Genomic DNA, 57,671 nt, shown 5'->3' with positions numbered 1-57,671 from the left:
TACCCGTACGGCCTCGGAAGGCAGGTGCAGGACCTCACCATCACGCCGCGCTTCTCGACGACGTTCGATGTCGCCAAAGCCATGTGGAAGCAGGCGAAGGGCGACGACATCGACGGCGTCATCGCAATGGACACCGTGACGCTCGGCAACCTGCTGAAGGCCACCGGACCGATCGACGTCCTCCCCGGGCTCACACTGACGCCGGAGAACGCCGTGCGCATCCTGCTCATTGACATCTACACGATGTACCCCGACCCTGTGACAGTCGACAAGATCAACGAATCGATCGCGATCGGCGCCTTCTCCCGGGTTCTGGGGGGCGGTGCGAACCCGAAGACCCTGCTCAGCACACTGCTGAAAATGGGTGAGGAGGGCCGCGTGAAGATGTGGACCGGCGACAAGGCGGAGCAGAGCCTCATCAAGATGACGCCGTTCTACTCGGCGCCGCCTGTAAGCACCAAGGACACGGATGCGTTCGGGGTGTACTTCATGGATCAGACGCCGTCGAAAATGGACTACTTCCTCAAGGTCAAGGTGGGCATCACCCAGGCGGTCTGCGGCGACAAGCACCGCTATGTGTTCGCGCGTGTCGCCCTCAACAGCACGGCGCCGGCCAACGCGGGCGAGATACTCCCGAACTACGTGGTCGGTGACGGCATTCTCGTCGCCAAGGGCAACGTGCAGATCGGCACGACCGTGTACGCACCGAAGGGCTACAAGGTGCTCGGTACGGCCATCGACGCTCAGCCGTCCGCTGCCCCGATGATCGGGTCGGACGGCGAATATCCCGTGGCGCAGGGTGTTCAGCAGATGGGCCCCGGGCAGACGATGGTCTTGGATGTGCTCTTCGACGCTGGTGAGACACCGCTCAAGAAGCTGAAGGCGGACGTCACGCCCACCGTCAATCCGACGGTGGCTGGCTACGGTACCCTCGACTGCAAGGCGATCGGCAAGTAGGGGCTAGAGCTGTTCGTCTGCTGTCGGACGGAGCTCAGGAGTGCGACCACCTGCGCGCTCGAGTTCCTGCGCGTAGAAGTCAGTGGTCTGCCGAGCCACCTGGTCGCGACGGAACTCCGCGTTGACCCAGCGTTGAGCGGCAGCCCCCATCGACCGACGGCGCTCCGGGTCGAGGAGCAACGTGGCCAGGGCCCCGGCAAGCTCGGAGCCGGACCGCGCAGGCACGATCAAGCCGGTGGTCTCCGGCTTCACAGAGTCGACGGCCCCCGTTGCGTCGGTCGTCACGGTCGGGACGCCTGCAGCGCTCGCCTCGAGGACCACGTTCGGGAACCCTTCGCGATAGGTGGGAAGGCAGAACACATCCATGAGGGCGTAGTACGGCGCTGTGTTCTCGACGGCGCCCGTGGTCACGGTCATGGGTCCGAATATCTCTGACGCGGGAGCATCCGTGCTGGCAACGCCGGAATCGACTCCTCCCACGATGAGCAGCTGATGCTCGATCCCGCGCTCCAACAGGATTTTCCTGGCCTCGGCGAGCTCTTTGAGCCCCTTGTCCGGTGCGACGCGGCCGACGAATCCGACGACAGGGATCGTGCGATCGAGCCCGAGCTGCGTTCCTATCGCTTCCGCCGCCTCGCGGTTGCGGGCGTTCGCGAACAGCTCGACATCGACGCCGTTGGAACTGCCCGATCCGAGCACCGTGACCTTGTCGGACGGCGCGATCCCGAGCTCGATCAATTCCGATCGGAGGCTGGGGCTGACGGCCAGGACCGTGTGCGACGAGCGCGCTGTTGCCCGCTCAGCGGCGATGAGCACCTTTCGCATCATTCCGGTCGCGGTCTCGAGGCGCAGACCTCGCTGCAGGTAGATGCGGCGAGGCGCTCGCGTCAGCTTCGCGGCGAGCGCGCCGAGCAACGATGCCTTCGGTGTACTGACGGAAACGACGTCTGGGCGCACCTTTCGCAAGAGAACGACCCATCGCGCGAGCGAGACGGCGTCGCTGAGCGGTGACGGGTCCCGCTCCATCGGCAGCGGGTGGACGACGACGTGCTGCAGCGTGCCCAGCTTCGTCAACTGCTCGCCCGGTGACGAGACGATATGCACCTCCCATCCGTCTCGAACCAGGAGTTCAGGGACGTTGCGCATGAGGATCAGCGACACGGGGACGGTCACAGCCAGGAGTATGCGGGGGCGGCGTTCAGTCATACGTTGCTGGGTCCTTGCATTTCGTTTCGCCGTTCGACTCCGTCGAAGATGTCGGCCAGCGTGCGGTCGTCGATGTCTGGAGCTGCGGCGTGGGATGAGCGCTGGTCCTGGCCCATCCACATCAGCTCCAGTCGTCGGGCGGCGCCGGCGACCTCCGGAACGATCCGTCCGACGCCTCTGGCCACGCTGAGGAGCGCGACACACATCCAACGTGGAAGACGCAGAGGGGATTCGCCCTTGGCCAGTTCGAGCACGCCTGCAGCGGTGTGTCCTTCCCACGGCTGGAGGAGGATCTTTCGCGTCACGGTCGCTGTCGTGCCGACCTCGGCGATGAACGCGACCAGTCCGTCGATCGTGCTCACGACCGTCGGCTGTGCGCCCGTGCCCGCAACGCTCGCGATCGGCGAGCGAGCGATTCTGACGAACGACTCCGTTGTGCGTCTGCCGGGTCCCTGAACGCTCGTCGCCCTGATCACGAGCAGTGCTGGTGTACCGCCGTCCGGACCGCTCTTCAGGAATGCGCGCTCACCGAGCGCCTTCGAATGCGAATAGTAAGAGAACGGCGACGCCTCGATGCTTTCATCGAGAACGGGACGCCTTCCCTGAACCGCGGCCGAACTGATGTGAATCGCCGTGCGCACTCCGGCACGGCGGGCCGCGACGGCGAATACGGCGGGAAGCAGCGCGTTCGCTCCGTACAGATCTGCGCCGCCCGCCGAGTCGGGCTGCGCCAGGCCTGCGGCGTTGACCGCGACGTCCGCACCGGCGATCCGGGTCGCGAGTTCGCCGCACGCAGGAGAGGAATCGGCCGCTGCGGTGAGCGATTCGAGGTCGCGCGTCTCCGGATCGAGCTCCAAACGGGGGGCCGCCAGTTCGCGCACCTCGTATCCCTTGCTCCGCAGGTGGCGGACAAGGGCGGAACCCACGAATCCCGAGGCCCCGACGACGGCCCAGACGCGTGGGCGCTCGTAAGCCTGAGCGATCGGAGCTTCGTCCAAGTCGACGGGGGGAAGGCTGTAACCGGTTGGCCGAGGGATGGTGTTCCCACGCATCCGGGGCAACGCCAGATAGAGCGCTGAGAGGACGATCATGGCGACGGCGACGATCAGGGGATTGACCGCGAGCGCTATTATCGACAGCCCGACGAGCGACGATGCTGCGGTGAAGGCGGAGACGATCAGCGCGGCTTGAATGTGGGAGAGTCCGGTGTCCGTCAGCCGTTGATACGCGTGGGTACGATGCGGGCGCAGTACGGGCTCACCCCGTCGACCCCGCCGGATGAGGGTGGACATGGTGTCGACCAGATAGATCAGGACCGGTGCGAGGACCGTGAGGATCGGCACACCGATCATCAGAGCGGCGACCGCGAGCATGGAGACGGATGCACCGAGCGCGTAGCTGCCCACGTCGCCGAGGAAGATGCCCGGCCGAGACAGATTCCAGGGAAGGAATGCGGCGAAGACCGCTGCGACGAGAAGCCCGAAATAAGCGATCCATGGCACACCGACGATGCCGCCGACAGCCGCGTAGGAAAGTCCGGTCACGATTCCGTGCATCCCGGAGATACCGTTCACGCCGTCCATGAAGTTCGTGATGTTGACGTAGGCGGCGATGAGAACTCCGCAGACGAGCGCCACCCAGAACGACTGATGTCCCGCAACGGCCAACGCGGCGGCGCCCGCTAGGCCCAGCACGAGTTGCAACCCGGCCCGGAGCCAGACCGGCAGCCCGCGAACATCTTCGACCAGACCGAGCAGCCCGAACGCTGCGGTGATGATCCCGCTGATGACCAGTGGGATGGATGGGAAGGCTGCGGCCACGACCGCGCCGGCTACTCCGACGATCACGCCGACCAGAGGGCCGACACCGCCCCCTCGAAGGGTCGGACGCACGTGAGAGGAGCGTGCATTCGGTTCGTCAACGACGCCGACCCTGCGGAGGATCGGTCGGAGGACGGCGAGCGCGCCCCCGCTGACCAGTGCCGCGGCCACGACGAGTATCCACGAGCTACCCATCACGAGGGGGCAATCCGGCGGTCAACAAGCTCCAACGGGTCTCCCGGTCTTGCGGTTGTGCGGTCCGTGTGATCTCACCGCAATCGGGCAGGTCGTCGGCGTGCCGACGCGTTGGCCCGCAATCAGCAGGTCTCGACTCGATCCTGGCGACCGGGAGAATGCACGATGCGATAGTACCAGCGAACGTCAGGAGGGAACTTCGGTGCGATGGGCGGCCATCAGCACAAAGGGCGGGCAGGGAGCGTGTGCTCCCTGCCCGCCCTTTCGGCGCGTGGTGCGCTAGTTGCGCGAGATCGCGAAGATGCGGAGCAGCTCGAGGTAGAGCCAGATGACCGTGACCATGATGCCGAAGGCGCCGGCCCAGCCGAAGACGCGCGGTGCGCGGTTCTTCACGCCCTGCTGGATGGCGTCGAAGTCGAGCACGAGCGAGTATGCGCACATGATGACGACGAGGACGCCGATGATCAGTCCGAGCGGAATGCCGAAGATACGGAACTCGCCGCGGAGGCCCCAGGGGTCGTCCGAAACGTTCGTGAGCATCAGGATGACGTTTACCACGGAGAACAGCAGGTAGCCGACCAGCGCGATGAGGAAGACCTTCGTCGCCTTCGCGGATGCGCGGATCTTGCCGCTGGCGAAGAGGGCGAGCGTGACACCCACCACGACGATCGTGCCGATGACAGCCTGGAGAACGACGCCGCTGGCCAGGTTTTCGTAGAACAGCGAGATCCCGCCGATGAAGATGCCCTGCGCGCCGGCATATGCCAGCGTGAGCGCCGGAGACGGCTTCTTGCGGTTCTTGAAGATGTTGACGAAGGCCAGAACGAGTCCGACGATCGCAGCGGGGATCCACAGGACGGGGACGATCCAGCCGATGACCGCTCCGACGAGGAGCACGCCGAAGCTGACCGCGGTCTTGACGATCGTGTCTTCGACGGTCATGCGGTCGGTTTCGACGGCGCCGGCCGCCGGTGCGTTGTACATCTCCTGAAGGTTCTCGGCGCTGAGTGTCGCAGCGGCCGCTGACCCGTTCTGGAAGGCCGGGCTCTGTGAGAATGCCGGGTTGGAGGTAGCCATGATTCCTCTGCTTGCGTGTGGGGTCCGGACGAGCCGGATCTGTGCACTAAACCTACCGATTTATTGTCTGAGAGTTCTGACAGATTGCCTTGAATCAAGGGTGATCGCGACCCATCGTGCCAGCCACGCGGCCGCGACGATGACCACCGTGCTCACCGCGATCGACACCCAGCCCTGGGAGTACTCGTGGATCGTCCTGGACAGGACGATGCTGGATGCGATCGGCAGCACGAGCACGACGTAGCTCAGCAGGGGGCGCAGCCGGATCAGCAGCCAGGCGGCGAGCGGCACGCAGAAGCACCAAGCGAAGCCGGCCCCGCCGAGCATGAGCCAGGTGAACCCGAGCACGGGGATGGCGACCGAGACCCTGCGTCCGATCGTTGATGGGAGCACGGCCCAGCCGGCGGGCTGGAGCACGGAGCCGACGAGGAGGAACGGCAGGCTATACGCGCTCGTCATGAGGATAAAGCCGGTGCCGACCATGAGCATCCCGAGGCCGATGACGAGTCGCTGGCGGTACGCGCCCCAGTGCAGATCCAGTCGGCTCGCTGGCTCGACCCAGCCGTTCGGAGAGGGCGGTTCCGCTTCGGACACCGCTTGATTCTGTCACCCGGATGCGCGCGAGAGAACCCCCAACCCGCGGGCTAGTATCTCAACATGCGAGCTCGGACGGCCCCTCTGGTGATCGGTCACCGGGGCGCGCCCGGGTACCGTCCGGAGCACACGGCGGCCTCGTACGAGCTCGCGTTCGCGCTGGGTGCCGACGCGGTCGAGCCGGACATCGTGGCCACGAAGGACGGCGTGCTCGTGCTCCGGCACGAGAACGAGATCTCGGGGACGACGGACGTCGCGACGCGTGCAGAGTTCGCCGGGCGGAGGACGACCAAGGAGATCGACGGCACGCCGCTGACGGGGTGGTTCACGGAGGACTTCACCTGGGAGGAGCTCGCGACGCTGAGGGCGAAGGAGCGGCTGCCCGCGATCCGGCAGGCGAGCTCGACCTTCGACGGCAGGTATCCGGTGCTGAGGCTGCGGGATCTGCTCGGAATCGTCGACAGGGCGTCGGACGACGCCGCACGCCGGCTCGGGGTGGTGGCGGAGATCAAGCACGCGACATACTTCGACTCCATCGGCCTGCCGCTCGCTGAGCTCTTCGCGGCGGAGGTTGCGGAGGCCGGGTGGATCGACAATCCGGGGCTGGTCGTCGAGAGCTTCGAGAAGACCGTGCTCGGTCAGGTGCGCAGGCAGGGCTTCCGCGGCACGCGCGTCTACCTGCTTGAGGACTCGGGCGTCCCCGCCGATCGCGCGGCAGCGCAGGGGTCTGCTGCCGCTGGATATGCCGATGATCTGACGGCGCGCGGGCTGTACGCGCTCGGAGCGGCGGCCGCCCCCGACCGCGTGGACGGCATCAGCGTCGAGGTGTCGCAGGTGCTCGCGTCCGGTTCCGTCGCCGTCTCCCTGTTCGAGGACGACCCGTCGGACATCGATGTCGGCGCGGTGACTTCGGACCTGGTCGACACCGCCCACTCGGCGGGCCTCGGCGTGTACTGCTGGACGCTCCGCCCGGAGAACGCGCTGATGCCGGAGGAGTTCCGCGGGCAGGGGCGCGACGACCAGTGGGGCGATTGGCGGAGGCTGTTCTCGATCCTGCTGCACTCCGGAGTGGATGGGGTCTTCGCCGACCACCCGGATCTGGCCGTCGCCGTGCGCGACGAACACTGATATCACCGGGTCCCTGAACGTCTCGCGGCTGGGATGACAGGGGTGGAGGCTAAAATCGTTGGAGACATGACGAGCCTCCCCGACGCCTCTCCCTCCGCCACCCCGATCATCCTCGACGGCCGATCCGGTCACGGGCGCCCCGGCGACGGTGGAGACTCCGCGAACGACCGGCTTTTCGCCGGCTTGAACCCCCAGCAGCGCGAGGCGGCCGAGTACCGCGGAGCAGCCCTGCTGATCGTGGCCGGCGCCGGATCGGGCAAGACCAGCGTGCTGACGCGCCGCATCGCCGGCCTCATCGAGACCCGAGAGGCCTGGCCGAGCCAGATCCTCGCGATCACGTTCACGAACAAGGCCGCCGCCGAGATGCGCGAGCGCGTCGAGGTGCTGCTCGGCGGCAAGGCGCAGGGCATGTGGATCTCCACGTTCCACTCGGCCTGCGTCCGCATCCTGCGTCGTGAGGCGGAGACCATCGGCAAGACGCAGAGCTTCACGATCTACGACTCCGGCGACACCCGGGCGCTGCTCAAGCGGATCATCAAGGGACTCGACGCCGACACGCTCGGCTTCACGGTGGCGGGAGCGGCCGGCCGCATCTCCAAGCTCAAGAACGAGCTGACCGACATCGAGACCTACGCGCGCTCCGCGAACCTGAGCGACCCGCAGGAGGTGATGTTCCTCGAGATCTTCCGCCAGTACACGCGCGCCCTGCGCACGGCGAACGCGTTCGACTTCGACGACCTCATCGCGGAGACGGTGTTCCTGTTCCGCGCCTTCCCGAAGGTGGCGGCCCTGTACCAGCGGCGCTTCCGCCACATCCTGGTCGACGAGTACCAGGACACGAACCACGCGCAGTACTCCCTGATCCGCGAACTGACGATGCCGATCGCGCCGGCCATCGCCGACGAGCTGGAGGCCCAGGGGCACCACGTCGAGTCGATGCGGGATGCGGTAGGCGTGATCCCCGGCGCCTCCCTCACCGTGGTCGGCGACTCCGACCAGTCGATCTACGCGTTCCGCGGCGCTGACATCCGGAACATCGTCGAGTTCGAGCGCGACTTCCCCGGCGCGAAGGTGGTGCTGCTCGAACAGAACTACCGGTCCACGCAGAACATCTTGAGCGCGGCCAACGCCGTCATCGCCAACAACTTCGACCGCAAGGACAAGAAGCTGTGGACCGCGGTCGGCGACGGTGAGAAGATCATCGGCTTCACCGGGTATTCCGGTCACGACGAGGCGCAGTTCGTCGCCGACGAGATCGAGAAACTGCACAGCGCCGGCATGGACTACAAAGACATCGCCGTGTTCTATCGGACCAACGCTCAGACGCGTGCGCTCGAAGAGATCTTCATCCGCTCCGCCCTGCCGTACCGGATCATGGGCGGCACCAAGTTCTACGAGCGCGCCGAGATCAAGGACTCGATGGCGTATCTGATCGCCGTCGCGAACCCGGACGACACCCTCGCGCTGCGCCGCATCCTGAACACCCCGAAGCGCGGGATCGGTCCGGCGACCGAGACCCAGCTGGCCAGTTACGCGGAGGACAACGGGATCAACTTCCGTCAGGCGATGCGCGACGCGGGCTCGCTCGGGCTCGGCCCGAAGGTGACGACCGCGATCCTGCAGCTCGCGACGTTGCTGGACGACGCGGCCGCCAAGATCGACCCGGAGAATCCGGCCGGGGTGTCGTCGGTCGCCGACGTGCTCACGTTCCTGCTCGACGGCAGCGGATACCTGGATGTGCTCCGCAACAGCAGGGACCCGCAGGACGAGGCCCGCGCAGAGAACGTGGACGAGCTCGTCGCGGTGACGCGCGAGTTCGCACGCAACAACCCGGATGGCGGCCTGGTCGACTTCCTCACCGAGGTCTCCCTGGTGGCTGCAGCGGACGAGATCGACGATTCGAGCGGAACCGTCTCGCTGATGACCCTGCACACCGCGAAGGGCCTCGAGTACGACGCCGTCTTCCTGACCGGCATCGAGGAGGACCTCCTTCCGCACCGGATGTCCGCGAACGAGCCGGGTGGGCCGGCCGAGGAGCGGCGCCTGTTCTACGTGGGCATCACGCGTGCCAAGAAGCGCCTCTTCCTGTCGCTGGCCATGACGCGTGCGCAGTTCGGCGAGACCGCCGTGGCCATGCCGAGTCGCTACCTGCAAGAGATCCCCGCCGATCTGATCGACTGGAAGCAGTCGCCCGGCACCGCGAACGGCCGAGGAGGCAGCCAGTCCCGTGCACTCAACGCGCGGCGTCCCGGTCTCGGGTCCGGGTCCGGATCCAGCGGGGGAGGCCGCTGGAACGAGAGCCTCACGTCCGGCGGGTTCTCCGCGGGAGGGCGGCCCTCCGATCGTCCGAAGACCGAGTGGCCGAACAGGGTCACCGGACAGGTGCGGGACAACGGCGACCTGGAGCTCGCATCCGGCGACCGCATCCGGCACACGGACTTCGGCGACGGCCGGGTGACGCAGGTGACCGGCGAAGGAGCCAAGCGGGTCGCGCACGTGCAGTTCGAGAAGGTGGGAGCGAAGAAGCTGCTCATCAAGATCGCCCCCATCGAAAAACTGTGAGGGCCCCGCAGCTCACAACGCTGAGCGTCGAGGTCGGCCTGCGGGCCGCGACGGCCGTGGCCGTTCCGTTGCTGATCCTCTTCGCCGTCGGCAGGCTCGACCTCGCAGCGTACGCGTCCTTCGGTGCGTTCACCGCGCTGTACGGACGGAACGAGCCGTATCGCATCCGCATCCGCAGCGTCTCGATCGCGGCGGTGGTGCTCGTCGCGACCATCGCGCTCGGAACGGTGGTCGCCGCCCTCGGCGAGCCGCTCGCGCTGCTCGTGCCGTTGCTCATCGTGGTGGTCACGCTCGGCACCATCCTGGCGGCGACGTTCCAGTTGCTCCCTGCGCAACCGCTGTTCTTCGTCTTCGCCCTCCTCGTCTGCGCCGCCGTGCCGACACCGGCGCACGAGATCGGGCTCCGGATCGGCCTCGCCGCCCTGTCCGCCGCATTCTCCTGGCTGCTGACGATGTCCGGCTGGGTCATCCGGCGCCTCACGGGCACCGCCTCGAACCCCGTGCTCCTGAAAGAGCTGCGCCGGGCCCCGGCTGTCGACACGTCGGCGATCCGGGATGCGCGGGTCTGGCTCGCCGTGGCGCAGAACGTCGTCGGAGTGGTCGTCGCGGGCGGGATCGCGTTGGCATTCGGGCTGGGCCACGCGTACTGGGCCGTCGTCAGCCTCGTGGCCGTCATCCCGCCGGCACGGGCAGCGCACTCCATCTCGCGCTCCGTCCACCGCGTGGTCGGCACGATCATCGGGGTGGGCCTGACCGTCCTGCTGTTGTTCTGGTCGCCGTCTCCGCTGTTCGTGATCGGCGTGATCGTGGTGTGCCAGGTCTTCGCCGAAGTGCTCGTCGGCGCCCACTACGGCACCGCTCTGGTGTTCATCACCCCGATGGCGCTGTCCGTCTCGTACCTGTCGACGACGAAGGTCGCGCTGTCGACCCTTGCCGTGGACCGGGTGCTGGAGACCGTGCTGGGTGCTGCGGTCGGAATCCTGCTCGTGCTCGCGGCGCGGTGGATCGAACGCGTCCGCGGACTTGCGGCGTAAGCAGGGCCGCCAGCCGGTCAGGCGGCTGAGCGCTCGCCGATAGTCGCGCGCAGCCGCTTCAGATACGCATCCCGTGGTCGGTGCCGGAGCCGCGCGGGCAGGCGAGGGTAGACGAGGACGGCCCAGCGCATCCACCGGTCGAAGCGTCGCTGCAGCCGGGCGCTCCACGCGAGGCCGAAACGGCGCCGCAGGTCCGGTGGCAGCAGGCCGACCGTGACCAGGCGCGCCTGCGGGAACACGGCGCGCATCCACAGGGGGATGGTGGACGGGTAGAGGATCTGCCGCGCGACCCGCTTGGTGTCCGCGGTCGGGCGCAGGCCGGCCACGGTCTCGGCCCAGTACGCGTCGAAGTCCGCGCGGGTCTGCGGCCATGCCTCCTGCGGCACCTGCAGGGCAGAGCCGAGCACCGTGAACTCGCGGTAGATCCGCTCGCCGTCGGCGTCGGGGATCCGGCCGAAGAAGCGTTCGTAGAGGTCGATCATCGTGGCGTACAGGGTGGAGGCGACCCACAACTGCAACCGCGGATCGAACGCGTTGTATGCGGGGGCGTCCGCGCTCGCCGCGGCGCGCACCGGCGCATGCGCCCTGTTGACCCACCGTCTGACCACGGCGAACTCCTCCGGCGAGGCGTACACCGACGCGTAGACGAACGTCATGGTGGCGTGGAGCCTGTCCATCATCCGGTTGGCGAAGTCGCTGTGCTCCACCACGCCCCGACCGACGGCCGGGTGCGCGATCTGCAGGAGCAGCGCCCTGCCGCCTCCGGCCAGGTAGATGGACTCGGCCGCGATGTCCTTCGCGCGGAGACCGGCCGGAGCCTGACGGGTTCGCATCGCACCATCCTGCCGCGACAGCCTGCGAAGGTCCGGGATGCGCGTCCGCGCTGGTCGGCTCGCTGGACATCATCGTGCGGCCAGGGCGGCTCGGCGCTCGCGGCTACGGATGGTGAGTCCGGTGAGGCCCAATCCGAGGGAGAGGGCGGCGCCGCCCGCGCACACGGCCGGGATCAGCCCGTCGGCGTCCGATCCTGTGTTCGCCAGTGCGGGGTCGCGGACGGTGGCTGGCGAGACGGCGGGGAGCGCGGGTGGCTCGGGCGCGGCAGGCGGCTCGGGGACGGCAGGCAGCTCGGGCGTGGCCGGTTCCTCGGGGACCTCCGGCGATTCGGGCACTGCCGGCGCCTCGGGGACTTCGGGCACCTCCGGTTCTTCGGAAACCTCTGGTACTTCGGGAACCTCGGGTACTTCCGGCACCTCGGGAACCTCCGGCACCTCGGGAACCTCCGGCTTCACGCCCCGGGTGATCTCCGACGCCACGCCGAACGCGGAGCGCCACGGGCGCAGGCGGCTGCCGCCTTCTGTCGCAGGGGTGTCGGCGGGCGTGATCGACTCGACCCACACGTAGTGACCGACGGCGGGCAGCTCGCACTCGGGCGTCTCGTATTCGCCCGTGCCGCTGACGACGAGTTCGACCTCGCAGGCGACGGGAGCGTCGGACGGCGCATCCGGGGCCTCGACGATCGGGTCGGCGAACGGGCCGAGCAGCCGGCTCTTGATGGTGGCGCGCACCGGGGCAAGGCCGTCCGGTGACGACCAGACGCCCCAGGTGGGCAGCAGGCCGTCGTCGACGGCGACGCCGACGGTGAGGTGGTCCGAGATCATCGCGCCGGGCTCGGCGACGGCCTCGCTTGTGACGGTCGCGACCGTCGGCTGGAAGGGGAGGGGGGAGACGCCGGCGGCGTCGGCCCTCGCGTGGGCTTCCGCGTCGGCCGGAACGGCGACGAGGAGCGCCTGCGCGTCACCGCGGGGGATGGCGATCGTGAGTCTGTCGCCGTATGGAAGCGCGACGAACCGGGCGTCGGCGGTGACGGACACGCTCGCCTCCGTGCCGGTGGGAAGGATGGGGATGTCGACGCCGTTCTGGATGTCGGCGGTCGTCGAGCCGTCCTCGAAGGTGGCCCCGGTCAGCGTGGCCGTTCCCCAGTGCTTACGGGGCGGGAGGACCTCGGCGCCGCCCGTCAGCCGGTCGACCGTGAGCTCGACCCGGAAGCGGCCGGCACCGTCGTCGGCCAGTTCGACCACGCCGTCGGCCTCCACCGACCGCGAGCCGAGCGTACCGGACTCGGCGACCATCGAGTGCGCCCAGCTGAGAACGGTCGCTGCGTCCGCTCCCGCCCTGGCCGCGTACGACGCCGCCGTCGCGTTGTCGAGTCCGGCGACCATCCACGTCGCGAGCTGGCCTGCCGCCGCCGTTCCCCGGTCGGAGGTGCCCGCCCAGGAGCGTGAGATGAAGGCGAGCTTCGCGGCCTGCTCCGGCGAGTACCAGTCGAGCGTCGAACCCGCCACGAGGTCGATCTCGTGGCCGGTCGGGCTCTTCTTGCCTGCCTGCAGGCAGAAGCCGCGTGATCCGTCGTCGAGCGAATACGTGCCGAGCCACCAGCCGTCCGCGGAGAGATAGCCGGGTCCGTGGCCGTCCGCGGAGAGGGCCTGCGCTCCGGTGGCGAGATGGATCGCCGAAAAGAAGAACAGCAGACCGGCCACCGCGAAGGAGGTGATGAGAGTTGTTATTCGGTGTGTCATGGCATCCACCGTCGTCGGTCGGAACGGGGCGGTGGGGCTCGGCGCCGAAGCTGTGGAGAAGTGGATGGGGGAGCCCGGCTGTGGAGGGAGCATCCACGATCGCTGTGGATTTCGCGGCTCGTTTCGCGGGCGTTCAGCAGGACGCGCTAGAGTTCTTTCTGGCGAAATTTATCTCGGCGTCGAGCTATTCTCCCGCCGAACTGCCTAGGAGAAATCGGCCGGCAAGCGCCACGAGCGTGCCGGAACCAGCGGATTGGATAACCGTGGATCTATACGAGTATCAGGCCAGAGACCTGTTTGAGCAGTACGGTGTCCCGGTCCTTCCGGGCATCGTCGCGGACACCCCTGAGGAGGTGCGCGCAGCGGCGGAGAAGCTCGGTGGAGTGGTCGTCGTCAAGGCGCAGGTGAAGGTCGGTGGTCGTGGTAAGGCCGGCGGCGTCAAGGTCGCCAAGAACCCGGATGAGGCAGAGGAAGCCGCGAAGGCCATCCTCGGGCTCGACATCAAGGGTCACATCGTCCGTCGCGTGATGGTCGCCGGCGGCGCCCGCATCGCGAAGGAGTTCTACTTCTCGGTCCTGCTCGACCGGGCCAACCGCTCGTACCTGTCGCTCACCAGCGTCGAGGGCGGCATGGAGATCGAGCAGCTCGCCGTCGAGAAGCCCGAGGCGCTGGCGCGCATCGAGGTCGACCCGATCACCGGTGTCGACGCGGCGAAGGCCGCCGAGATCGCGAAGGCCGCCGGATTCCCGGACGACCTCGCAGGCAAGGTCGCCGACGTCTTCGTGAAGCTGTACGAGGTCTACAAGGGCGAGGACGCGACGCTGGTCGAGGTCAACCCGCTCGTGCTCACCGAGGAGGGCGACATCATCGCCCTGGACGGCAAGGTCACGCTCGACGAGAACGCCGGCTTCCGCCACCCGAACCACGAGGCGCTCGAGGACAAGGCAGCAGCCGACCCGCTGGAGGCGAAGGCCAAGGCGAGCGACCTCAACTACGTGAAGCTCGACGGAGAAGTCGGCATCATCGGAAACGGCGCAGGGCTCGTCATGAGCACGCTCGACGTCGTCGCGTACGCGGGCGAGAAGCACAAGGGCGTCAAGCCGGCCAACTTCCTCGACATCGGCGGCGGAGCATCCGCAGCCGTCATGGCCGCCGGTCTGGACGTCATCCTGAACGACCCGCAGGTCAAGAGCGTGTTCGTGAACGTGTTCGGCGGCATCACCGCCTGTGACGCGGTCGCCAACGGCATCGTCAAGGCGCTCGAGATCCTCGGCGACGAGGCCAACAAGCCGCTCGTCGTCCGTCTCGACGGCAACAACGTCGACGAGGGTCGCCGCATCCTCACCGAAGCCGCGCACCCGCTGGTGACGCTGGCTCTCACCATGGACGAAGGCGCCGACAAGGCCGCCGAACTGGCTGCGAAGTAGTAAGGGCGCGATCAAGAATGTCTATCTTCCTCAACAAGGATTCCAAGGTCATCGTTCAGGGCATCACCGGAGGTGAGGGCACGAAGCACACCGCCCTCATGCTGAAGGCGGGCACCCAGGTGGTCGGTGGCGTGAACGCCCGCAAGGCCGGAACGACCGTCACGCACGGCGATGTCGAGCTCCCCGTCTTCGGAACGGTCGCGGAAGCGATCGAGAAGACCGGCGCGGACGTCTCCATCGCGTTCGTCCCGCCCGCGTTCACGAAGGACGCGGTCATCGAGGCCATCGACGCCGAGATCCCGCTGCTCGTCATCATCACCGAGGGCGTGCCCGTGCAGGACTCCGCCGAGTTCTGGGCGTACGCGCAGGAGAAGGGCAACAAGACCCGCATCATCGGGCCGAACTGCCCCGGCATCATCACCCCCGGTGAGTCGCTCGTCGGCATCACCCCGGCGAACATCACCGGCAAGGGCCCGATCGGCCTCGTCTCGAAGTCGGGAACGCTCACCTACCAGATGATGTACGAGCTCCGTGACCTCGGGTTCTCGACCGCCATCGGCATCGGCGGCGACCCGATCATCGGCACGACCCACATCGACGCTCTCGCGGCGTTCGAGGCGGACCCGGAGACCAAGGCCATCGTCATGATCGGCGAGATCGGTGGCGACGCGGAAGAGCGCGCCGCCGACTTCATCAAGGCGAACGTCACGAAGCCGGTCGTCGGCTACGTGGCGGGCTTCACCGCTCCCGAGGGCAAGACGATGGGCCACGCCGGCGCCATCGTCTCCGGCTCGGCGGGCACCGCCCAGGCGAAGAAGGAGGCCCTCGAGGCCGCCGGTGTCAAGGTCGGCAAGACGCCGTCCGAGACCGCAGCCCTGCTCCGCGAGGTCTACGCGGCGCTGTAGAACCACCGGAGGGAGCGCATCCCTCCACAGGTAAGGACCCCGTGGAGTTCTCCACGGGGTCCTTGTTTTTCCGTCGCGCGGAAGGCACTGAGCGCTACAGTGAGCAGCAGCGGGAAAGGGGGGAGCGACATGGCACGCATCACCAACAGCGAGTTGCTCCAGCGCATCGCTCAGCTCGAAGCCGAGAACGCCGGACTGCGCGAGACCATCGAGACCATCGAGAACGATCCGACGCAGCCGATTCCGCCGCACGAGGCAGCCGTTCCCAGCACCGCTGTGCCACGAAAGCACACCAGGAGCTGGGCCTGGACTCTGCTCGCCGCCGTGCTCATCCTGATCGGCGCCCTTCTCGCCCCCGTCGCCGTCGTCTCGTCCTGGGCAAAGGTGCAGCTGACAGACACGGATGCGTTCGTCGCGGCATACGCACCGCTCGCCAAAGACGCCGGGGTGCAGTCGTTCGTCACCAGCCAGACGATGGACGTCATCCAGCAGAACGTGGATGTGCCGGCGATCACGTCCGACGTGGTCGACGGCATCACCTCGCTCGGCACCGGTCCGGCGGCCACCCGCGCCCTCGAGGCGCTGAAGGGGCCGGCCGCCCAGGGCATCCTGTCGCTGATGCGATCGACAGTGGATGGGTTCGTGCGGTCGGACGCGTTCGCACAGGTCTGGCAGGAAGCACTCCGGGCGAGCCACACCCAGCTGGTCGCGACGATGCAGAACGATCCGAAGGCGGCCATCGCCGTCGGGTCTGACGGCTCGGTCGGCGTTCAGCTCGGGCCGATCATCGACAGGGTCAAGGCGATCCTCGTGAAGCAGGGGCTCACCTTCGCGTCGCAGATCCCGTCGGTGGATCGCACCATCACGATCGCGCAGAATTCGTCGCTTCCGACCATCCAGCTGTTCTACGGCGTCGCGGTCGCGGCGGGGGCCTGGCTCCCGTGGGTGGCGCTGCTCCTGCTCGCGGCGGGCGTGGTCGTGGCCAGACGCCGCGCGCTCGCCTTGGTCTGGGCTGCGGTGGCCCTGGCGTTGTCGATGGTCATCATCGTGGCGGGGATCGGCATCGGCAGGCTGGTGTTCGTCGGCTCGGTGTCGCCGTCGCTGATCCCGTCCGGTGTCGCGCGAACCGTCTTCGACACGCTCACCACGGCGATGAGGGACACCGGGATCGCCGTGCTCGTGCTCGCCATCGTGGTTGCTGTCGTCGGCTGGTACTCGGGACCGTTCGCGGTGCCGAGACGGCTGCGCGGGTTCTTCGGGGCCGGGGTCACCTGGGTCCGGACCTCCGCCGAACGACACGGGATCAGCACGGGGAGGACCGGGGAGTGGCTGTATGCGCAGCGGACCCTGCTGCGCGTGCTCATCGCCGCAATCGCCGCGGCCATCGTCCTGTTCGTCCGCCCACTGACGCCGTCGCTCATCATCTGGACGCTGGTCATCGCCGCGCTCGTGGTCGCCGTGCTCGAACTGGTGCAGCGGCCGGTCATCACGGTGCCGGAGACCGCGGACGACGAGACCCCGATCATGACCGTCTCCTGACCGCCGAAGTGTCGGCGGAGCGGCGCGACGCCCGACCGGTAGGCTCCATTCGGTCATGAATCGCACAACCGTCGCCCTGCTCGCCGCGCTGGAGGCGGTCATCGTCGTCGCGATCGGCCTCGCGATCTCGCTCGTTCCGCTCACCGTCCTCTGGGCGGCCCAGTATCACCTCGCGGCGGACTGGTTCACGTTCTGGCGGGCGTCCGCAGACATCTGGCTCGTCGGCCACGGCGTCAACCTCACCGTCACGCTCGACGCTCAGGCGGCGGCGACCCTCGGGCTGCCCGGCGCCGTCATCCCGTTCCAGGTCACGATCGCGGCGCTCGGCTTCGCCGTGCTCACCGCAGGGCTCGGCGTGCGCACCGGCCTGCGCGCCGCGGAGACGCCGTTCCGCCTCACGGGCGCCGTGAGCGCCGTCGTCGCCTTCGCCGTGCTCTCGGCGGCCGTGACCTTCTCCGCGGGGAGCGCCCCCGTGCATCCATCGGTCTGGCAGGGGATCGTTCTGCCGCCGTTCGTCTACGCCGTCGGGGTGCTCTGCGGGTTCGGCTTCGCCGCGCTGCGGGCCGAGCGCGATGGCAAAGACATCGGGCTGAGCGACCGGAACGACCGGGGCGAGCGGAGCGGCCAGGCGGAAGGGCCGCAGTCCCGGGGCGCGGTGCTTTCCGCCATCGCAGCCGCGACCAACCGCATCCCGCCGATGATCCGGGATGCGTCGGCCGTGGCCCTCCGCGCCGGCACCGGGGCTGCCGCGCTGGTGATCGCGGGCGCCGCCCTCGTGCTCACGATTCTCATCCTCGGCAACTACGGCGGCATCATCAGCCTGTACGAGCAACTGCAGGCGGGTGCTCTCGGCGGCGCGGCGCTCACCATCGCGCAGCTCGCCTTCATCCCGAACCTTGTCATCTGGCTCGCCTCCTGGATGGTCGGTCCCGGTTTCGCGATCGGCACCGGCTCGTCGGTCAGCCCGATCGGCACAGAGCTCGGGCCGCTGCCCGGGCTGCCGCTGTTCGGCGTCATCCCCGCCGGAGGGTTCTCGTTCGGGCTGATCGGCGTGCTGGTGCCGATCGTCGCCGGCTTCCTCGCCGCGGCGCTGCTCCGCTCGCGGGCGACCAGGATGCACGACCTGCATGGGACATCCGGACTCTTGGTGGCCGCGCTCGGCATCGGTATCGTTGCGGGCATCGAACTCGGCCTCCTGGCCTGGTGGTCGTCCGGCGCCATCGGTCCAGGACGGCTGCACGACGTCGGTCCGAATCCGTGGCTGGTGGGTTCGATCGCGGCGGCGGAGGTCGCCGTCGCGGCGATCATCGGGCTGGTGGCGGGAGGTCGGGCGAGACGATGAGCCGCTGGAACGTGCCGTTCCGCTTCCCGAAGCTGGAGATCCACCGCCGGTCGGTCGAGGCGAGGCAGCTCGTCGAGAGCCCGTCGGCGCAGCTGCAGGAGTTCCTGGTCAAGCTGGGCAGCGCGCTGCTCTCGGTCGGTACGGCGGCGACGGACATCCAGCGCACGCTGAAACGCGTCTCCGTCGCGCTCGGGTCGCCGAACGCCGCCCTCATCGTGTTCCCGACGCTGATCTTCGTGGGGATGCCGGACGAGAAGGAGACCCGCTTCGACATCGCGGAGTCGCCGGGCGGCGAGGTGCGGTTCGACAGGGCGGCCAGGATCTACACCGTGGTCGACCACGCGCTCGCCGGAACGATCACCGCCGTCCAGGGCATCGAGGCCATCGAAGCGATCACGGCGGCCAAGCCGCGCTTCCCGACGGTCGTGCGGGTGCTCGGTCACGGCCTCGCGGCGGCGGGCGTCGGCCTCGTGCTCCTCGGGGCTGAGCCGATCAGCATGGTCTACGCGTTCGTGCTCGGTGTGCTGGTCGGTGTGGCCAAGCTACTGGTGCGGCCCGGCACGTACGCCGCCATCCTGCTCCCCGTCTTCACGGCGTTCGCGCTCGCGCTGATCGTCTTCGCCGCCGCACGCACCGATCTGGTCCCCGAGCCGCTGCAGGTGCTCGTGCCGCCGCTGGTCACACTGCTGCCGGGCGCGGTCCTCACCACGGGCATCCAGGAGCTCGCGGCGGGGGACATGGTCGCGGGGGCGAGCAGGCTCGTCTCCGGGATCGCGCAACTGCTCTTCCTGTCGTTCGGGATCCTGGCGGCCCTGACGATCACGGGCGTCCCCGCATCCACTGCTCTGCTCACCACGCACCCGCCGCTCGGCGCCTTCCAGCCGTGGGTGGGCGTCCTGCTGTTCTCGCTCGGAATCTTCCTCTATTACTGCGGGCCGCGGCGCTCGCTCTACTTCCTCACCCTGGTGCTGCTCGTCGCATACGGAGCCCAGCTGCTCGGCGCGGTGATCATGGGGAGCGAGTTCAGCGGGTTCTTCGGGGCGCTCGCGCTCACCGTGGTGGCGTATCTGGTGCAGTCGATCAGGGGCGCGCCTCCGGCGGTGGTGTGCTTCCTGCCCGCGTTCTGGCTGCTGGTGCCGGGTGCGACCGGGCTGATCGGTCTCACGCAGAGCGCATCTGGAGTGAACTTCGATTCGAGCAGCTTCCCGACCATCGTCGGATCGATCGTCGCCATCGCGCTCGGTGTGCTGGTGGGGACGGCGCTGTACCGACAGATCTACAGCGTCGCCCCGACCGCGTGGGGCCTGCGGTTGGTCTGACCGGCCCGCGGCGGCGTCAGGCCTCCGCCGGCCTGCCGGTGTAGAAGGTGAAGGTCGCGTCCGCGGTCCGAGCTGCCGTCTCGGGCTCTGCGCCCGCCAAGAGGTGGGCATCCGCCCAGCGGTCGGCCGCCGCGCGGGTGAACGCTGCGCCCTCGTCGGAGAGGGCCCAGGCCTGTCCCTCCTCGGGCGAGATGGCGCTGTCCTGCGTGCCGAAGTGGAGGGCGAGGCCGAGCACGGCCTGGTCCCAGCCCACGCCGGTCGCGCCCGGCCCGTACGTCTCCCACAGCTGTTCGGGGACGTCGGCCACCCGCGCGATGTGTTCGAGGGTGAACCGGGTGCTGTCCTGCCCGATCGACGTGAGCCGGACGGTGACCCACGTGACGCCGCCGCCGAACTCCCACGTGATCCGGTACTCCGCCGACCCATCCGCCGGCGGGGAGCAGGCGAGGATCTCGCCCCCGGCGTTGCCGGTGAGCTGGTAGCGGCCGCCGAGGCGGAGGTCGCCGGTGACCGGGAGGAACCAGCGCGCGATCCTGTCCGCCGTGGTGGTGGCGTCCCAGACGTCGGCGATGTCCGCCGGGTAGTCCTGGGCGATGGTCTGGATGCGCGTCGGCTCTCCGTCGATCTCCTCGGTGCGGAGGGTGCGGGTGACCGCATCGATCTGTGCGTTGACGTCGACCATGATTTACTCCTCGTCCTGCGGTGTGGTGTGAGTGGAATCGGATGGGTGGTGCGCGGCGTCGCCGCCGGAAGCGGCGAGCCGCGCGGAGCGCTTGCCCCTGGCGAGCTCGGTCCCGAGGGCGGAAAGCGGCCCTGTCCAGAACCGCTCGAACGGACTCAGCCAGGTGTGTGCCTGCCGGAGTCCGTCGGGGGCGACCGCGTACATGCGGCGCGTGCCGTCCGCGCGCACGTTCGCGAAGCCGTGTTCTCTGAGCACCCGCAGGTGCTGCGAGACGGCCGGCTGGCTGATGCCGAACTCCCGGGCGATGACCGCCGTGATGTCGCCGGCGGCCTCCTCGCCGTCCACGAGCAGTTCGAGGATGCGGCGTCTGACCGGGTCGCCGAGGACATCGAAAGCGTGCATGACTCCAATGGTTGCGCCGCGGCTTATATAAGTCAAGTCTTAAATCATCGAGGCTGTGGTCTGCCGCCCGCCGTGCCCGCCGCTAGGCTTGTGGCGTGCTCTCGATTGTGGTGCTGATCTCCGGCGGCGGGTCCAACCTGCGCGCCCTGCTCGAAGCGTCGCAGGACGCGGAGTTCCCCGCCAGGGTGGTCGCCGTCGGCGCCGACCGCGACGCGGACGGGCTCGCGCACGCGGAAGAGTTCGGCATCCCGTCGTTCACCGTCCCGTTCTCGTCGTTCGACGACAGGGACGAGTGGGGCGACGAGCTCCTGACGCAGATCGAGCAGTGGCAGCCGGACCTGGTGATCCTCTCCGGCTTCATGCGCCTCGTGCCACCGCGGGTCGTTGCCGCGTTCTCGCCCAACCTCATCAACACCCACCCCGCATACCTTCCCGAGTTCCCCGGCGCCCACGGGGTTCGGGATGCGCTGGCCGCCGGGGTCACCCAGACCGGCGCGAGCCTCATCGTGGTCGACAACGGCGTGGACGCCGGGCCGATCATCAGCCAGGAGCGCGTCCCCGTGCATCCCGATGACACGGAGGCCGCCCTCCACGAACGCATCAAACCAGTGGAGCGACGGCTGCTCATCGACGCCGTCCTCGACATCGCCAACGGACACATCGACCTCAAGGAGCTTGCACGAGCATGAGTGGACCCCGCCACGACGCCAGCCTCTACCGCGAAAGGGACATCGTCCCGATCCGCCGCGCGCTGATCTCGGTCAGCGACAAGACCGGGCTCCTCGAGCTCGCGAAGACGCTCGCAGACGCGGGTGTCGAGATCGTCTCCACCGGGAGCACGGCGTCCACGATCCGGGATGCGGGCTACGAGGTCACCGACGTCGCCAGCGTCACCGGCTTCCCCGAGTCGCTCGACGGCCGCGTGAAGACCCTGCACCCCGCCATCCACTCCGGCCTGCTCGCCGACCTCCGGCTGGCCTCGCACGAGGAGCAGCTGAAAGACCTGGAGATCAAGCCGTTCGAGCTCGTGGTCGTGAACCTCTACCCGTTCGTGGAGACGGTCGCTTCCGGCGCCGTCGGCAACGACGTGGTCGAGCAGATCGACATCGGCGGCCCGGCGATGGTCCGCGCATCGGCCAAGAACCACGCCAACGTCGCCATCGTCGTCTCTCCGGGCGACTACGGCAGCATCGCCGACGCCATCGCGGCCGGCGGAACCACCTTCGACCAGCGCAGGGACTTCGCCGCGCGGGCGTTCGCGCACACCGCTGCATACGACGGCGCCGTCGCCGCCTGGTTCGCAGGGGATGCGCCGAGCACGGCCGACTTCCCCGAACGTTTCGAGGTCGCAGCCGAACTCAAGCAGACCCTGCGCTACGGCGAGAACTCGCACCAGGCCGCTGCGCTCTACGCCGACCCGACCGGTCGCGGCATCGCCCAGGCCACGCAGCTTGGCGGCAAGGAGATGTCGTACAACAACTACGTGGATGCTGACGCAGCACTCCGCAGCGCGTACGACTTCGACCAGCCGGCCGTCGCCATCATCAAGCACGCGAACCCGTGCGGCATCGCGATCGCCGACGACATCGCCGAAGCGCACCGCAAGGCGCACGAGTGCGACCCCGTCTCCGCGTACGGCGGCGTGATCGCGGCCAACGGCATCGTGACGCTGGCAATGGCCGAGGCAGTGAAGGGCATCTTCACCGAGGTCCTGATCGCGCCGGGCTTCGAGCCGGAGGCGCTCGAACTCCTGCAGACGAAGAAGAACCTGCGCATCCTGCAGCTGCCGGAGGACTACACCCGCAAGGCCACGGAGTTCCGGCAGATCTCGGGCGGCGTGCTCGTTCAGGATGCGGACCGCTTCGACACCGCATCCACGTCGTACGGCAGCTCGGCGGGCTGGACGCTCGTCTCCGGCGAGGAGGCGGACGCGGCGACCCGCGCCGACCTCGAGTTCGCCTGGAAGGCGTGCCGCGCTGTGAAGTCCAACGCGATCCTGCTGGCGAACGACGGCGCATCCGTCGGCGTCGGCATGGGGCAGGTGAACAGGGTGGACTCGTGCAACCTGGCCGTCACGCGCGCAGGGGAGCGCGCATCCGGTGCCGTTGCCGCGTCCGACGCGTTCTTCCCGTTCGCCGACGGCGCGGAGATCCTGATCAACGCCGGTGTGCGCGCGATCGTGCAGCCGGGCGGCTCGATCCGCGACGAGGACGTCATCGCCGCTGCGAAGGCCGCAGGCGTGACGATGTACTTCACCGGGGAGCGTCACTTCTTCCACTAGTGCGCCCCCGCAGGGGAGGCGCATGGGCGGGACTCGTGGGAGAATGATCGGCGGCTCACAAGGCCACCGAAATTGCACAACCGCGATCCCACGAGGAGACACCGATGTCCGTCCTGCCCGCTGAACTGGTCGAAACGACCGGAGTGAACCTGCCGCACGAAACGCTGCATGTCGTGAAGGGGAGGCGGAGCGGCCTGACCATCAGCGTCGCGGTGCACTCCACCATCCTCGGCCCAGCGCTCGGCGGCTGCCGTGTCTGGACGTACGACTCCTGGGCGGAGGCCGTCGCGGACTCGCTCCGGCTCGCGGAGGGCATGACCCTCAAGAACGCGGCCGCCGGCCTCAACCGCGGCGGAGGGAAGACGGTCGTCTACCTCCCGCGCGGCACGGTGCTCACGAACGAACAGCGCTACGAGCTGATGCTCGACCTCGGCGACGCCGTGGAGAGCCTCGGCGGCGCGTACATGACCGCCGAAGACGTCGGCACCTCGGCCGAGGACATGTCGATCGTTGCGACGCGCACGGCGCACGTCTGCGGCCTGCCGTCCTCCGAGGGCGGCGTCGGAGAGCCGAGCGACGCGACGGCGGCCGGTGTGTACGCCGGCCTGCTCTCGACGCTGGAGCGCGCCGTCGGCACCCGCTCGGTGGCCGGTCGCCGCGTCACCGTGCTCGGGCTCGGCCACGTCGGCTCGATCATCGCGATGCGGCTCGCGAGCGAGGGAGCCGAGCTCACGGTCACCGACGTCAACCCGGCGAAGCGCGCACTGGCGGATGCGCTCGGCGCACGCTGGGTGGAGCCTGCCGAGGCGCACACCGTCGAGGGCGATCTGTTCGTGCCCGCCGGTGTCGGCGGCGTGCTGACGGACACGGTGATCGACGAACTGCGGGTCAAGGCCGTGGTCGGTCCTGCCAACAACCAGCTCGCGCACCGTGCGGGAGCGGAGCGTCTCGCGGCGCGCGGCATCCTCTGGGCGCCCGACTTCGTCGTGAACGCGGGCGGGGTGATCTTCCTCTCGATGATGAACGAGGAGGACGCATCCGCTGCTGCCACGCAGGAGAGGGTGGAGCGGATCGGCGACACCGTCACTGAGATCTTCGCCGTCGCCGAGGAGCGCGGGATCACCACGCTGGAAGCGGCGGAGGAGATCGCACTCGCGCGCCTGCGCGAGCCAGCAAACGCATAGAAACGCTCCGCTAGGGTTGGTTCCCATGACGACTTCGTGGGGCCGCCGGCTCATCGCATCCGTTTCCGCTGCCGTCGCGGTGGGCGCTATCGCGTTCATCGCGGCGACCTTCGTTCTGCTGGCGGCCAACCAGCTGAACGCCGCAGCGCTCGGAAGCATCACGCCATACGTGATGTACAACGCGCTGGTCGCGCTGGTGCTCACCTTCGCCGCGGCACTCCTCGGCGGCCTGGTCCGTCGCTGGATCGCCGTCATCACGGGTGTCGTCGTGGCGCTGGTGAGCACCCTGCTCGGCACGATCGTGCTGTTCACCGCTCTGAACGTCGGTTTCGCCGCCGCGGCCTGGGCGCAGATCTTCCAGTCCTTCATCGGGCTGAACCTGCCGTTCTGGCTCGCGGTCGCCATCGCGCTGCCCACCGCCGGATACGCGGTCTACCACGCCATCGACGACGAGTCGGCGTTCGGCTCCGGCACCAGGATCGCGCTCGTCCGCATCCCGGCCACCAACCTGGCAGACGGCCTCGTCACCCACATCGACCGTGAGCCGGTGGATGCCGAACTCGCCGACAAGCAGTGGGATGCGTACGTCGCCGCCCTCTCTCAGGCCGGCTGGCAGACCGTCGAGGTCGCGAGCGCGGACGGGCTCGCGGACTCCGTCTTCGTCGAGGACACGGCCATCGTGTTCGGCGACACCGCCGTGATCAGCCTCCCTGGCGCGGACTCGCGCCGTGCGGAGACCCCGGGCACCGAGGCGGCGCTGCGCGCGCAGGGGCTGCGTATCGAGCGCATCCAGGAGCCGGGGACGCTCGACGGCGGGGACGTGCTCAAGGTCGGCTCGACCGTCTACGTGGGCCGTGGCGGCCGCACCAACGCGGAGGGCATCCGCCAGCTGCGTGCTCTCGTCGCGCCGCTCGGCTACACCGTCGTCGGCGTTCCGGTGACCAAGGCGCTGCACCTCAAGACGGCTGTGACCGCGCTGCCGGACGGCACCGTCATCGGCTACGAGCCCCTCGTGGACAACCCCAGAGTGTTCGAGCGCTTCCTCCCCGTTCCCGAGGCGCACGGCACCGCCGTCGTGGTCCTCTCGGACGACACGGTGCTGATGTCGTCGTCCGCGCCCGCGTCGGTCGCCCTCGTCGAGGACCTCGGATACACGGTCGTGCAGGTCGACATCAGCGAGTTCGAGAAGCTCGAGGGATGCGTGACCTGCCTCTCCATTCGCATCCGGTAGCCGGGCGCGACGAGTTTTCTTTCCCCTCTTGTGCATCGGCTGTGCGCGGCCATAGGCTGTAGGGCTGCCTAGGCGGCATTTACGTGAACGCATTCGGGCTAGGGAGGACGCCATGACAACGACCGAGAACACACGAACCATGATCGGGTTCGGACTCGTCGCCGCCGTCGCTTATGCGTCCCCGGAGCCAGCCCCCGCCTGGTAGGTCCCAGGCAGGACATGCTTCCCGGCTGACTGTCGTCGGCACGTCGCGCGGACCATCCACGGTCCGCGGAGTCCACCCCCGGTGGAACGCTCCCTTTTGACGACCCCGCACGACCTCTCAGCACGCTCAGAATCGGGTCACTGTCTGACCCGCGAAGCAATCACTACACAAGAAAACGGATCGATAATGTCTGTCGCTGAAACTCATCAGCACCCCCCACAAAAAGATACGAAAGCACGGGCGGGCACCGTGCGGACTCTGCTGCGCATCCTGCCGTTCGCCAAGTCGGCTGCTCCGCGCATCCTGCTCGGCATGGTCGCCGCCCTCCTCGCCAGCCTGGTCGCACTGAGCATCCCGCAGGTGCTCCGCTGGCTGGTCGACGGGCCGCTGTCGACGGGTGACTCGTCGGCCGTGTGGCCGGCGGCGCTGCTCGTCGTCGGGCTGGGCGCGGCCGAGGCCGTGTTCATCTCGCTGCGCCGCTGGTTCGTGCTCACGCCGGGCACGCACGTCGAGGCGAAGATGCGCAACGGTCTCTACGAGAAGCTGCAGGACCTGCCCGTCGCGTTCCACGACCGCTGGCCGAGTGGCCAGCTGCTGTCGCGCGCCGTCAGCGACCTCGGCCTCATCCGCCGGTGGCTGTCGTTCGGCATCGTGCTGCTGGTGGTGAACGTCGTGACCATCGTCGTCGGCTTCGCCATCCTGATCAGCTGGAACTGGATCCTCGGACTGATCTTCCTGGTCTGCTCGATCCCGCTGTGGATCTACGGGTTCATCTTCGAGGGCAAATACTCGGTGATCGCCCGCCGGAGCCAGGACCAGGCCGGCGACCTGGCGACCGCTGTCGAGGAGTCGGTGCACGGCATCCGCGTCCTCAAGGCGTTCGGCAGGGGCAAGCACGCCCTGAAGAGGTTCGAGTCGCAGGCGGAGGAGCTGCGCGGCACCGAGATCGAGAAGGCGAAGGCCATCGCGGGCATCTGGCTCTGGCTTCTGCTGGTCCCGGATGTGGCGTTCGGCATCTGCCTGGTGGTCGGCGTCTGGCTGTCCTCGCAGGGGCAGCTGTCCGTCGGCGAGCTGGTCGCGTTCTTCGCAACGGCGACCGTGCTGCGGTTCCCTGTCGAGTCGATCGGCTTCCTTCTCTCGATGACCTTCGACACCCGCACGGCTGCCGACCGGTTCTTCGAGGTGATGGACGAGGCGAACACCATCCAGGACCCGGCAGAGCCGAAGAAGATCGAGAACCCGCGCGGAGAGCTCGTGTTCGACGACGTGCACTTCCGGTACCAGGATTCGCCGGAGCGCTTCCCCGACCTCCTCGACGGCATCGACCTCACGGTCGAGCCGGGGGAGACGATGGCGCTCGTCGGTCTCACCGGATCCGGCAAGTCGACGCTCACGGCCCTCACCACCCGGCTCTACGACGTCACGGGCGGTTCGCTGCGCGTCGACGGCGTGGATGTGCGCGACCTCACCCGCTACGACCTCCGCAAGAGCATCGCGATGGCGTTCGAGGACGCCACGCTGTTCTCCGCGTCGGTCAGGGAGAACGTGCTGCTCGGCCGTGACGACCTCGACCCGAACTCGGAGGAGGCGGAGCGCGTGCTCGCCGAGGCCGTCGAGATCGCCCAGGCCGGCTTCGTCTACGACCTCCCGGAGGGCGTGGAGACGAAGGTCGGCGAGGAGGGGCTCAGCCTGTCCGGCGGTCAGCGTCAGCGCCTGGCGCTCGCGCGTGCCGTCGCGGCCAACCCGTCCATCCTGGTGCTCGACGACCCGCTGTCCGCACTGGATGTGGACACCGAGGCCCTCGTCGAGGCGGCACTCCGTCGCGTCCTCGCCGCCACCACGGCGCTGGTCGTCGCCCACCGTCCGTCCACGGTGATGCTCGCCGACCGGGTCGCCCTGCTCGAGAACGGCCGCATCACAGCGGTCGGCACCCACCACGAGCTCCTCGAGACGAACGAGCACTACCGGTTCGTCATCTCGAGCCTCGAAGACGAACAGACAGAAGAGATCCTTCAGGAGGTGAACCTGTGAGCACCGCGACCGTATTGGGAGTCGAAGGCGAAGAGCGCAACGACTTCACCAAAGAGGAGAGCAAGCAGATCCGCAAGCGGTCCCTGCGCCTGCTCGGTTCGCTGATGCGCCCGCTGCGCCTGCGGCTGATCCTGACGGCAGCCGTCGTCGTGGTCAGCACGGCAGGCCAGGTGGCCGGCCCCGCGATCATCGCGTTCGGTATCGACAACGGCCTTCCGGCCCTCCTCAAGGAGGACTGGTTCCCGCTGGCGGCCGCCGGGATCGCGTACCTGTTCACCGGCGTCATCGGCGCCGTTCTGATCGCCTGGTACACGGTGCTGAGCGCGCGGATCAGTCAGGCCATCCTGATCGACCTGCGCAAGCGGGTGTTCCTGCACACGCAGAAGCTCTCGCTCGAGTTCCACGAGTCGTACACGTCCGGCCGCATCATCTCGCGCCAGACGAGCGACCTGGACTCGATCCGCGAGCTGCTCGACTCGGGCATCAACCAGCTGGTGCAGGGCTTCCTGTACATGCTGTTCATCGCCATCGCGCTGTTCTCCCTCGACTGGGTGAGCGGTGTGGTGCTGGTGTGCTCGCTGGTGCCGCTGTACTTCCTGACCCGCTGGTTCCAGAAGCGTTCGCAGAGGCTGTTCCGCATCTCGCGGGTGGCGTCGGCGAAGCTGATCGTGCAGTTCGTCGAGACGATGACGGGCATCCGCGCCGTCAAGGCGTTCCGCAAGGAGAAGCGCAACGAGAAGGAGTTCGGCGGTCTCGTCGAGGACTACCGCGACGTCAACGCCCGCGTCATCCAGCTGTTCGGGATCTTCGATCCCGGTCTCGTGATGATTGGAAACGTGACCGTCGGTGTCGTCCTCCTCGTCGGCGGCTTCCGGGTGGCGGACGGTCAGCTCGCCATCGGTGTGCTGCTCGCCGCGCTGCTGTACACGCGCCGGTTCTTCGACCCGATGGAGGAGATGGCGATGTTCTACAACTCCTACCAGTCGGCCGCCGCTGCGCTCGAGAAGATCTCGGGCGTGCTGGAGGAGGAGCCCTCGGTTCCGGATCCGGTCAAGGCCGTCGACCTGTGGGATGCGGAGGGCAACGTCCGCTTCGACGAGGTCACGTTCGCGTACAAGCGCGACCGGGTCATCCTGCCCAACTTCAGCCTGGACATCCCGGCCGGGCAGACGATCGCGCTCGTCGGATCCACCGGAGCGGGCAAGTCGACGCTGGCGAAGCTGATCTCGCGGTTCTACGACCCGAGTGACGGCTCCGTCACGCTCGACGGCGTCGATCTGCGCGACCTGCACCCGAAGGACCTCCGGAGGGCGATCGTGATGGTGACGCAGGAGGCGTACCTGTTCAGCGGGTCCGTCTCCGACAACATCGCGCTCGGCAAACCGGACGCCACCAGGGAGGAGATCGTGGAGGCGGCGCGCGCGGTGGGAGCCGACGAGTTCATCCGGGGTCTGCCGAACGGCTACGACACCGACGTGAACAAGCGCGGCGGCCGGGTGTCCGCCGGTCAGCGTCAGCTGATCTCGTTCGCCAGGGCGTTCCTCGCCAACCCGGCCGTGCTCATCCTGGACGAGGCGACGAGCTCGCTCGACATCCCGAGCGAGCGCCTGGTGCAGGATGCGCTGCAGACGCTGCTCGCGGACCGCACGGCCGTGATCATCGCCCACCGTCTGTCGACGGTCGCCATCGCCGACCGGGTGCTGGTGATGGAGCACGGCAAGATCGTCGAGGACGGCACGCCGGCCGACCTGATCGCCGGCACGGGCCGTTTCGCGCAGCTGCACGCCGCGTGGAGGGACTCGCTGGTGTGATCGCCGCGTGAACCCACGACAGGGCGCCCGGGTCGAATCGACCCGGGCGCCCTGTCGCGTTCGCGTTGGACTACTTCTTGGCGGTGACGCCGAAGGTCAACGGCACGGAGCTGGTGGTGCTTTCCCCGCCGACCCTGGTCGAACCGACGACGGTCATTCCGGCGAGGGCGTCGGGGACTCGACCCGCGTATCCATTGGTCGGGCGTTTGGTGGTCCCGGAGAGGACGACGTAGAGGTCGGTGTCGTATGGCAGCTTGTCGACGGTGTAAGAACCGAGCAGTGCCGGCGTCTTGATGCTGGCGAGCGCAGCTCCGTCCTCCGTGTACACCGTGAGCGTCACCGCTTCGGCGAGATCGAGCACGTCCTTCTTACCGTTGCCGTTGCTGTCGTTGAACACCGTTCCGGTGATGCTGACCGGCTTGCGCACGCCGAACAGGAAGTCGTTGGTCCTGGCGAGCGTGAGACCGGTCAGAGACCAGCCCTGGCCGCGGCGGTCGACGACGGCGACGTGCATCGCGGGTACGGCGTCGACGAGTTCGGCGACCGTCCGGATGGTACCGCCGACGACGTGGGCGCCGGCTGCGAGATCCTGTCCGACGGAGGCGTCGACCTCGGCCGGGTCGATCGTGTCCGCCAGCTTCGACAGGGCCCTCGCGAGCTTCTTGATGTACTCGTTCTCCGGCGTCGTGCTGATGTCGGAGGAGGACAGGAGCGATGGGTCGGCGAGGATCGCGGCCGGGTCGCCGGAGGCGATGACGTCGATGAGGGCCGTGATGCGCGCCGTGTTCTGGAGCGCGTCGCCGACCGTGAGATTGAACGGCGAGCGCATCATGACGTACGCGCCGGCATCGAGGCCCTGGTAGCCGATCGAGGCCCCCTTGGCAGTGGTGCGGAAGTGGATCGCGTCGCCGATGTCGAGGTTTCCGCTGATCGCCGCCGCGACAGCGGTTCCCACATCGAGGCCGCCGAGGTCGCCCCTGTCGATCAGCTCGACGGTCTTCGCCACGTCGATGAGGATGATCGTCTGGTTGTCCAGGTTCGTCTCCGACGCATCCCTGACCCCGTTGCCGTTGCTGTCTGCGAAGACGGTCGCGGTGAGCGCGCCCTTCGGCGTGGCGGCGATGTCGGCCGTCTGGATCAGGGACAGTCCGCCCACCGTGACGGGGAGGACCGATGCGCCGGTCGCGCCGGCGGACACGTAGTATGTGCCGGCGGCGAGCGAACCGGCCCGGTATGTGCCGAGCACACCCGTCGTGGTGGTGGCTACCGGGTTGCGGGTGGCGTGCGCGTCGTCGGCACTCGCGTACAGCGAGACGGCGACATTCGCGAGCAAAGGCTCGCCGAGGTCGAGCGCGCCGTCGCCGTCGACGTCGGCGAACACGGTTCCGGCGACGGTGTAGATCGCCGGGGAGGGAATGCCGGCCGGAGCGAAGCCGACGGTTGGGACGGCGACAGCTGCGGCGGCGATCAGGGCGAGAGGCGTTCTGCGTACATATTTCATATGTGACCACACTACGGATGAAGTTCTCGCGTCGCAATTCGTAGCAGAATATGAGGTGTGAACGGTAGAATGTCAAACGTGAATACTCGTATGATCAATGGGTACCGTGTTCACTGAATTCTCCGTACGCTTCGATCCCGACTGGAAGTTCCCCACATGACCGCGCTTGAACAGCGGCGGACGGCCCCGCCCTCCCAGGCAGACGCTCCTGCCCGATCCAGGGCGATTGCCCCGAGCAAGGGCCCGTGGTTCACCGACACACTGATCGTCGCCGTCGCCGTCCACATCGCGCAGCTCTTCCGCTTCACGGCAGACGCGAGCGTGCTCACCGTCGCCGGCGTCGCGTTCGACTACGTCGCGGTCTCCGCCGTGCTCGTGGCCGTCTGGTCCGGTTCCCTCGTCGCCTTCCATTCGTACGATCCGCGCATCATGGGCGTCGGCGAGGACGAGTACCGCAGGGTCCTGCTGTCGAGCGTGTCGGCGTTCGGGGGGATCGCCATCGTCGCGTTCATGCTGCAGATCGACATCGCGCGCGGGTACCTGGTGATCGCACTCCCCCTCGGGGCGCTCGCGCTGTGCGTCAATCGCAGGATCTGGCGCGGCTGGCTGGCCCGGCGTCGCGCGGAGGGGGAGTACCTCGCCCGCGTGCTGCTCGTCGGCAGCGTGGACGATGTCGCGTTCACCGCCGCCGCCTTGCGCTCCTCCCCGAGCGCGGGATTCACCGTCGCTGCCGTGGCCACGGACACCTCGCCGGCGACGACCGGCAACGGGGACGAACTGCCGGCCAGGGTGTCCGATATCGCCGGGGCGGCCGAGGCGGCGGCGAACCTGAGAGTCGACGCGGTGGTCATCGCCGGCGAGCTGCCGGGAGGCAGGACAGCGTTGCGCTCTCTCGGCTGGGACCTCGAGCGGGTCGGCATCGAACTCGTGGTGTCGTCGCCCCTGATCGGCGTCGACCAGTTGCGGGTGCGCCACCGCCCTGTCGGCACCCTCCCTCTCATGCACGTCGAGTTGCCGGAGTACTTCGGCACCCGCCGCACGATCAAACGGGTGTTCGACGTCGTCGCGGCCGGTGCCGGTCTCGTCGTGCTTCTTCCGGTCTTCGCGGTGATCGCCGGCATGATCAAGGCCCAGGACGGCGGCCCCGTCTTCTTCCGGCAGACCAGGGTCGGCCAGAACGGGGCGAAATTCTCCATCGTCAAGTTCCGCACGATGGATGTGCGGGCAGAAGCCATGAAGGCGGAGCTGGCCGCGCAGAATGAAGGCGCAGGGCCACTCTTCAAACTCAGAGACGACCCGCGCGTCACGCCCGTCGGCCGTGTCCTGCGCCGCTTCTCCGTCGACGAGCTTCCGCAGCTCTGGAACGTCCTCGTCGGAGACATGAGCCTGGTCGGCCCGCGCCCCGCCCTCCCCGACGAGACCAGCGAGTACGAGCGTCACGAAGATCGGCGGCTGCTCGTGCGGCCGGGCATCACCGGTCTGTGGCAGGTGAGCGGACGCTCCGACCTCTCCTGGGAGCAGGGGGTCGGGCTCGACCTCGACTACGTCGAGAACTGGACCCTGCTCCGCGACGTCGTCATCCTCGTCCGCACCGCGTCGGCGGTCATCCGCCCGAACGGCGCGTACTGACCGTCCTGCTTGCCGCAGGACCGACCCCACACCGGAAATCGACCCGAGACACCAGATAGGAACACCATGAAGACCCCCACCGTGAAGAACGTCCCCGTGACGAGCATCACTGCCCTGCGCCGATCCTTCGCGATCGCCTCCATCGCGCTCGCCGCTGCCGGCCTCGCCGGGTGCGCCGACGCGGGTTCGCCGGCATCCACCGCCACCGCGAAGCCGTCGGCGACCTCGACGCCGTCCGCCTCCGGCGCTCCCGCCGACGCGCTGCCCGAAATCCCCAAGTCGGACGCGGAGTGCCCGGGCGGCACAGCGACGATCACGGAGAACAACCTGGATGTGACCATCCCCGGCGACTGTGCGACCGTGATCGTCGACGCGTCGAACACCCTCGTGACCGTCGGCGCCGTTCAGATGCTCACGATCAACGGCGCGATCAACAAGGTCACGGCCACGTCGATCGAGTCCGTCGTGTTCACCGCCAGCGGCAACATCGTCGAGACCGGCAACGAGCCGAAGGTCGACGACCAGGGCCAGGCCAACGAGGTGAACGTCAAGTAGTCACACGCGACGCGACACACGCGACGAGGTTCCGGCGGGGGAGGCGGCAGGTGCCGCTTCCCCCGCCGCCGTGTCCGGCGAACAGAGGGGTTGAAGTTCAGCCCGCCGTGGACCCGGTGGTTCTCCCGCGCTGGACGCTACGGAGGATGCGGTGTCCGCTCGTGGCGACCGCCCGGAAGAAGGGGAGACGCAGCAGTGGATGCGGCTGGTCGCCGTCGACGAGCACCGCGACCTCCGCCCCTGCGTCGATGCACTCGCTGGCGGTGAACGGGTCGACATCGCGTTCGACCGTCCCGCCGATGATCGTGATGCAGCCGGCCGTCACCGCGTGCCCGGCCGACGCGGTCACGGTGACCCGGGAGGTGCCTGGGGCGACGATCGCGCGGATCGCCCTGGCCAGTTCGGCCCGCTCGCCCGGCCGCCTGGCGGCCCGGCCGGGAAACCCGTCGCCGAGGTCGAGGACGTCGAAACGTGCGCCGGTCGCGGCCTGCACGTCCGCCATCACCCCGGCGGTCCGCGCGATGGCGGCGACGTAGTCCGAGCAGCTCGCGCCAGGCCGGGTGCTGAGCGAGAAGCCGGCGATCCGCACGCCCAGGGCGGCGGCGTCGCGGACGACGCGGTGCGCATCCCGTGCTGTCACCCCGCGCGGGGCGACGTGCGCCGCCTGCGGGGGAGTGTGCGGCTGCAACCGCACCACCAGGGCGAGGTCGTGCGGCGCCGAGGCGAACTTCTCGACGTCCGCCGGTCCGTCGACGACGAACCGGCGGACGCCGGCGTTGTACGCGGCAAGCACCTCGTGCGGGTGCGTCGCCGCTGTCGCGTGCAGCACGCGGCGCAGGTCGGACTGCGACGCTGTCAGCGCGGCGAGGGCTCCGTCATGGGCGGCGACGAACGATCCGCCGGACTCCGCGACCGCCGCGATGAGGGCGGGATGCGCGAGAGCGCTCACGTCGTAGTGCACCTCGACGTTCGGGAACGCCTCCCGCAGCGCACGATACTGCCGTGCTGCGCGGGCCACGTCGATCACGACGAGCGGAAGGCTGTGTCGTGCCACGAGTTCGTCGATGTCGAAGTCGGGCTCCGGCACGGCGCTCCTGTCCAGGTCCACCCCCGCAGCCGGCGGCGCGCCTTCGGGTTGCGCGCCGTTCGGCCGTGCGGGTCGGGTTGCGGTGAACATGGCCTTTCTCCTCGCTCTGGGTGTCGGCCAGTGGGATGCCGTTCGTCGGGCCGGGCGGCATCCCTCGGGTTCTGGTCGGCTTACTCACATGCTGGCCCTGGGGGGTGTGACCCACATCCGGGGGGCCACCCCATTCGTTTGCGTGGAGGCACGGATGCTTTCGAAAGCGCGTTCGGCGATGATTGTCGGCATGTGCCTCCGCGTTGTGATCGTCGACGACCACGCGCGCTTCCGTGCACAGGCGGCAGAACTGCTGAAACTGGAGAAGTTCTCGGTCGTCGGGGACGCTGACACGGGAGCTCGCGGTGTCGAGCTGAGCCGCAAACTCACCCCCGACGTGGTGCTCCTCGACATCGCCCTGCCGGACACCAGCGGCTTCGAACTCGTCTCCGCGATGCACGCCACGGGGGCGGCCGTCGTGCTCACCTCCAGTCGCTCCGTGCGCGACTACGGGCACCGCGTCGCCGATAGCGGGGCAGAGGGCTTCATCAGCAAAGCAGAACTGAGCGGCGAGGCGATTCGCAGCCTGCTAAGGTAAGCGCGTGGTCGCGGGAATCAGCAGTGAGCCGCGCTCGCTGCGTGTCGCTGTCGCCGATGACGCGGTACTTCTCCGCGAAGGGATCGGACAGATTCTGCGCGCGGGCGGGCTGGACGTCGTCGCCTCCGTCGACTCGGCGGAGGAGCTTCTCGCCGTGGTCGACAGCGACCGGGACATCGACGCCGTCGTGCTCGACATCAAGATGCCGCCGACCCACACGGACGAGGGGCTGCGCGCTCTCGAAGAGCTGCGCGCATCCGGGTCCGAGGTGGGGGTGCTGCTGCTGTCGATGTACACGACGGCCTCGTACGCGATCCGCGCGATGAGCGCGGGAAGCGGCACGGGATATCTGCTGAAGGACCGCGTCGCCGACGCGAACACCCTGGTCAACGCCGTGCGCAGCGTCGCGGCGGGCGGCTCGGTGGTCGACCCGGAGGTCGTGCAGCTGCTGGTCTCCGCACGGTCGGCGACGGTGTCGCTCGACACGCTGTCCGCCCGTGAGCGCGACGTGATCCGGCTGATGGCGGAGGGCAAGTCGAACGCCGGGATCGCGGCCGACCTGCACCTCAGCCTGCGCACGGTCGAGTCCCACATCGGCCACATCATGTCGAAGCTCGACGTCGAGGACTCCGCGGAAGGTCACCGGCGCGTGCTCGCCGTGCTGCGCTTCCTTGGCCGGGACGTCTGAGGCGGGGACAGAGGCCGGGATGAGGGCCGCGCGGCTCTGGCTCCGCTCGCTCGCCGTCGTGCTCGCGGTCGCGGCGAATGTCGTCGCGCAGATCGTGAGCGCTATGACCGGCGACTACGGGCCGCGCCCGCAGGGCATCGGCTGGGCGATCGTGTTCGTCCTCGTCGCGCTGGTCTACGCCGGATGCGCGATCGTCGCGTGGAAGGTGGTGCGCAGTCCCATCGCCGGGTGGCTGATGGTCGGCGCATCCCTGTTCTGGGCGGCGGGCGCCTGGTATCCGATCGTCAGGGACATCGGCTGGCTGTGGCCGCTGCTGGAGGGCGTGACCGACCTGTGGGCGGTGCTGGTCGGGATCCTGGTGCTGTCGTATCCGACCGGCAGGATCGTCTCGCGCTTCGACCGTTGGATCGTCATCGCCGTGTCCGTCGCCTTCCTCGTGCGCTTCGCGGGCATCCTGCTGTTCTCGTCGCCGACGCCCGCCGAGTGCGGGTGCGTCCCGAACGCGTACGCGATCGTCCCGAGCGACGGAGCGGACTTCTGGTTCGGGGTCGGCTGGCGGCTGGCTGGGCTCGCCCTGTTGCTGACCGTCGCGGTGAGGCTCGCGATGCGCTGGTTCCAGTCGACGTTGCCCGCGCGGAGAGTGGCGTTCGTGATGCCGCTCGCGCTGCTGCTCTGGTGCTACGGCACTGTGCAGGACTCGGTGAGCTTCACCCTCGGTTGGGACAGCGGCTGGCTGCAGTTCGTTCCTCCGCTGGCGATCGCGCTCATCCCGCCGTCGTACGTCGGCGGCGTGCTCTACGCGCGCGGGCTGCGATCGAGGGTGGCCGACCTGGTGATCGTCGCCCGCGACAGGGTCGACAGGGCGCTGTGGGAGTCGAGCCTCGCGCGCACGCTGCACGACAGTTCGCTGCGCGTCTACTGGTGGGACGACCACCTGGAGGGCTTCGAGACCAGCGACGGCGAACGCATCGCCGACGGCGGCGGGCCGCAGCGCCCCGGCCGCTCCACGCTCACGATCGACTCCGACCAGGGCCCGATCGCGCTGATCGAGCACGATGTTGCCCTCAGTCAGGACGACAGGCTGCTGGATGCGGTGTCCTCCGCCCTGCTGCTCTCCGTCGACAACGACCGGTTGCGCCAGAAGCTCGAGCGCACGCTGCAGGAGGTGCGCGAGTCGCGTCTCCGCATCGTCGAGGAGGGCTACCTCGCCAGGCGCCGGCTGGAGCGCGACCTGCACGACGGGTCGCAGCAGCAGCTCGTCTCGCTCGCCATCAGCCTGCGGATCGCGACGGCGAAAGCCGAGACGGCCGGGAGCGCGGAGCTCGCAGACGACCTGGCGCGCGCATCCACCCAACTGGCGGACGCCCTGAGGGAGCTGCGGGAGCTGGCGAGGGGCATCCACCCGACGGTGCTCACCGACGGGGACCTGGCGTCGGCGATCGAAGAGCTCGCCAACCGCAGCCATCTCCCGGTCGAGGTGCACGTCGACGTGCCGCACCGGCTGCCGGACGTGATCGAGGAGACGATCTACTTCTCGGTGTCGGAAGCGCTCGCGAACGCGGCGAAGCACTCGCAGGCGCGCAACTGCTCGGTGAGCGTGAGCCGGACGGACGGGACCGTGACGGTGGTCGTGAAGGACGACGGCCAGGGCGGAGCCCGCGTCGAACCGGGCGGAGGGCTCGGCGGGATCCGCGACCGCGTCGAGGCCGTCGACGGGCACGCAGAGGTTCAGTCCGTCGCGGGGCTCGGGACGATCATCGAGCTCACCATCCCCGCACCGCACGCAGCGCAGAGCGCGGACTAGCGGGCGGCAGCGGGATGCGTCGCCGCTAGTTCTTCGGCGTCGCCGCGTAGACCTGATCGCCGATGAGGAACGCCGTCCAGCCGCCCGGGCAGCTCACGCCCTGGGCGGGGATGCCGTCGACCGGCCACCAACTGTCCTGCACCGTCGGCTTCGGGATGGGCGCCGGCTTCTCGCAGGTGCCCGCGACGAAATGCGTCTTCGACGCGTAGGTGAGGATGGCGCCTGCACCCTTGGTGTCGTAGTCGACCCGGATGATCGTGGCGTCGTCAGGGACGAACGTCGGCGACCCGAACGCGGCGGTGGATGCCGCCTTGAACTCCTTGGCGGAGTCGTAGATCGCCGCGTCAACGTGAGGGACGAACGCGGCGACGACCGAGCATCCGGAGAGGGTCACGGCGAGGACGGCGGCAGACGCGGCGAGACCGACGAGACGGATACGGTGCACGAAGACTCCTGAAGGTGCGGTAGACAGACCTCACCAGTCAACACGAACAAGCTGAGCGGTGCATCGGTCGCTGGGATGACCCTGCTATGGAGTGTATCGGGCGGCCGGCAGGTCGACGCGGTACGCGGCCGTTCCCCCGCCGAGGAGGGGCGTGCCCTCCGCGCGGTAGTACTGCAGCGCGATGTGCTCGTGGTTGGCGGGAGGGTGACCGCTCGCCCGCACCACGCGCCACCACGGGTAGTCGCTGCCGTAGTAGGCCATGATCTGGCCGACCATGCGCGCGGCGCGCGATCCCAGGGTGGCGGCCACGTCGCCGTAGGTCATCACCCTGCCGGACGGGATCGACTCGACAACGGAGAGGACGCGCTCGACGAACGGCTGGGCGTCGTCGTCGGTGCGGCCGTCGTCGTCCGTGCGGCCGTCGCCGGTCGCGCCGCTCCGCTCAGAGCTCGAGGGCACCGATCGTCTCGCCGTACTGGGTCTCGCCGATGGGCTGGAAGCCGCTGCGGAGGAAGAACTGCTCAGGACCGAGCTCGCCGGGCTCCCAGATGACGTAGAGCCGCGAGAGCCCGCGGTTGCGCGCCTCGTCGGCGAGCGAGTGGACCGCGAACGTGCCGATGCCGCGACCCTGGTCGTCCGCATCCACGTTGATGCGCCAAAGGATCGAGCGGAACTCTTCGTGCTCGGCTTCCGGGTCGAAGTTGCCCATGATGAACCCGACGACCTCGTCGCCGTCGGTGACGACGCGCTGCCAGGAGGTCTGCGGGTTGGTGACGGCGGCCGCAGCCGAGTAGGACACGGGAGCGACGAACTGCTCCTGGCCCGGCTTCAGTGTGAGAGCGTTCGCCGCCACAACGTTCGACGCGCTCAACTCTTCAAGTCTCAACTCAGCCATATCGAAAGGGTAACGTGCGCGAGGGATGCTGGCATAGTCGCGCAGCCTGCCGATCCCCTGAGCGAATTTGTCTCGATGTCAAGATAGTTGCGTGCCTCGGGTAAGCTGTCGACGGCTGAAAAACGGCACAGACCACAGGAGATCCATTGGACAAGATCAAGGTTGAAGGCACCGTCGTCGAACTCGACGGCGACGAGATGACTCGCATCATCTGGCAGGCGATCAAAGACTCCCTCATCCACCCGTACCTCGATGTGAACCTCGAGTACTACGACCTCGGCATCGAGAAGCGCGACGAGACCGACGACCAGATCACCGTGGATGCGGCGAACGCCATCCTGAAGCACGGTGTCGGCGTCAAGTGCGCCACGATCACGCCCGACGAGGCGCGCGTCGAGGAGTTCGGCCTGAAGAAGATGTGGCGCAGCCCGAACGGCACGATCCGCAACATCCTCGGCGGTGTGGTGTTCCGTGAGCCGATCATCATCTCGAACATCCCGCGCCTGGTGCCCGGCTGGAACAAGCCGATCGTCATCGGCCGTCACGCCTTCGGCGACCAGTACCGCGCCACCGACTTCACCTTCGACGGCCCCGGCACGCTCACGATGAGCTTCCAGCCGGCCGACGGCGGAGAGGCCCAGTCCTTCGAGATCTATCAGGCGCCCGGCGCCGGTGTCGCGATGGGCATGTACAACCAGGATGCGTCGATCCGCGACTTCGCCCGCGCGTCGTTCAACTACGGTCTCGACCGCCAGTACCCGGTCTACCTGTCGACCAAGAACACCATCCTCAAGGCGTACGACGGTCGCTTCAAGGACCTCTTCCAGGAGGTCTTCGACACCGAGTACAAGGAGAAGTTCGAGGCGGCGGGGCTCACCTACGAGCACCGTCTGATCGACGACATGGTCGCATCCAGCCTCAAGTGGGAGGGCGGATACGTCTGGGCCTGCAAGAACTACGACGGCGACGTGCAGTCTGACACCGTCGCGCAGGGCTTCGGCTCGCTCGGCCTGATGACCTCCGTGCTCACCACCCCGGACGGCAAGGTCGTCGAGGCGGAGGCTGCACACGGTACGGTCACCCGCCACTACCGCCAGCACCAGCAGGGCAAGCCCACGTCGACCAACCCGATCGCCTCGATCTACGCCTGGACGCGCGGCCTCGCGCACCGCGGCAAGCTCGACGGCAACCAGGAGCTCATCGACTTCACGCACACCCTCGAAGACGTGGTCATCAAGACGGTCGAGTCCGGCAAGATGACGAAGGACCTCGCGCTCCTCGTCGGCCCGGACCAGCCGTACCAGACCACCGAGGAGTTCCTCGCGACCCTCGGCGAGAACCTTAAGGCTCGCCTGAGCTAGAGCTCGACGCACGGTGGGAAGGCCCGGTGGATGCACGCATCCGCCGGGCCTTTCTGTATCGTGGTGTCGCGTTCCGCCATCGCGGGGGAACGGAATCCGAGGGGGAAACCGTGGGAAAAGCCATCCGATCGTCTCTGGCCGTGTCGGCCGCCATCATCGCGGCCGTCGCGCTGGCAGGATGCACGTCCGGTCCAGCCCCGAGCGCCAGCCCGTCGCCGACCCAGACGAAGGCCGCTCAGGCCTCGAACCAGACCCACGACGCCGCCTGCGCCATCGTGAAGGGCGGCCTGACCGATGTCGCCTCCCTGCAGAGCCAGGTGTCGACGGACGACCCGGCCAAGTCCCTCGCCGTCCTCGACCAGGTCGACCAGAAGGTCGCCGACCTCGACGCCAAAGTCACCAACGAGAAGGTCAAGGCGCTGACGAGCGACGCCTCCACGGCCGTGCACGCATACGCGACCTACCTGAAGGGCGTGATGAAGGATCCCGCGAGCATCGACGTGAACCAGATCACGTCGAAGGCGCAGGAGCTGGCCGCGAAGTTCACCGCGGTGCAGAAGGAGTGCGCGTAGTCGCTTGTCCGGGGCGCGTACTCGTATCGCAATATGTTACGAATGCGTCGGCTTCTCCGCAGGACTCGCGCTCAACCTCGCCCGCCGCCGCAAGCGTCGATAGCCCCGTTTGTTACGACTCGGTAAACACCGCACCAAATCCGTCTGAAGACTTGCGCGTCTTTTGTTCGTAAGCTTTACTAACAAACATGAACGCGACGGATGTGCAGCGAGGCACCGCGGCCCTGGCCGTGGATGCGCAGGCGCAGCAGACCCCGGCGCTTCGCGGGTTCGCGCCGGGCAGGGCTCTCCGTCCCAGCGCGAAAGTGCTTCCGGAGCACGCCCGCAGCCACAACCGTTCGCTCGTGCTGCAGACGCTGTACCGGGCGGGGGAGCGCAGCCGCGCCGACATCGCACGGGAGACCGGGCTGACCCGCGTCACTGTCTCCGATCTTGTCGCCGAGCTGCTGGCGGAGGGACTCGTCGTCGAGCTCGGCCAGCGCGAGTCCGCCCGTCCTGGCAAGCCCGCCGTGCTGCTCGACATCAACCGAACCGCCTATCAGATCGTCGGCGTCGACCTCAGCGACCACGCCATGTTCCGGGGTGCCGTGCTCGACATCGACGGCGGCATCCTGCACCGGGCGGATGTTCCGCTCGACGGCGCCACCGGTGAGGCCGCGTTCGCGAAGGTGGCCGAGCTGGTCGACGCGCTCATCGGCGCCGCGACCGCCCCCATCCTGGGCGTGGGCGTCGGATCGCCGGGTGTCGTCGACCTGAGCGGCACCGTGCTGACCGCGCCGAACCTCGGCTGGGTCGACGAGCGGGTGCAGCAGCGGCTGCACGAGCGCACCGGGCTTCCCGTGGTGGTCGCCAACGACGCCAACGTAGCCGTCCTCGCCGAGCACGGCTACGGGGACGCGGCGGGCGACCTCATGCTCATCACCGTCGGGCACGGCATCGGAGCCGGTCTGATCGTCGCGGGCGCCCTCGTCTACGGCAGCCGCTTCGCCGCCGGCGAGATCGGCCAGGTCATGGTCGGCACCGACCTCGGACTCGAGACCACGTACAACCGCGACCAGGTGCTCGAGCACTGGCTCAGCGTGCCCCGCCTGCAGCAGCGCATCCGCGAGGCGGAGGCGTCCGGGTCGGATGCGACACCCATCCTGCGCGAAGCCGGGCAGCGGCTCGGCATCGCCCTCGCGCCCGTCGTCGGCGCCCTCAACCTGTCGGAGATCGTCCTCAGCGGCCCGACCACCCTGCTCGATGGCCCTCTCGCCGAGGCGACCATCCACACGCTCCGGAACAGGACCATGGCCGAGAACCACGCCACGCTCACGCTCCGGATGACCACGCTCGGGCAGGACATCGTCCTGCGCGGCGCGGCCGTACTCGTCCTCTCCGGACAACTCGGGGTCTCGTAACACAGCACCGCCCGAACACGAACCACCACGACCCCAGCACCACGGTGTGGCAATCGCACACACTGACCACCCAAGAAAGCCCCATTCACTACGAAAGGACAGTGCAATGAAGAGAAAGCTCGTCGGCCTCGCCGCTGTGGCTACAGCTTCCGCTCTCGTGCTCGCGGGATGCGCCTCCGGCGGAGGAACCGCCCCGAGCACAGACGGCAAGGGCAAGACGGTCACCCTGTGGCTCGTCGGCGCCGATACTCCGGATGCTCTTCGTACCTACCTCAAGGACGAATTCAAGAAGGAGACCGGCGCGACCCTCAACATCCAGCAGCAGGACTGGGGAGACATCGTCACCAAGCTGACGACGTCGCTTCCCGACGCGAACAACACCCCGGATGTGACCGAGATCGGCAACACCCAGTCGCCGACCTTCACCAACGTGGGTGCGTTCCTCGACATCTCCGACATGTACAAGGACCTCGGCGGCGACAACCTGCTGCAGTCCTTCGTCGCAGCCGGTGAGGTCGACGGCAAGAAGTACACCCTCCCGTACTACTTCGGTTCGCGGTACGCGTTCTACCGCAAGGACGTCTGGTCGGCCGCCGGGGTCTCCGTGCCCACCACGCTCGACCAGTTCAACACCGACGTCGCCACCATCACGGCCAAGAACCCGAAGGGGATCGCGGACTTCTCCGGCTTCTACCTCGGCGGCCAGGACTGGCGCAACGGCATCTCGTGGATCTTCGCCAACGGCGGGGACATCGCGAAGAAGAAGGACGGCAAGTGGGTCGCCACGCTGGACTCCGAGGGCTCGCTCAAGGGTCTCCAGCAGCTGCAGGACCTGTACAAGAACGCTTCCAAGGCTCCGAACGATGCCAAGGACTCGAACCAGTACATCTACCTGAACGACAGCGACCAGACCGTGGACGCCGACGGCAACAAGACGGCTGACACGTCGCTCGCCGCCGCGACGATCATGGCTCCCGGATGGGCGCACTGGTCGATCGGCGACGCATCCACCAAGGATGGCAAGGTCGTCCGCACCTGGAACGACAACACGTTCGGAACGTTCGTGCTGCCGGGCAACGACGGCAAGCCCGCTCCGGTGTTCGCCGGTGGCTCCAACATCGGGATCTCGGCCAAGACCAAGAACCCCGGCCTCTCCAAGACGCTCATGAAGATCATCTTCTCCAAGGACTACCAGGAGATGCTCGGCAAGAACGGCCTGGGACCGGCGAACAGCAAGTACACCTCCTCGCTCGGCGACGACCAGTTCGCGAAGGCTCTCATCGAGTCCGCGTCGAACTCGAAGCTGACCCCGGCGGCTCCCGGATGGGCGTCCGTCGAGGCGGGCAACGTGATGGAAGAGTTCTTCAGCAAGATCAAGGACTCGACCGATCTCAAGAGCCTCGCGCAGGAGTACAACACCAAGCTCGACGCTCTGATGAACGTCAAGACCGGTAAGTAGTACAGCACCACCAGAAACACCGAGCAGGCCGGGGGCGCGGGAAACACCTTCCGCGCCCCTGGGCCTGCCCCCATACTTTTCCCCAGCACCAGACCCTCTCCCAGGAAGGAGGACAGACGTGACGACCACCCAGGATGCCGCCCAGGCCACCGCCAGGGCCGGGCGCCCCGACGCCCCGGCGCCCCGCAAGCGCAGGTTCCAGTTCACCCCGTACGCGCTGCTCATCCCCTCGGTCGCGATCCTCATCCTCGCGCTCGGCTACCCGATCGTGTGGCAGCTCATCACGTCGATGCAGAGCTTCGGACTCGCCCAGCAGTTCGGCCAGCCCGCGCCGTTCGTGTGGTTCGAGAACTACATCACGCTGTTCTCCGACCCGTACATGTGGGTCGTCGTCGCGCGCTCGATCGCGTTCTGCCTGGTCACGGCCGCCGTGACCGTGGTGATCGGCGTCGGAATGGCGCTGCTGATGAACGCCGTCAACAAGGCCGTGCGCATCATCATCCAGATCTCGATGCTGCTGGCGTGGGCCATGCCGGTCGTCGCAGCGATGACGGTCTGGAACTGGCTCTTCGACTGGCGCCGCGGCATCGTGAACTACACGCTCACCTCGTGGGGCCTCGACTTCCAGAACCACAACTGGCTGCAGAACCCGCTCTCCTTCTTCTTCGTCGCCATGATCATCGTGGTCTGGATGAGCGTCCCGTTCGTGGCGTTCTCCGTCTTCGCCGGCCTCACGCAGGTCTCCGGCGAGGTGCTGGAGGCGGCGCAGATGGACGGCGCGAAAGGCTTCCAGCGCCTCCGCTTCATCATCCTTCCGATGATCCGCCCCGTCCTCGGCATCGTGCTGCTGCTGCAGATCATCTGGGACCTACGCGTCTTCACCCAGATCCGTCTGCTGCAAGACAAGGGCTCGATCGCCAGTGAGACCAACCTGCTCGGCACGTACATCTACCAGCTCGGCGTCGGATCGAGCGACTTCGCGATGGCCAGCGCCGTCAGCGTCTTCGTGCTCATCCTGACCATCGCGATCAGCTGGTTCTACGTGCGCAACCTGCTCAAGGAGGACGAATCGTGACCAGCACGCTTCCGCCGACCACATCCATCGCCGGCGCAGACGCCCAGGCCCAGCCGCCGCGCAAGCTCCGCCAGAAGATCAAGCCGTCTCGCGTCGTTCTGGGGATCGTCGGCGTCGTCGTCTCGCTGATCTGGGTCTTCCCCGTCTACTGGATGGTCAACTCGTCCCTCCTGCCCAACGTCGTCCTGCAGAACACCAAGCCGACCTGGCTGCCGTTCGGCGGCTCGTTCGACAACTTCGCCGAGGTCATCAACGGAGGCACGTTCTTCCCCGCACTCGGGATGAGCCTCATCATCGCCGTCGTGACCGTCGTGTTCTGCATCGTGTTCGCGTTCCTCGCAGCCCTCGCGATCAGCCGGTTCAAGTTCCGCGGACGCAAGTCGTTCGTGCTGGCCGTCCTGCTCATCCAGATGCTGCCGGCCGAGGGTCTTTTCATCGCCCAGTACAAGCTGATGGGCAGCCTCAACCTGCTGAACACGGTCGTCGGCGTGAGCATCATCTACATCGCCGCCGTCGTGCCGTTCACCATCTGGATGCTCCGCGGCTTCGTCGCCGGCATCCCCGCCGACCTCGAAGAGGCGGCGATGGTCGACGGGCTCAGCCGCACCCAGGCGTTCATGCGCATCACGTTCCCGCTGCTCGCGCCCGGGCTCGTCGCATCCGGGGTGTATGCGTTCCTCCAGGCGTGGAACGAGTTCACGGTCGCGCTCGTGATCCTGCAGGAGAACTCCAGCCAGACGCTCCCGCTGTGGCTGCGCGGCTTCATCCAGCAGTCGGCGTCCCGCGCGACGGACTGGGGACAGGTGATGGCGGCGTCGACCCTCGTCGCGGTTCCCGTGATCATCTTCTTCCTCTTCGTGCAGGGCCGCATGACCAGCGGTCTGGTCAGCGGGGCGGTGAAGGGGTGAGCCGGCCGGGCATCGCCGAGCACCAGGACACCACAGAACCGGGAGAAGCGAGCGCCGGCCTGCGCCGGCGGATCGCTGCGACCCTTGTTCCCGGTTTCGTGGGCACCACACTGCCGGACTGGCTCGCAGCTCGGCTGCGCGCCGGTCTCGGCGGGGTGTGCGTGTTCGGCCAGAACGTCGCATCCGTCGAGCAGCTCCGCGCGCTCACCGACGCGATCTACGCCGCCAACCCGGATGCGGTCGTCGCGATCGACGAGGAGGGCGGCGACGTCACCCGCCTCTACTACGAGACGGGCTCGCCATATCCGGGCAACGCGGTTCTCGGCAGGCTCGGCAACCCCGGGTACACCGAGCAGGTCGCTCGCCGGGTGGGCTGGGAGCTGCGCAGGGCGGGCTGTAACCTCGACTTCGCCCCGGATGTGGACATCAACTCCAACCCGGACAACCCGGTGATCGGCGTGCGCAGCTTCGGCTCGTCGCCCGAGCTGGTGGCCGAGCAGAGCGCAGCGTGGACGCGCGGGCTGCAGTCGGCGGGCGTCGCCGTCTGCGCCAAGCACTTCCCCGGCCACGGGGACACGGCCCAGGACTCGCACCTGGTGCTCCCCGAGGTCGACCTCGACGTCGATCAGCTGCGCGAGCGGGAGCTGCTGCCGTTCCGCGCCGTCATCGAGGCGGGGGCGCGCACGATCATGACCTCGCACATCCTGCTCCCGCAGCTGGATGCGGAGCGGCCGGCGACGTTCAGCCCGACGATCATCGAGGGCCTGCTTCGCCGGGAACTCGGGTTCCAGGGCGTCGTCGTCAGCGACGCGCTCGACATGAAGGGCGCGAGCGGGGATCGCGGCATCCCGGAGGCCGCCGTCCTGGCGCTCGCCGCCGGCTGCGACCTGCTGTGCATCGGCACGGAGAACACGGACGACCAGCTCGCCGAGATCGAGAACGCGATCGTCGCCGCCGTCGAATCCGGCCGGCTGCCGGAGGCCAGGGTGGACGAGGCCGCCGCGCGGGTGCTCGCGCTGACCGCAGAGCTCCGCGCCGAGCAGGCGGCCGTGCCCATCCCGGCCGACGCCCCGGCCGGGCGGCTCGACCCGACGGACGTCGTCGTCGCGATCAGCACCTTCGACATCTCCGAGCATGCCGCCGAGTGGATGCGCGCCCACCGGGGCCCCTGCTCCGTCGTCCGCATCGACACGGTCGCGAACATCGCCGTCGGCGTGTCACCGTGGGGTCCGTTCGCCGAGGTGGCGGCCGACCCGGACTCCGCGTTCGCGGCGGCGTTCGCGGCGAACCCGACCGTCGTGTTCACCGAGGGCGACCATCCCGAGCTGGTGCTCGCCGCACAGTCGCCCGTGCTGGTGATCGGGAAGGACAATCACCGGCACGCGTTCGCGCGGGAGGCCATCGACCGGCTGCGCGCCGAACGGGACAGCGTGCTCGTGGTCGACATGGGCTGGCCGAGCGACGACAGGGCGTACGCGGACATCGCGACGTTCGGCGCATCCAGGCTCGTCGGCCGGGCGCTCCTCGACCTGCTCGGCTCCGGCTCGTGAGACTCGGCATCGACATCGGTGGCACCAAGACCGATGCGGTCGCCGTCGACGCCTCCGGATCGCTCGCGCAGCGGGTCAGGCTGGCCACCGGCTTCGGGTCGACGGCGGTGGTCGAGACCGCGGTGGCCGCCGTATCCAGGATCGGCGAGCTGACCGGCCTGTCCGCGACCGGGTTCGACTCGATCGGCATCGGCATCCCCGGGCTGGTCGACAACGCATCCGGTCACGTCGCGCACGCGGTGAATCTGGGGCTGGAGGGACTCGAGCTCGGCGGGGAGCTCGCCGGCAGGCTCGGCGTCGGCGTCCGCATCGAGAACGACGTGAAGGCCGCGGCCCTCGGCGCGTATCATCTGCTCGGCCTCGACGGCACGATGGCCTACCTCAACCTCGGCACGGGGATGGCGGCGGGGATCGTGGTCGACGGACGGCTGTGGCGGGGGAGGGGAGGCATCGCCGGCGAGATCGGGCACATCCCGGTCGACCCGAAGGGCGTGCTCTGCGCCTGCGGCCAGCGCGGCTGCCTGGAGACGGTCGCGAGCGGATCCGGCGTCGCCCGGCAGTGGAAGACCGACGACCCACTGCCCGTTCGCGCACTGTTCGCCGCCGCGGCGGACGGCGACCGGAACGCGCGGGCGATCAAGGCTAGGCTTGCAGAGGGCATCGCATCAGCTGTCCGTGTTCTCGTGCTGACCGTCGACGTCGACTCCGTCGTGATCGGCGGCGGCCTCAGTCATCTCGGGGACCGACTGCTGTGCGACGTCCACGAAGTGCTCGAATCCTGGTCGACGAGCTCGCCGTTCCTGGCGTCGCTCTCGCTGCAGGACCGCGTGCGCCTCGTCCCGGAAGATTCACCCGTCGCGGCACTCGGTGCTGCCCTCGTAGGAGAGAAACTCAGTGGCTGAAATCGTCGTCGTCCCCGATCAGGCAGCAGCGGGGGAGCTCGCTGCGCAGAGCATCCTCGACCTGATCTCCACCAAGCCGGATGCCGTGCTCGGCCTGGCGACAGGATCGACGCCCCTCGCGCTCTACCGCGCGCTCGCGGCGAAGGTGCAGACGGCAGGGGTCGACGTGTCGCACGTCCGCGGGTACGCGCTCGACGAGTACGTCGGGCTCCCGGACGGCCACCCGGAGAGCTACCGCGCGGTGATCAGCAGAGAGGTCGTGGAGCCGCTGGGTCTCACGCCGTCGCTCATCCACGTCCCCAACGGGAACATCGACACGATCGAGCACGCCGGTGCCGACTACGAGAAGGCGATCGCCGAATCCGGAGGGGTGGATGTGCAGATCCTCGGCATCGGCACGGACGGCCACATCGGATTCAACGAGCCTGGCTCGTCGTTCGCCTCCATCACCCGCGTGAAGACGCTCACCGAGCAGACGCGCAAAGACAACGCGCGCTTCTTCGACTCCGAGGCGGACGTGCCGATGCACTGCATCACGCAGGGGCTGTCGACCATCCTGCGCGCGCGCCACCTGCTGCTGCTCGCCTTCGGCGAAGGCAAGGCGGACGCCGTCGCCGGAGCCGTCGAGGGACCCGTCTCCGCCAGCAACCCCGGATCGGCGATCCAGCTGCACCCGCACGTGACCGTCCTGGTCGACGAGGCTGCGGCGTCCCGCCTGAAGAACATCGACTACTACCGGTACGCGTACGCGAACAAGCCGGCCTGGCAGAAGCTCTAGCCGCACTCTTTCTCGGTACCGGAAGCCCGGTCCCGTCTGTCGCCGAACTCGGCATGGACGGGGCCGGGCTTTTTTCATAAAAACATTGATTATCCCGCGTTGAAATTTTGCACCCTAAATGAAAGCGTGTGAGAATCGATATGTCGACGGGCTCTTCTCTGAACTCTCCGACAGCGATGACCGGGCTCGGTCTGGAATCGCTTGACCCACCCAGGGGAACGATCCCCTACCCGACTGCTCACGCCGCCTCCCTAGGACGCGTGTGGGCGCCGAAAGGAAATCCGCATTCCCATGCGTAAAAACACACAGCACGCCGGTGCTCCGAAGGGGCTGGCGTTCCGCGCGGCCCGCACCGGTGTCGCCGCAGCGTCCGCGCTCCTCGTTACGGCGGCAGGGCTCGCGTTCGCGGCTCCCGCTTCCGCGGCGACGGACGCTCAGACAATCCCGGTCGTCACGTCACCGGCCGCATCGTCGATCATCTACGACCAGTACCCGGTGTTCTCCGGGACGTCGAAGAAGAGCTACGCGGGCACCCTCTACCTCACCCCAGAGGGCGGCAAGAAGTACACGTATTGCACGTTCAAGTCGGATGCATCCGGCAACTGGTCGTGCCCGAAGCCGACCAAGCCGCTGGCGTACGGCGCGTATATGGTCGATGTCACGGTCTACAACAAGGGAGCGACGTCCAACTTCGCGATCGCGGACCCCGCCACCTATCCGAAGTCCGTCACTGCGCCCGGCTTCGGTGAGACGGTCACCACCAACCGTCCCGAGTTCGCTGGAACCGGCCTCCCCGGCGGCTTCGTCGTCGTCTTCCGCGGAGACGAGCCCGTGGCCGGGGGCGCGATCGACACGAACGGCCGATGGACGGCGCCGGCAATGTCCGACTTCCCGAACGGCGCGGTCGCGCTCCGGGTCGACTTCTTCACCCCGACCGAGCAGACGAAGCCGGTCTCCTCCCTCAACCACTTCATCACGGTGAACGTCCCGATTCCTGTGGTGCCCGTCACAGTGACCGGCCCGGTTGCAGGCTCTACGGTCGACACGGCGACGCCCGTGTTCGCCGGCTCAGGCGAGGCCGGCGCATCCATCGTCGTCACCGACGGAAACGGCGTGCTGCTCGCTTCGACGACGGTCGGCGACGACGGCGCGTGGAGTGTCGAGTCGCAGTTCGGGCTCGCCAACGGTCCCGTGGTGGCCACCGCCACGCAGACGGTCGCCGGAGTGTCTGAGACGACCGCGGCATCCACGAACTTCACGGTCGCCGTCGCTGCTGTGCCCGTCACGGCCGCTGTCGTGGTCACAGCTCCGGCGATCGAAGGGCAGGTCACGACAGACAAGCCGATGTATGCGGGAACCGGTGAGCCCGGCGCCAGCATCCAGGTCCGGGGAAGCAGCGGCGCGGTCCTGGGCTCGACCACGGTCGCCGCGGACGGCACCTGGTCGGTCACCTCGGAGATCCCGCTGGCCAACGGCTACTACATCGGCTCCGTCGTGCAGGAGATCCCAGGCGGCGCGACCACGCAGGCACGCCTGTCGTACGTGGTCAACGCCGTCACCGCGAAGCCGTTCAGCGTGACGTCCCCGGCAGCCGGCGGTGTCCTCGACACCGAGACCCCGGTCTACTCCGGCGTGGGCACTCCTGGCGCTGCCGTGGAGATCCGCGGTAACACTGGCAGGCTCGTCGCGTCTACCACTGTCGACGCGGCAGGCAACTGGTCCGCGACCGCGCAGTTCCCGCTCGGCGTCGGACGGTACGTCACGCACGCATCGCACATCAGCAACGGCGTGAGCACGCCCGCAGTGCTTCAGTACACGATCGTGGGCACCCACTCGGTGGCCAGCCCGAGCGTCGGTGCGAACACCGCGGGTCCGCGGCCCGTCTACACCGGATACGGCCACAACGGCGCCACCATCCAGATCGTCGGAAGCTCGGGCGCCATCGTCGCGACGGCGATCGTCGACGTGAACGGACGCTGGACAGCCACGGCGGACTTCGACTTGGTTGCAGGCCGCTATGTCGGCACCGCTGTGCACATCTTCGAAGGCGTGACGGTCTCGGCCGTCCCCATGGAGTACTTCGTCAAGTAGTCCGATCCACATCGCCAGCAGCCCGACCCTCCTCCGAGGGCCGGGCTGTTCGGCGTTCAGGCGCCGGTCGCGCCGTCGGCGATGGTGCTGCCGGCCGCGAAGACGCGGCGGACGGTCCACTCGTGGTCGAGGATCACGGCGTCCGCCGCGTAGCCGGCGCGCAGCCGCCCGAACCGGTGGCCGTCGCCCAGCACCCGCGCGGGGGTGAGCGTCACCGCTTCGACCGCCTTGACAGGCTCGAGGCCGGCGAGAGTGATGGCGTTCCGGAGGGCGACATCCTGGGTGAGCGTCGAGCCGGCGATGGTCTCCGTGCCGGAGAGCACCGCGAGACCGTTGCGCACGGAGACGTTGAGGCCGCCGAGGCGGTAGTCACCGTCGCTGGCGCCCGCGGCGGCCATCGCGTCGGTGACCAGTGCGACGCGTCCACGCGCCTCGTCGAAGGCGAGCCTGGCGACCGATGGATGCACGTGCAGACCGTCGAGGATGAGCTCCAGGGTCACGTCGGGGTTCTCGAACGCGGCCACGACGGGGCCGGGCGCGCGGTGATGGATGCCGTTCATCGCGTTGAACGCGTGCGTGAGAAGCCGGGCGCCGACCTCGAACGCGCGGGTGGCCTGGGCGTAGTCGGCCGCCGTGTGGCCGACGCCGACCACGACACCGGCCTCGATGAGCACACCGATCGACTCCAGCGCGTTCGGCAGCTCGGGGGCGATGGTCGCGACGCGCATCGTGCCGCGGGCGGCGCCGATCAGCTCCTCGACCATCTCGGGGCCCGGCTCACGCAGGAAGGCGGCGTCGTGCGCACCCCGGCGCTCCGGCGCCAGGAACGGGCCCTCCAGGTGGGAGCCGAGCACGAGAGGGTCGCCGGCCGCGAGGTCGGCGACGATGGACAGGCTCTCGCGCAGTGAGGCGAGTGGGTTGGCGACGTGGGAGACGAGCGAGCGTGTCGTGCCGTGCGCTCTGTGCGTGGCGAGACCGGCGAGCATCTGCTCCGGACCGTCGTCGAACGGGTGGCCGCCGCCGCCATGGCAGTGCAGGTCGATGAAGCCCGGCGTGAGCCAGTGCCCTCCGGCGTCGACCACCTCTCGGCCGCCGCCCTGGGCCGCGCTGTGCCAGCCGGTGCCCGAGCCGGTGGCAGTGATGGTGTCGCCGTCGACGACGAGCCAGAAGTCGTCGACCAGCCCGTCCGCATCCACCTTGCGGGCGTTGTGGACGACGAGGCCGGTCACGAGAACTCTTTGCGTCCGTTGACGATGCCGCTCACGGTCGCGACGACCGCGAACACTCCGGCGACGATGGGCTGGCCGAGGTCCCACCAGGCCAGGGCGGCCGACGCGAACACGACGATTTCGACCAGCGCCTTGACGAACGGGTCGACGTGCAGCACGGCCTTCGGCGAGCGGAACAGCGCCCAGAGCACGATGGCGACGGCCGGAGCGAGGATGCCGACGACGATGTTCCACGGCAGCGGCCAGGCAACGAAGCCCCAGAAGCCGAGGGTGAAGATCGCGAAGAGTTCCAGAACGAACCGGAGGACGTCGTTCGGCCCGACCCTGGTCTCGCTCTGCGGGTGCTGCGTGGAAGTCACGGAATACATTCTATTGCCGCAGCATCCCGTGCCCGCCTAGCGGAAGATGATCGTGCGAGCGCCGTCGAGGAGGACGCGGTCCTCGGCGAACCACTTGACCGCCTGGGTCAGCGTGCGGCTCTCCTCGTCCTGGCCGATCGCGACCAGCTCCTGCACGGTGCGCGAGTGGTCGACCCTGACCACGTTCTGCTCGATGATCGGGCCCTCGTCGAGGTCGCTCGTGACGAAGTGCGCCGTGGCGCCGATCAGTTTCACACCGCGGGCGTGCGCCTGACGGTACGGGTTCGCGCCCTTGAAGCCGGGGAGGAAGGAGTGGTGGATGTTGATGGCCCGGCCGGTCAGGCGCTCGCACAGCTCGGGGGAGAGGATCTGCATGTAGCGGGCCAGTACCACCAGCTCGATGTCGTGCTCCTCGACGGCCTCGAGCACGCGCGCCTCGAACGCGGCCTTGCTCTCCGCATCCGCCACGGGCCGGGACTCGAACGGGACGCCGTAGAAACCGGCCAGGTCGCGCAGGGTTCCGTGGTTGGACAGCACGAGCGGGATCTCGATCGGCAGCTGGCCAGCGCGCTGGCGGAACAGCAGGTCGTTGAGGCAGTGCGCCGCAGTGGATGCGAGGACGAGCGTACGCAGCGGACGGCCGACGTTGTCGACGCGGTGCTGCATCCCGAACTGCTCGACGACGGGAGCGAGAGCGCGCTCGAACTCGGCGCGGTCGGCGGCGGACTCGACCTGGAGGCGCATGAAGAAGCGGCCGGTGTCCGTGCTCGCGAACTGCTGGCTCTCGGTGATGTTGCCTCTCGCGGCGACGATCGCGCCGCTGACGGCGTGCACGATGCCCGGCTTGTCTGCGCAGCTGAACGTGAGCACCCAGTGGTTGGGCTGCGGGGATGCGGGGGCTGAGAGAGTCACCTTGTTAGGTTAGCGATTGCGCAGGCCGCTGCCGAACGCGCGGAGGTGCACAGCCATTGACGCGGCGCACCGAGGTGAAGTTGGATCGGTGCATGACCACTACGGGCGAGCACACCCCGGACGTCCCGACGACACCGGCCACCGGCCTCGGGGTCGAGCTGAACGGGCTCAACACCATCCAGGAGAGCGAACGCCGGGGCCGTCCGCGTGATCTGTTCTGGCCGTGGTTCGGTGCGAACGTCTCGGTGTTCGGCCTCAGCTACGGCTCGTTCCTGCTCGGCTTCGGCATCTCGTTCTGGCAGGCGACGATCGTCGGGATCGTCGGCATCGTGATCTCGTTCCTGTTCTGCGGGTTCATCGCGCTCGCAGGCAAGCGCGGCTCTGCGCCGACGATGGTGCTCAGCCGCGCGATGTTCGGCGTCGAAGGCAACAGGGTGCCGTCCGTGCTGTCCTGGCTGCTCACGGTCGGCTGGGAGACCGTGCTCACCGCGCTCGCCGTGCTGGCGACGGCGACGGTGTTCACGCAGCTCGGCTGGGAGGGCGGTGTCGCCACGAAGGTGGTGGCGCTCATCGTCGTGGCCGCGCTCATCATCGCCGGCGGTGTGATCGGCTTCCACCTCATCATGCGCATGCAGATGATCATCACCATCGTCACCGGCGTGCTCACCGTGCTCTACATCATCCTGGTGCTCGGCCACATCGACCTCGGCGCCGTCTCCGCGCTGCCCGCCGGCGACCTCCCGCACGTGATCGGCGGTTTCGTCTTCATGCTGACCGGGTTCGGGCTGGGCTGGGTGAACGCCGCCGCGGACTACTCCCGCTATCTGCCGCGTTCGGCGCGCAGTTCCGGCGTCGTCGGCTGGACGACGTTCGGCTCGTCGCTGGCTCCCGTCATCCTGCTGGTGTTCGGGATCCTGCTGGCCGGCTCGTCGGAGAAGCTCAGCACGGCCATCGCCGCGGACCCGATCGGTGCGCTCGCCTCCCTGCTGCCGACCTGGTTCCTGGTGCCGTTCGTGATCGTCGCGGTCCTCGGCCTGGTCGGTGGCGCCGTGCTCGACATCTACTCGTCCGGACTGGCCCTGTTGAGCGTCGGGCTCCGGGCGCCGCGCTACGTCGCGGCGGGGATCGACGGGGTGATCATGACCGCCGGCGCGATCTACGTGGTGTTCTTCGCCAACGACTTCCTCGGGCCGTTCCAAGGTTTCCTGATCACCCTCGGTGTTCCGATCGCTGCCTGGTGCGGCATCTTCATGGCCGACATCAGCCTGCGCAAGCGCGACTACGCAGAAGCCGACCTCTACGACAGGCGCGGCCGGTACGGCAGCGTGCGCTGGCTGCCCATCGCCCTCATCGTGATCGGGACGGGGATCGGCTGGGGTCTCGTCACGAACGCCTCGGCGAACTGGCTCACCTGGCAGGGCTATCTGCTCGGGCCGTTCGGGCTCGGCGGCACGCAGGGCGACTGGGCCTACGCCAACCTCGGCGTGCTCGTCGCACTCGTGATCGGCTTCCTCGGCACCCTTCTGTTCTCGCGCGGCGCGATCCGCCGCCAGGAGGAGCGGTGACGGAGCCGACGCTCGTCGTCGTCGACATGCAGCGCGTGTTCGGCGACGAGGACAGCGACTGGTTCACCCCGCGGTTCGCCGAGGCGGCCGCGGTGATCGAGTCGATGCTCCCCGCCTTCGGGGAACGGGTGGTGTTCACGCGGTTCGTGGCCCCGGCGCATCCGGTCGGTGCCTGGGGGCCGTACTACGAGCAGTGGCCGTTCGCGCTCGTGCCGGAGGACGACAGGCTCTACGAGCTGGTGCCGACGTTCGCCGGACGGGCGGACGCGGTGGTCACCGAGACCACGTTCGGCAAGTGGGGGCCGGGACTGGAGGCGGCGCTCGGCGGGACTACCGAGATCGTGCTGACCGGCGTGTCCACCGACTGCTGCGTGCTCTCCACCGCGCTGCCGGCGGCGGACGCGGGTGTGCACATCCGCGTGGCAGCCGATGGATGCGCCGGGCTGACCGACGCCGACCATCGGCGAGCTCTCGACGCTATGGCGCTGTACGCTCCGCTGATCGAGATCGAGGACAGCCGGAGCATCCTGGCGTCGATCGGGTAGACTCCTTTCTGGTCGGTGGTCGAACACCGGCCCTGGGCGCGCACATGGGCGCGTAGTCGACCCGCCATCCGAAGTCTTGCCGCACCGGCGACCGGATGGGGCGGGGAACGCCGTTCGTTGGACAGTTCGTCATGTCTGCCACTTCAACGTCGCCAATGAAAACCTCACCGAAATTCCCCTGGGCGGGACTGCTCGCGCTCGCCGCAGCCGTCTTCCTGTCCGTCACCAGCGAGATGATCCCCACCGGGCTGCTGCCCGACATGAGCTCGTCGCTCGGCGTGAGCGAAGCGCAGATCGGGCTGCTTGTCACGTTCTTCGCGTTCACCGTGGTGATCACGAGCACGCCGCTCACCGCGCTGACCAAGCGCTGGCCACGGCACGCCATGATCGTCGGCATCCTGATCGCCCTCGGCCTGTCGAACGTGCTGACGGCCATCGCGCCGGACTACGGGTTCGTGGTCGCCTCGCGCATCCTGGGCGGTGTCGCCCACGGTCTGTTCTGGTCGATCGTCGGCGCGTACGCCGGTCACCTCGTGCCGAAGGAGCAGATCGGCAGGGCCGTGTCGATCACGCTCGGCGGAGGCACGCTCGCGTTCGTCTTCGGTGTGCCGCTCGGCACGTTCGCCGGTCACCTGTTCGGCTGGCGGCTGTCGTTCGCCTTCCTCGCCGTCCTGATGCTGGTCGGTGCGCTGCTGGTGTGGAAGCTGCTGCCGACGGTGGAGCGTGAGACCGACACCCACGCCGACCGGATGCGCGGTGTGCCGCGCTTCGAACGCCCGGCCCGCCCGAAGGACGCGACCATCGTCGCGGTCGTGATGGTGTGCCTGGTGGCCTCCGTCACGATGATCGGGCACTACACGTTCTACACGTTCGTCGTCCCGTTCCTCACCGGACCGATGGGCGTCGCACCCGGCGACGTCGGCGGCTTGCTGTTCTTCTACGGGATCGCCGGCGCGGTCGGGCTGGTGCTCGCCGGCTCGCTGTTCGGGCCGCGCCCGCAGCTCGGGTTGATCCTCGCGCTGGTGGTCACCGGAGTCGCCGTCGCAGCGCTCGCGGCGTTCGCCGGGCAGCCCGTGATCGCCCTGATCGCGTTCATCGTGTGGGGGCTCGCGTTCGGCGCGCTGCCTCCCCTGCTGCAGACGCGGCTGCTCCACACCTCGTCCGCGGCGTTCCGCGACACCGCGAGCGCGCTGTACACGACGTCGTTCAACATCGGCATCGGTGGCGGCGCTCTGATCGGTGCGATGATCTTCGACCTGGGCGGCCTGATGGTGCTGCCGGTCGTCTACATCGGCCTGCTGGTCGTCGCGCTCGTGCTGGTGCTCGTGATCGGGCGGATGACCAGGAGGCGGCAGCCGGTGGATGCGCCTGCCGAGCCGGAGAGCGTCAGAACAGCGTGACAGGAAGGTCGACGAGCAGGCCGTAGCGGCTGCCGTCGGTGTACGCCACGCCGAACCGGTGCTGGAGGGTGTCGTCGAGCGCCCATTCGAATCCCTGGGACGCGTGACCGTATGCGTCGAGGTGCACGAGGTTCTGCATCCGGTTGCCGTCGGCGGACAGCCGGAGGGTCGCGCCGGGGGCGCCGTCCACGGTGAGCAGGAACGAGTGGCCGGGCGTCGGCGTGATCCGGATGGCGGGCACGGCCACGGATCCGGTGAGGGGCGCGGTCACTGCTGACACGTTGCCGAGCCGGTCGGTCTGCCGCGCGGTGATCGCGAACGCCGGCTGGACGCCGGTGAGCTGATCGGTGGCCCAGGTGCCGTCTGCTGAGGCGGTGACGGTGGCCTGCAGCGTCCCGTGGTCGTAGACGTCGACGGTCGCCCCGGGCTCTGCGGTGCCGGAGACGATGGGTGCGAGGAGCCCGGCGTACGTGTCGGAGCCGGTGTCGGGCTCGTTGAACAGCGGGGCGATGGCCGTGCGGTCGATCGACACGGTGGTGGTCTGCGCGGGGGAGCTGCCGCCCGCCGTCGCCTGGACGAAGCCGAGCGACCAGTCGCCGTCGGTGAGCGAGGACAGATCGAGCGTGAGGCTCCAGGCGCCTGTGCGGTCGGCGGTGGTGTTGCCGACGGAGACCGCGGCGGTGGTGGACGCGGTGCTTGTGCTGGATGCGGTGGAGAGCGGCGATGCGGTGGCCGGTGTCGCGGAGACGACGATGCGCGCATCCGGTGCTGCGGTGCCGGAGGCGGCGAGGGTGGCGGCGTTGGTCTCGGTCTGCTGGGCGGGGG

At 68.4% G+C, this 57,671-nt stretch carries 50 protein-coding genes (1 of these 50 running past the window's edge); 33 read left to right on the top strand and 17 right to left on the bottom strand.

Annotated features, from left to right (window positions below; genetic code table 11):
- Window positions 1-957: the 3' portion of a DUF4012 domain-containing protein gene (locus tag B7438_RS14005; protein WP_085370218.1), read on the top strand. 867 nt of this gene lie to the left of the window's left edge; the window shows 957 of its 1,824 coding nt (coding positions 868-1,824); its start codon lies off the left edge, out of view; the stop codon is at window positions 955-957.
- A 3-nt stretch (window positions 958-960) separates the two neighbouring features.
- Here B7438_RS14005 and B7438_RS14000 read toward each other — a convergent pair whose 3' ends face one another.
- The 4 genes from B7438_RS14000 to B7438_RS13985 form a co-directional block, all read right to left on the bottom strand.
- On the bottom strand, window positions 961-2,130 hold the full coding sequence (locus tag B7438_RS14000; protein WP_179150830.1) for a glycosyltransferase family 4 protein: 1,170 nt from the start codon (window positions 2,128-2,130) through the stop codon (window positions 961-963).
- 29 nt (window positions 2,131-2,159) lie between these two features.
- Complete coding sequence (locus B7438_RS20620; RefSeq protein WP_256922044.1) at window positions 2,160-3,983, bottom strand: NAD-dependent epimerase/dehydratase family protein; 1,824 nt, start codon at window positions 3,981-3,983, stop codon at window positions 2,160-2,162.
- A gap of 474 nt (window positions 3,984-4,457) precedes the next feature.
- Window positions 4,458-5,255: a Bax inhibitor-1/YccA family protein gene (locus B7438_RS13990; protein WP_085370216.1), complete on the bottom strand. Its 798-nt coding sequence runs from the start codon at window positions 5,253-5,255 to the stop codon at window positions 4,458-4,460.
- A gap of 60 nt (window positions 5,256-5,315) precedes the next feature.
- The gene (locus B7438_RS13985; protein WP_085370215.1) at window positions 5,316-5,849 is read right to left on the bottom strand and encodes a hypothetical protein; all 534 of its coding nucleotides are present in this window, start codon (window positions 5,847-5,849) and stop codon (window positions 5,316-5,318) included.
- Window positions 5,850-5,912: 63 nt separating this feature from the next.
- Between B7438_RS13985 and B7438_RS13980 the strand changes: the two genes are divergently transcribed.
- The 3 genes from B7438_RS13980 to B7438_RS13970 all read left to right on the top strand — a co-directional run bounded on the left by B7438_RS13980 (window position 5,913) and on the right by B7438_RS13970 (window position 10,573).
- The gene (locus tag B7438_RS13980; RefSeq protein WP_085370214.1) at window positions 5,913-6,977 is read left to right on the top strand and encodes a glycerophosphodiester phosphodiesterase family protein; all 1,065 of its coding nucleotides are present in this window, start codon (window positions 5,913-5,915) and stop codon (window positions 6,975-6,977) included.
- A gap of 66 nt (window positions 6,978-7,043) precedes the next feature.
- Window positions 7,044-9,539, top strand: coding sequence for an ATP-dependent helicase (locus B7438_RS13975; RefSeq protein WP_085370213.1), 2,496 nt, complete (start codon window positions 7,044-7,046; stop codon window positions 9,537-9,539).
- Window positions 9,536-10,573 carry an FUSC family protein gene (locus B7438_RS13970; protein WP_085370212.1) on the top strand — a complete coding sequence of 346 codons (1,038 nt, stop codon included), beginning with the start codon at window positions 9,536-9,538 and terminating at the stop codon, window positions 10,571-10,573. Before B7438_RS13975 ends, B7438_RS13970 begins: the two co-directional genes overlap by 4 nt.
- Before the next feature lie 17 nt (window positions 10,574-10,590).
- Here the strand turns inward: B7438_RS13970 and B7438_RS13965 are convergent, their stop codons facing one another.
- Both B7438_RS13965 and B7438_RS20615 read right to left on the bottom strand, forming a co-directional pair.
- On the bottom strand, window positions 10,591-11,406 hold the full coding sequence (locus B7438_RS13965) for an oxygenase MpaB family protein (protein WP_085370211.1): 816 nt from the start codon (window positions 11,404-11,406) through the stop codon (window positions 10,591-10,593).
- Window positions 11,407-11,475: 69 nt separating this feature from the next.
- Window positions 11,476-13,149 (bottom strand): hypothetical protein, encoded by a 1,674-nt coding sequence (locus B7438_RS20615; RefSeq protein ID WP_179150828.1) that lies wholly within the window; start codon window positions 13,147-13,149, stop codon window positions 11,476-11,478.
- 263 nt (window positions 13,150-13,412) lie between these two features.
- Between B7438_RS20615 and sucC the strand changes: the two genes are divergently transcribed.
- From sucC to B7438_RS13935, 5 genes are all read left to right on the top strand, one after another.
- Window positions 13,413-14,576 carry an ADP-forming succinate--CoA ligase subunit beta gene (gene sucC, locus B7438_RS13955; protein WP_085370210.1) on the top strand — a complete coding sequence of 388 codons (1,164 nt, stop codon included), beginning with the start codon at window positions 13,413-13,415 and terminating at the stop codon, window positions 14,574-14,576.
- A gap of 17 nt (window positions 14,577-14,593) precedes the next feature.
- Window positions 14,594-15,481: a succinate--CoA ligase subunit alpha gene (gene sucD / locus B7438_RS13950; RefSeq protein ID WP_085370209.1), complete on the top strand. Its 888-nt coding sequence runs from the start codon at window positions 14,594-14,596 to the stop codon at window positions 15,479-15,481.
- A gap of 129 nt (window positions 15,482-15,610) precedes the next feature.
- The gene (locus B7438_RS13945) at window positions 15,611-17,020 is read left to right on the top strand and encodes a hypothetical protein (RefSeq protein ID WP_085370208.1); all 1,410 of its coding nucleotides are present in this window, start codon (window positions 15,611-15,613) and stop codon (window positions 17,018-17,020) included.
- 55 nt (window positions 17,021-17,075) lie between these two features.
- Entirely contained in the window at window positions 17,076-18,362 is a 1,287-nt protein-coding gene (locus B7438_RS13940; protein WP_085370207.1) for a DUF6350 family protein, read from the top strand.
- Window positions 18,359-19,681, top strand: a complete 1,323-nt coding sequence (locus B7438_RS13935) for a threonine/serine exporter ThrE family protein (RefSeq protein ID WP_085370206.1) — start codon at window positions 18,359-18,361, stop codon at window positions 19,679-19,681. Before B7438_RS13940 ends, B7438_RS13935 begins: the two co-directional genes overlap by 4 nt.
- A 16-nt stretch (window positions 19,682-19,697) precedes the next feature.
- On the opposite strand, the gene B7438_RS13930 is transcribed toward B7438_RS13935, so the two are convergent.
- Together B7438_RS13930 and B7438_RS13925 are read right to left on the bottom strand one after the other, a co-directional pair.
- On the bottom strand, window positions 19,698-20,363 hold the full coding sequence (locus B7438_RS13930) for an SRPBCC domain-containing protein (protein WP_085370205.1): 666 nt from the start codon (window positions 20,361-20,363) through the stop codon (window positions 19,698-19,700).
- A 3-nt stretch (window positions 20,364-20,366) separates the two neighbouring features.
- Window positions 20,367-20,765, bottom strand: coding sequence for a helix-turn-helix transcriptional regulator (locus B7438_RS13925; protein WP_085370204.1), 399 nt, complete (start codon window positions 20,763-20,765; stop codon window positions 20,367-20,369).
- 95 nt (window positions 20,766-20,860) lie between these two features.
- Between B7438_RS13925 and purN the strand changes: the two genes are divergently transcribed.
- From purN to B7438_RS13895, 6 genes are all read left to right on the top strand, one after another.
- Window positions 20,861-21,454, top strand: coding sequence for a phosphoribosylglycinamide formyltransferase (gene purN / locus B7438_RS13920; RefSeq protein ID WP_085370203.1), 594 nt, complete (start codon window positions 20,861-20,863; stop codon window positions 21,452-21,454).
- A complete protein-coding gene (gene purH, locus B7438_RS13915) occupies window positions 21,451-23,046 on the top strand; it encodes a bifunctional phosphoribosylaminoimidazolecarboxamide formyltransferase/IMP cyclohydrolase (protein WP_085370202.1) in 1,596 nt (531 codons plus the stop codon). Before purN ends, purH begins: the two co-directional genes overlap by 4 nt.
- Before the next feature lie 104 nt (window positions 23,047-23,150).
- Window positions 23,151-24,230, top strand: coding sequence for a Glu/Leu/Phe/Val dehydrogenase family protein (locus B7438_RS13910; RefSeq protein ID WP_085370201.1), 1,080 nt, complete (start codon window positions 23,151-23,153; stop codon window positions 24,228-24,230).
- 25 nt (window positions 24,231-24,255) lie between these two features.
- Window positions 24,256-25,461 carry a dimethylargininase gene (gene ddaH / locus B7438_RS13905; RefSeq protein ID WP_085370200.1) on the top strand — a complete coding sequence of 402 codons (1,206 nt, stop codon included), beginning with the start codon at window positions 24,256-24,258 and terminating at the stop codon, window positions 25,459-25,461.
- A gap of 391 nt (window positions 25,462-25,852) precedes the next feature.
- Complete coding sequence (locus tag B7438_RS13900) at window positions 25,853-27,697, top strand: ABC transporter ATP-binding protein (RefSeq protein WP_085370199.1); 1,845 nt, start codon at window positions 25,853-25,855, stop codon at window positions 27,695-27,697.
- Complete coding sequence (locus tag B7438_RS13895) at window positions 27,694-29,508, top strand: ABC transporter ATP-binding protein (RefSeq protein WP_085370198.1); 1,815 nt, start codon at window positions 27,694-27,696, stop codon at window positions 29,506-29,508. Before B7438_RS13900 ends, B7438_RS13895 begins: the two co-directional genes overlap by 4 nt.
- 70 nt (window positions 29,509-29,578) lie before the next feature.
- Here B7438_RS13895 and B7438_RS13890 read toward each other — a convergent pair whose 3' ends face one another.
- Window positions 29,579-31,009 (bottom strand): SdrD B-like domain-containing protein, encoded by a 1,431-nt coding sequence (locus B7438_RS13890; RefSeq protein ID WP_085370197.1) that lies wholly within the window; start codon window positions 31,007-31,009, stop codon window positions 29,579-29,581.
- A gap of 156 nt (window positions 31,010-31,165) precedes the next feature.
- Between B7438_RS13890 and B7438_RS13885 the strand changes: the two genes are divergently transcribed.
- Window positions 31,166-32,638, top strand: a complete 1,473-nt coding sequence (locus tag B7438_RS13885; protein WP_085370196.1) for a sugar transferase — start codon at window positions 31,166-31,168, stop codon at window positions 32,636-32,638.
- A gap of 66 nt (window positions 32,639-32,704) precedes the next feature.
- Window positions 32,705-33,193: a DUF3060 domain-containing protein gene (locus tag B7438_RS13880; RefSeq protein WP_085370195.1), complete on the top strand. Its 489-nt coding sequence runs from the start codon at window positions 32,705-32,707 to the stop codon at window positions 33,191-33,193.
- A 97-nt stretch (window positions 33,194-33,290) separates the two neighbouring features.
- Here the strand turns inward: B7438_RS13880 and B7438_RS13875 are convergent, their stop codons facing one another.
- Window positions 33,291-34,370: a hypothetical protein gene (locus tag B7438_RS13875; RefSeq protein WP_085370194.1), complete on the bottom strand. Its 1,080-nt coding sequence runs from the start codon at window positions 34,368-34,370 to the stop codon at window positions 33,291-33,293.
- 154 nt (window positions 34,371-34,524) lie between these two features.
- On the opposite strand from B7438_RS13875, the gene B7438_RS13870 reads away from it, so the two are divergent.
- The 3 genes from B7438_RS13870 to B7438_RS13860 are packed head-to-tail and all read left to right on the top strand — an operon-like array spanning window position 34,525 to window position 37,400.
- Window positions 34,525-34,908: a response regulator transcription factor gene (locus B7438_RS13870; RefSeq protein ID WP_256922043.1), complete on the top strand. Its 384-nt coding sequence runs from the start codon at window positions 34,525-34,527 to the stop codon at window positions 34,906-34,908.
- Window positions 34,909-34,912: 4 nt separating this feature from the next.
- Window positions 34,913-35,596, top strand: coding sequence for a response regulator transcription factor (locus B7438_RS13865; protein WP_256922042.1), 684 nt, complete (start codon window positions 34,913-34,915; stop codon window positions 35,594-35,596).
- Window positions 35,597-35,615: 19 nt separating this feature from the next.
- Complete coding sequence (locus B7438_RS13860) at window positions 35,616-37,400, top strand: sensor histidine kinase (protein ID WP_085370193.1); 1,785 nt, start codon at window positions 35,616-35,618, stop codon at window positions 37,398-37,400.
- A 25-nt stretch (window positions 37,401-37,425) separates the two neighbouring features.
- Here B7438_RS13860 and B7438_RS13855 read toward each other — a convergent pair whose 3' ends face one another.
- The 3 genes from B7438_RS13855 to B7438_RS13845 all read right to left on the bottom strand — a co-directional run bounded on the left by B7438_RS13855 (window position 37,426) and on the right by B7438_RS13845 (window position 38,740).
- The gene (locus B7438_RS13855) at window positions 37,426-37,845 is read right to left on the bottom strand and encodes a hypothetical protein (RefSeq protein ID WP_085370192.1); all 420 of its coding nucleotides are present in this window, start codon (window positions 37,843-37,845) and stop codon (window positions 37,426-37,428) included.
- A gap of 84 nt (window positions 37,846-37,929) precedes the next feature.
- A complete protein-coding gene (locus B7438_RS13850) occupies window positions 37,930-38,304 on the bottom strand; it encodes an MGMT family protein (protein ID WP_085370191.1) in 375 nt (124 codons plus the stop codon).
- Window positions 38,288-38,740: a GNAT family N-acetyltransferase gene (locus B7438_RS13845; protein ID WP_085370190.1), complete on the bottom strand. Its 453-nt coding sequence runs from the start codon at window positions 38,738-38,740 to the stop codon at window positions 38,288-38,290. The genes B7438_RS13850 and B7438_RS13845 overlap by 17 nt, the downstream gene beginning before the upstream one ends.
- Before the next feature lie 146 nt (window positions 38,741-38,886).
- On the opposite strand from B7438_RS13845, the gene B7438_RS13840 reads away from it, so the two are divergent.
- The 10 genes from B7438_RS13840 to B7438_RS13795 all read left to right on the top strand — a co-directional run bounded on the left by B7438_RS13840 (window position 38,887) and on the right by B7438_RS13795 (window position 50,836).
- Complete coding sequence (locus B7438_RS13840) at window positions 38,887-40,101, top strand: NADP-dependent isocitrate dehydrogenase (protein ID WP_085370189.1); 1,215 nt, start codon at window positions 38,887-38,889, stop codon at window positions 40,099-40,101.
- A 110-nt stretch (window positions 40,102-40,211) separates the two neighbouring features.
- Window positions 40,212-40,673 (top strand): hypothetical protein, encoded by a 462-nt coding sequence (locus B7438_RS13835; RefSeq protein ID WP_085370188.1) that lies wholly within the window; start codon window positions 40,212-40,214, stop codon window positions 40,671-40,673.
- A gap of 188 nt (window positions 40,674-40,861) precedes the next feature.
- Window positions 40,862-42,073, top strand: coding sequence for an ROK family transcriptional regulator (locus B7438_RS13830; protein WP_085370187.1), 1,212 nt, complete (start codon window positions 40,862-40,864; stop codon window positions 42,071-42,073).
- Window positions 42,074-42,179: 106 nt separating this feature from the next.
- Window positions 42,180-43,532 (top strand): extracellular solute-binding protein, encoded by a 1,353-nt coding sequence (locus tag B7438_RS13825; RefSeq protein WP_085370186.1) that lies wholly within the window; start codon window positions 42,180-42,182, stop codon window positions 43,530-43,532.
- A gap of 118 nt (window positions 43,533-43,650) precedes the next feature.
- On the top strand, window positions 43,651-44,607 hold the full coding sequence (locus B7438_RS13820; RefSeq protein WP_085370185.1) for a carbohydrate ABC transporter permease: 957 nt from the start codon (window positions 43,651-43,653) through the stop codon (window positions 44,605-44,607).
- A 77-nt stretch (window positions 44,608-44,684) separates the two neighbouring features.
- Window positions 44,685-45,515 (top strand): carbohydrate ABC transporter permease, encoded by an 831-nt coding sequence (locus tag B7438_RS13815; protein ID WP_256922046.1) that lies wholly within the window; start codon window positions 44,685-44,687, stop codon window positions 45,513-45,515.
- A complete protein-coding gene (locus tag B7438_RS13810; RefSeq protein ID WP_256922041.1) occupies window positions 45,512-47,065 on the top strand; it encodes a glycoside hydrolase family 3 protein in 1,554 nt (517 codons plus the stop codon). Before B7438_RS13815 ends, B7438_RS13810 begins: the two co-directional genes overlap by 4 nt.
- Window positions 47,062-47,967 carry an ROK family protein gene (locus tag B7438_RS13805; RefSeq protein ID WP_085370184.1) on the top strand — a complete coding sequence of 302 codons (906 nt, stop codon included), beginning with the start codon at window positions 47,062-47,064 and terminating at the stop codon, window positions 47,965-47,967. Before B7438_RS13810 ends, B7438_RS13805 begins: the two co-directional genes overlap by 4 nt.
- Window positions 47,960-48,745, top strand: a complete 786-nt coding sequence (gene nagB, locus B7438_RS13800; protein WP_085370183.1) for a glucosamine-6-phosphate deaminase — start codon at window positions 47,960-47,962, stop codon at window positions 48,743-48,745. The genes B7438_RS13805 and nagB overlap by 8 nt, the downstream gene beginning before the upstream one ends.
- Window positions 48,746-49,036: 291 nt before the next feature.
- The gene (locus tag B7438_RS13795; RefSeq protein WP_085370182.1) at window positions 49,037-50,836 is read left to right on the top strand and encodes an Ig-like domain-containing protein; all 1,800 of its coding nucleotides are present in this window, start codon (window positions 49,037-49,039) and stop codon (window positions 50,834-50,836) included.
- Between the two features lie 56 nt (window positions 50,837-50,892).
- Here B7438_RS13795 and nagA read toward each other — a convergent pair whose 3' ends face one another.
- From nagA to purU, 3 genes are read right to left on the bottom strand one after another with little or no spacing between them, the layout of a single operon-like run.
- The gene (nagA, locus tag B7438_RS13790; protein WP_085370181.1) at window positions 50,893-52,065 is read right to left on the bottom strand and encodes an N-acetylglucosamine-6-phosphate deacetylase; all 1,173 of its coding nucleotides are present in this window, start codon (window positions 52,063-52,065) and stop codon (window positions 50,893-50,895) included.
- Window positions 52,062-52,424, bottom strand: coding sequence for a YrdB family protein (locus B7438_RS13785; protein ID WP_247597128.1), 363 nt, complete (start codon window positions 52,422-52,424; stop codon window positions 52,062-52,064). Before B7438_RS13785 ends, nagA begins: the two co-directional genes overlap by 4 nt.
- Before the next feature lie 36 nt (window positions 52,425-52,460).
- The gene (gene purU, locus B7438_RS13780) at window positions 52,461-53,336 is read right to left on the bottom strand and encodes a formyltetrahydrofolate deformylase (RefSeq protein WP_085370179.1); all 876 of its coding nucleotides are present in this window, start codon (window positions 53,334-53,336) and stop codon (window positions 52,461-52,463) included.
- Between the two features lie 92 nt (window positions 53,337-53,428).
- On the opposite strand from purU, the gene B7438_RS13775 reads away from it, so the two are divergent.
- From B7438_RS13775 to B7438_RS13765, 3 genes are all read left to right on the top strand, one after another.
- Window positions 53,429-54,901 carry a cytosine permease gene (locus B7438_RS13775; RefSeq protein ID WP_085370178.1) on the top strand — a complete coding sequence of 491 codons (1,473 nt, stop codon included), beginning with the start codon at window positions 53,429-53,431 and terminating at the stop codon, window positions 54,899-54,901.
- Window positions 54,898-55,446, top strand: a complete 549-nt coding sequence (locus tag B7438_RS13770; RefSeq protein ID WP_085370177.1) for a cysteine hydrolase family protein — start codon at window positions 54,898-54,900, stop codon at window positions 55,444-55,446. Before B7438_RS13775 ends, B7438_RS13770 begins: the two co-directional genes overlap by 4 nt.
- A 155-nt stretch (window positions 55,447-55,601) precedes the next feature.
- Window positions 55,602-56,846: an MFS transporter gene (locus tag B7438_RS13765; RefSeq protein ID WP_256922040.1), complete on the top strand. Its 1,245-nt coding sequence runs from the start codon at window positions 55,602-55,604 to the stop codon at window positions 56,844-56,846.
- Here the strand turns inward: B7438_RS13765 and B7438_RS20610 are convergent.
- Window positions 56,833-57,671 (bottom strand): Ig-like domain-containing protein (locus B7438_RS20610; RefSeq protein WP_218775169.1); only part of this gene is annotated, 839 nt, incomplete at its 5' end. The genes B7438_RS13765 and B7438_RS20610 overlap by 14 nt on opposite strands.

It is taken from the genome of Leifsonia sp. NCR5 (assembly GCF_002105485.1).
GTDB lineage: Bacteria > Actinomycetota > Actinomycetes > Actinomycetales > Microbacteriaceae > Leifsonia.
The sequence above is the reverse complement of the archived record's forward strand: the minus strand, read 5'-3'. Positions and strand labels throughout refer to the sequence as shown.

Excerpts from the sequence above, each read along its gene's own strand:
- B7438_RS13910 (WP_085370201.1), top strand. The coding sequence starts at position 23,151 with ATGTCCGTCCTGCCCGCTGAACTGGTCGAAACGACCGGAGTGAACCTG.
- B7438_RS13975 (WP_085370213.1), top strand. The coding sequence starts at position 7,044 with ATGACGAGCCTCCCCGACGCCTCTCCCTCCGCCACCCCGATCATCCTC.
- purH (WP_085370202.1), top strand. The coding sequence starts at position 21,451 with ATGAGTGGACCCCGCCACGACGCCAGCCTCTACCGCGAAAGGGACATC.
- B7438_RS13935 (WP_085370206.1), top strand. The coding sequence starts at position 18,359 with ATGAGCCGCTGGAACGTGCCGTTCCGCTTCCCGAAGCTGGAGATCCAC.
- ddaH (WP_085370200.1), top strand. The coding sequence starts at position 24,256 with ATGACGACTTCGTGGGGCCGCCGGCTCATCGCATCCGTTTCCGCTGCC.
- B7438_RS13965 (WP_085370211.1), bottom strand. The coding sequence starts at position 11,406 with ATGCGAACCCGTCAGGCTCCGGCCGGTCTCCGCGCGAAGGACATCGCG.
- B7438_RS13775 (WP_085370178.1), top strand. The coding sequence starts at position 53,429 with ATGACCACTACGGGCGAGCACACCCCGGACGTCCCGACGACACCGGCC.
- B7438_RS13880 (WP_085370195.1), top strand. The coding sequence starts at position 32,705 with ATGAAGACCCCCACCGTGAAGAACGTCCCCGTGACGAGCATCACTGCC.
- B7438_RS13825 (WP_085370186.1), top strand. The coding sequence starts at position 42,180 with ATGAAGAGAAAGCTCGTCGGCCTCGCCGCTGTGGCTACAGCTTCCGCT.
- B7438_RS13945 (WP_085370208.1), top strand. The coding sequence starts at position 15,611 with ATGGCACGCATCACCAACAGCGAGTTGCTCCAGCGCATCGCTCAGCTC.
- B7438_RS13870 (WP_256922043.1), top strand. The coding sequence starts at position 34,525 with ATGCTTTCGAAAGCGCGTTCGGCGATGATTGTCGGCATGTGCCTCCGC.
- B7438_RS13830 (WP_085370187.1), top strand. The coding sequence starts at position 40,862 with ATGAACGCGACGGATGTGCAGCGAGGCACCGCGGCCCTGGCCGTGGAT.
- B7438_RS13875 (WP_085370194.1), bottom strand. The coding sequence starts at position 34,370 with ATGTTCACCGCAACCCGACCCGCACGGCCGAACGGCGCGCAACCCGAA.
- B7438_RS13845 (WP_085370190.1), bottom strand. The coding sequence starts at position 38,740 with ATGGCTGAGTTGAGACTTGAAGAGTTGAGCGCGTCGAACGTTGTGGCG.
- B7438_RS13885 (WP_085370196.1), top strand. The coding sequence starts at position 31,166 with ATGACCGCGCTTGAACAGCGGCGGACGGCCCCGCCCTCCCAGGCAGAC.
- B7438_RS13980 (WP_085370214.1), top strand. The coding sequence starts at position 5,913 with ATGCGAGCTCGGACGGCCCCTCTGGTGATCGGTCACCGGGGCGCGCCC.
- B7438_RS13990 (WP_085370216.1), bottom strand. The coding sequence starts at position 5,255 with ATGGCTACCTCCAACCCGGCATTCTCACAGAGCCCGGCCTTCCAGAAC.
- B7438_RS13930 (WP_085370205.1), bottom strand. The coding sequence starts at position 20,363 with ATGGTCGACGTCAACGCACAGATCGATGCGGTCACCCGCACCCTCCGC.
- B7438_RS13795 (WP_085370182.1), top strand. The coding sequence starts at position 49,037 with ATGCGTAAAAACACACAGCACGCCGGTGCTCCGAAGGGGCTGGCGTTC.
- B7438_RS13925 (WP_085370204.1), bottom strand. The coding sequence starts at position 20,765 with ATGCACGCTTTCGATGTCCTCGGCGACCCGGTCAGACGCCGCATCCTC.
- B7438_RS13765 (WP_256922040.1), top strand. The coding sequence starts at position 55,602 with ATGAAAACCTCACCGAAATTCCCCTGGGCGGGACTGCTCGCGCTCGCC.
- sucD (WP_085370209.1), top strand. The coding sequence starts at position 14,594 with ATGTCTATCTTCCTCAACAAGGATTCCAAGGTCATCGTTCAGGGCATC.
- B7438_RS13860 (WP_085370193.1), top strand. The coding sequence starts at position 35,616 with ATGAGGGCCGCGCGGCTCTGGCTCCGCTCGCTCGCCGTCGTGCTCGCG.
- B7438_RS20615 (WP_179150828.1), bottom strand. The coding sequence starts at position 13,149 with ATGACACACCGAATAACAACTCTCATCACCTCCTTCGCGGTGGCCGGT.
- B7438_RS13890 (WP_085370197.1), bottom strand. The coding sequence starts at position 31,009 with ATGAAATATGTACGCAGAACGCCTCTCGCCCTGATCGCCGCCGCAGCT.
- B7438_RS13940 (WP_085370207.1), top strand. The coding sequence starts at position 17,076 with ATGAATCGCACAACCGTCGCCCTGCTCGCCGCGCTGGAGGCGGTCATC.
- B7438_RS13900 (WP_085370199.1), top strand. The coding sequence starts at position 25,853 with ATGTCTGTCGCTGAAACTCATCAGCACCCCCCACAAAAAGATACGAAA.